41 protein-coding genes, 1 tRNA gene, 1 pseudogene and 2 CRISPR repeat arrays (2 of these 45 only partly in view) are annotated in these 57671 nt (G+C 65.7%); of the genes and pseudogenes, 28 read left to right on the top strand and 15 right to left on the bottom strand.

Annotated features, from left to right (window positions below; all coding sequences use genetic code 11):
* The 4 genes from ACVILH_RS31885 to ACVILH_RS31900 all read right to left on the bottom strand — a co-directional run.
* Nucleotides 1-3247, bottom strand: partial view of a strawberry notch-like NTP hydrolase domain-containing protein gene (locus tag ACVILH_RS31885; RefSeq protein WP_456716434.1) — the 5' portion only. 1067 nt of this gene lie to the left of the window's left edge; only the first 3247 of its 4314 coding nucleotides appear in the window; the start codon lies at nucleotides 3245-3247; its stop codon lies beyond the left edge, outside the window.
* Between the two features lie 200 nt (nucleotides 3248-3447).
* Nucleotides 3448-5574 (bottom strand): chromosome partitioning protein ParB, encoded by a 2127-nt coding sequence (locus ACVILH_RS31890; protein WP_456716435.1) that lies wholly within the window; start codon nucleotides 5572-5574, stop codon nucleotides 3448-3450.
* Between the two features lie 109 nt (nucleotides 5575-5683).
* Entirely contained in the window at nucleotides 5684-6640 is a 957-nt protein-coding gene (locus ACVILH_RS31895; RefSeq protein WP_456716436.1) for an ArdC family protein, read from the bottom strand.
* Between the two features lie 198 nt (nucleotides 6641-6838).
* Nucleotides 6839-7771 (bottom strand): WYL domain-containing protein, encoded by a 933-nt coding sequence (locus tag ACVILH_RS31900; protein ID WP_456716437.1) that lies wholly within the window; start codon nucleotides 7769-7771, stop codon nucleotides 6839-6841.
* Nucleotides 7772-7988: 217 nt separating this feature from the next.
* On the opposite strand from ACVILH_RS31900, the gene cas3g reads away from it, so the two are divergent.
* From cas3g to ACVILH_RS31935, 7 genes are all read left to right on the top strand, one after another.
* On the top strand, nucleotides 7989-10790 hold the full coding sequence (cas3g, locus tag ACVILH_RS31905) for a type I-G CRISPR-associated helicase/endonuclease Cas3g (RefSeq protein ID WP_456716438.1): 2802 nt from the start codon (nucleotides 7989-7991) through the stop codon (nucleotides 10788-10790).
* Nucleotides 10790-11728: a type I-G CRISPR-associated protein Cas8g2 gene (cas8g2, locus tag ACVILH_RS31910; protein WP_456716439.1), complete on the top strand. Its 939-nt coding sequence runs from the start codon at nucleotides 10790-10792 to the stop codon at nucleotides 11726-11728. Before cas3g ends, cas8g2 begins: the two co-directional genes overlap by 1 nt.
* On the top strand, nucleotides 11725-12783 hold the full coding sequence (gene cas7g, locus ACVILH_RS31915; protein WP_456716440.1) for a type I-G CRISPR-associated RAMP protein Csb1/Cas7g: 1059 nt from the start codon (nucleotides 11725-11727) through the stop codon (nucleotides 12781-12783). The genes cas8g2 and cas7g overlap by 4 nt, the downstream gene beginning before the upstream one ends.
* An 8-nt stretch (nucleotides 12784-12791) precedes the next feature.
* Nucleotides 12792-15032 carry a type I-G CRISPR-associated protein Csb2 gene (gene csb2, locus ACVILH_RS31920; protein ID WP_456716441.1) on the top strand — a complete coding sequence of 747 codons (2241 nt, stop codon included), beginning with the start codon at nucleotides 12792-12794 and terminating at the stop codon, nucleotides 15030-15032.
* Between the two features lie 125 nt (nucleotides 15033-15157).
* Complete coding sequence (cas4g/cas1g, locus tag ACVILH_RS31925) at nucleotides 15158-16894, top strand: CRISPR-associated endonuclease Cas4g/Cas1g (protein WP_456716442.1); 1737 nt, start codon at nucleotides 15158-15160, stop codon at nucleotides 16892-16894.
* 4 nt (nucleotides 16895-16898) lie between these two features.
* Nucleotides 16899-17192 (top strand): CRISPR-associated endonuclease Cas2, encoded by a 294-nt coding sequence (gene cas2 / locus ACVILH_RS31930; RefSeq protein WP_456716443.1) that lies wholly within the window; start codon nucleotides 16899-16901, stop codon nucleotides 17190-17192.
* Nucleotides 17193-17609: 417 nt separating this feature from the next.
* Nucleotides 17610-20123: a CRISPR direct-repeat array (repeat unit 37 nt; unit sequence CCCTTTCACAGCATCTCTGCTGTGACCTCATTGAAGC).
* Nucleotides 20124-20219: 96 nt separating this feature from the next.
* Nucleotides 20220-20713: a CRISPR direct-repeat array (repeat unit 37 nt; unit sequence CCCTTTCACAGCATCTCTGCTGTGACCTCATTGAAGC).
* Nucleotides 20714-21701: 988 nt separating this feature from the next.
* On the top strand, nucleotides 21702-23030 hold the full coding sequence (locus ACVILH_RS31935; RefSeq protein ID WP_456716444.1) for a hypothetical protein: 1329 nt from the start codon (nucleotides 21702-21704) through the stop codon (nucleotides 23028-23030).
* A 243-nt stretch (nucleotides 23031-23273) separates the two neighbouring features.
* Here the strand turns inward: ACVILH_RS31935 and ACVILH_RS31940 are convergent.
* Nucleotides 23274-23348, bottom strand: a tRNA-Gln gene (locus ACVILH_RS31940).
* A 292-nt stretch (nucleotides 23349-23640) separates the two neighbouring features.
* On the opposite strand from ACVILH_RS31940, the gene ACVILH_RS31945 reads away from it, so the two are divergent.
* The 5 genes from ACVILH_RS31945 (at nucleotide 23641) to ACVILH_RS31965 (ending at nucleotide 31248) form a co-directional block, all read left to right on the top strand.
* Complete coding sequence (locus tag ACVILH_RS31945; RefSeq protein ID WP_456716445.1) at nucleotides 23641-25419, top strand: acyl-CoA dehydrogenase; 1779 nt, start codon at nucleotides 23641-23643, stop codon at nucleotides 25417-25419.
* 922 nt (nucleotides 25420-26341) lie between these two features.
* Complete coding sequence (locus ACVILH_RS31950; protein ID WP_456716446.1) at nucleotides 26342-26635, top strand: HdeA/HdeB family chaperone; 294 nt, start codon at nucleotides 26342-26344, stop codon at nucleotides 26633-26635.
* A gap of 279 nt (nucleotides 26636-26914) precedes the next feature.
* Nucleotides 26915-27268, top strand: a complete 354-nt coding sequence (locus ACVILH_RS31955) for a hypothetical protein (protein WP_456716447.1) — start codon at nucleotides 26915-26917, stop codon at nucleotides 27266-27268.
* A 269-nt stretch (nucleotides 27269-27537) separates the two neighbouring features.
* On the top strand, nucleotides 27538-27795 hold the full coding sequence (locus tag ACVILH_RS31960) for a hypothetical protein (RefSeq protein ID WP_456717137.1): 258 nt from the start codon (nucleotides 27538-27540) through the stop codon (nucleotides 27793-27795).
* Between the two features lie 1509 nt (nucleotides 27796-29304).
* Nucleotides 29305-31248, top strand: coding sequence for an autotransporter domain-containing protein (locus ACVILH_RS31965; protein ID WP_456717138.1), 1944 nt, complete (start codon nucleotides 29305-29307; stop codon nucleotides 31246-31248).
* Between the two features lie 385 nt (nucleotides 31249-31633).
* Here the strand turns inward: ACVILH_RS31965 and ACVILH_RS31970 are convergent.
* A pseudogene (locus tag ACVILH_RS31970) lies at nucleotides 31634-32903 on the bottom strand (DUF892 family protein).
* 502 nt (nucleotides 32904-33405) lie between these two features.
* Here ACVILH_RS31970 and ACVILH_RS31975 point away from each other — a divergent pair.
* The 4 genes from ACVILH_RS31975 (at nucleotide 33406) to solA (ending at nucleotide 36434) form a co-directional block, all read left to right on the top strand.
* On the top strand, nucleotides 33406-33831 hold the full coding sequence (locus ACVILH_RS31975; RefSeq protein WP_456716448.1) for a hypothetical protein: 426 nt from the start codon (nucleotides 33406-33408) through the stop codon (nucleotides 33829-33831).
* A complete protein-coding gene (locus tag ACVILH_RS31980; protein ID WP_456716449.1) occupies nucleotides 33831-34202 on the top strand; it encodes a hypothetical protein in 372 nt (123 codons plus the stop codon). The genes ACVILH_RS31975 and ACVILH_RS31980 overlap by 1 nt, the downstream gene beginning before the upstream one ends.
* Before the next feature lie 261 nt (nucleotides 34203-34463).
* Nucleotides 34464-35228, top strand: coding sequence for a crotonase/enoyl-CoA hydratase family protein (locus ACVILH_RS31985; protein WP_456716450.1), 765 nt, complete (start codon nucleotides 34464-34466; stop codon nucleotides 35226-35228).
* Nucleotides 35229-35249: 21 nt separating this feature from the next.
* On the top strand, nucleotides 35250-36434 hold the full coding sequence (gene solA / locus ACVILH_RS31990) for an N-methyl-L-tryptophan oxidase (protein ID WP_456716451.1): 1185 nt from the start codon (nucleotides 35250-35252) through the stop codon (nucleotides 36432-36434).
* Between the two features lie 3 nt (nucleotides 36435-36437).
* On the opposite strand, the gene bla is transcribed toward solA, so the two are convergent.
* Nucleotides 36438-37325: a subclass B3 metallo-beta-lactamase gene (gene bla / locus ACVILH_RS31995; RefSeq protein WP_456716452.1), complete on the bottom strand. Its 888-nt coding sequence runs from the start codon at nucleotides 37323-37325 to the stop codon at nucleotides 36438-36440.
* 104 nt (nucleotides 37326-37429) lie between these two features.
* On the opposite strand from bla, the gene ACVILH_RS32000 reads away from it, so the two are divergent.
* The 7 genes from ACVILH_RS32000 (at nucleotide 37430) to ACVILH_RS32030 (ending at nucleotide 46162) form a co-directional block, all read left to right on the top strand.
* A complete protein-coding gene (locus tag ACVILH_RS32000) occupies nucleotides 37430-38731 on the top strand; it encodes a bifunctional metallophosphatase/5'-nucleotidase (RefSeq protein WP_456716453.1) in 1302 nt (433 codons plus the stop codon).
* 116 nt (nucleotides 38732-38847) lie between these two features.
* On the top strand, nucleotides 38848-39777 hold the full coding sequence (locus tag ACVILH_RS32005) for a histone deacetylase family protein (RefSeq protein ID WP_456716454.1): 930 nt from the start codon (nucleotides 38848-38850) through the stop codon (nucleotides 39775-39777).
* 100 nt (nucleotides 39778-39877) lie between these two features.
* Entirely contained in the window at nucleotides 39878-40129 is a 252-nt protein-coding gene (locus ACVILH_RS32010; RefSeq protein ID WP_006611439.1) for an exodeoxyribonuclease VII small subunit, read from the top strand.
* Between the two features lie 1171 nt (nucleotides 40130-41300).
* Nucleotides 41301-43226 carry a 1-deoxy-D-xylulose-5-phosphate synthase gene (dxs, locus tag ACVILH_RS32015; RefSeq protein WP_456716455.1) on the top strand — a complete coding sequence of 642 codons (1926 nt, stop codon included), beginning with the start codon at nucleotides 41301-41303 and terminating at the stop codon, nucleotides 43224-43226.
* A 31-nt stretch (nucleotides 43227-43257) separates the two neighbouring features.
* Nucleotides 43258-43815 carry a nucleoside 2-deoxyribosyltransferase gene (locus tag ACVILH_RS32020; protein WP_456716456.1) on the top strand — a complete coding sequence of 186 codons (558 nt, stop codon included), beginning with the start codon at nucleotides 43258-43260 and terminating at the stop codon, nucleotides 43813-43815.
* A 381-nt stretch (nucleotides 43816-44196) separates the two neighbouring features.
* Nucleotides 44197-44934: a TlyA family RNA methyltransferase gene (locus tag ACVILH_RS32025; RefSeq protein WP_456716457.1), complete on the top strand. Its 738-nt coding sequence runs from the start codon at nucleotides 44197-44199 to the stop codon at nucleotides 44932-44934.
* On the top strand, nucleotides 44927-46162 hold the full coding sequence (locus tag ACVILH_RS32030; protein ID WP_456716458.1) for a class I SAM-dependent RNA methyltransferase: 1236 nt from the start codon (nucleotides 44927-44929) through the stop codon (nucleotides 46160-46162). Before ACVILH_RS32025 ends, ACVILH_RS32030 begins: the two co-directional genes overlap by 8 nt.
* Nucleotides 46163-46446: 284 nt before the next feature.
* Here ACVILH_RS32030 and ACVILH_RS32035 read toward each other — a convergent pair whose 3' ends face one another.
* Nucleotides 46447-47019, bottom strand: coding sequence for a septal ring lytic transglycosylase RlpA family protein (locus tag ACVILH_RS32035; protein ID WP_456716459.1), 573 nt, complete (start codon nucleotides 47017-47019; stop codon nucleotides 46447-46449).
* A 265-nt stretch (nucleotides 47020-47284) separates the two neighbouring features.
* Complete coding sequence (locus tag ACVILH_RS32040) at nucleotides 47285-48136, bottom strand: DUF1194 domain-containing protein (protein ID WP_456716460.1); 852 nt, start codon at nucleotides 48134-48136, stop codon at nucleotides 47285-47287.
* A gap of 235 nt (nucleotides 48137-48371) precedes the next feature.
* Here ACVILH_RS32040 and clpS point away from each other — a divergent pair, with 235 nt between their 5' ends.
* Nucleotides 48372-48677 (top strand): ATP-dependent Clp protease adapter ClpS, encoded by a 306-nt coding sequence (clpS, locus tag ACVILH_RS32045; protein ID WP_456716461.1) that lies wholly within the window; start codon nucleotides 48372-48374, stop codon nucleotides 48675-48677.
* On the opposite strand, the gene ACVILH_RS32050 is transcribed toward clpS, so the two are convergent.
* The 4 genes from ACVILH_RS32050 to fabI all read right to left on the bottom strand — a co-directional run bounded on the left by ACVILH_RS32050 (nucleotide 48641) and on the right by fabI (nucleotide 52577).
* Nucleotides 48641-49876, bottom strand: coding sequence for an adenylate/guanylate cyclase domain-containing protein (locus ACVILH_RS32050; protein ID WP_456716462.1), 1236 nt, complete (start codon nucleotides 49874-49876; stop codon nucleotides 48641-48643). The two genes, clpS and ACVILH_RS32050, sit on opposite strands and share 37 nt — an antisense overlap.
* A 54-nt stretch (nucleotides 49877-49930) precedes the next feature.
* Nucleotides 49931-51016, bottom strand: a complete 1086-nt coding sequence (gene aroC, locus ACVILH_RS32055; RefSeq protein WP_456716463.1) for a chorismate synthase — start codon at nucleotides 51014-51016, stop codon at nucleotides 49931-49933.
* A 115-nt stretch (nucleotides 51017-51131) separates the two neighbouring features.
* Nucleotides 51132-51731, bottom strand: a complete 600-nt coding sequence (locus ACVILH_RS32060; RefSeq protein WP_456716464.1) for a histidine phosphatase family protein — start codon at nucleotides 51729-51731, stop codon at nucleotides 51132-51134.
* 12 nt (nucleotides 51732-51743) lie between these two features.
* A complete protein-coding gene (gene fabI / locus ACVILH_RS32065) occupies nucleotides 51744-52577 on the bottom strand; it encodes an enoyl-ACP reductase FabI (protein ID WP_456716465.1) in 834 nt (277 codons plus the stop codon).
* A 202-nt stretch (nucleotides 52578-52779) separates the two neighbouring features.
* Here fabI and ACVILH_RS32070 point away from each other — a divergent pair, with 202 nt between their 5' ends.
* Nucleotides 52780-53268 (top strand): sigma-70 family RNA polymerase sigma factor, encoded by a 489-nt coding sequence (locus ACVILH_RS32070; RefSeq protein ID WP_006609437.1) that lies wholly within the window; start codon nucleotides 52780-52782, stop codon nucleotides 53266-53268.
* A 64-nt stretch (nucleotides 53269-53332) separates the two neighbouring features.
* Entirely contained in the window at nucleotides 53333-54103 is a 771-nt protein-coding gene (locus ACVILH_RS32075) for an anti-sigma factor family protein (RefSeq protein WP_456716466.1), read from the top strand.
* Between the two features lie 698 nt (nucleotides 54104-54801).
* Here the strand turns inward: ACVILH_RS32075 and ACVILH_RS32080 are convergent.
* Together ACVILH_RS32080 and ACVILH_RS32085 are read right to left on the bottom strand one after the other, a co-directional pair.
* Nucleotides 54802-55764 (bottom strand): DnaJ C-terminal domain-containing protein, encoded by a 963-nt coding sequence (locus ACVILH_RS32080; RefSeq protein ID WP_456716467.1) that lies wholly within the window; start codon nucleotides 55762-55764, stop codon nucleotides 54802-54804.
* Nucleotides 55765-55876: 112 nt separating this feature from the next.
* Nucleotides 55877-56281, bottom strand: a complete 405-nt coding sequence (locus tag ACVILH_RS32085) for an RT0821/Lpp0805 family surface protein (protein ID WP_456716468.1) — start codon at nucleotides 56279-56281, stop codon at nucleotides 55877-55879.
* Nucleotides 56282-56406: 125 nt separating this feature from the next.
* On the opposite strand from ACVILH_RS32085, the gene pdxH reads away from it, so the two are divergent.
* Together pdxH and ACVILH_RS32095 are read left to right on the top strand one after the other, a co-directional pair.
* The gene (pdxH, locus tag ACVILH_RS32090; RefSeq protein ID WP_456716469.1) at nucleotides 56407-57057 is read left to right on the top strand and encodes a pyridoxamine 5'-phosphate oxidase; all 651 of its coding nucleotides are present in this window, start codon (nucleotides 56407-56409) and stop codon (nucleotides 57055-57057) included.
* A 137-nt stretch (nucleotides 57058-57194) separates the two neighbouring features.
* A protein-coding gene (locus tag ACVILH_RS32095; protein ID WP_456716470.1) for an SDR family NAD(P)-dependent oxidoreductase crosses the window boundary here: on the top strand, nucleotides 57195-57671 show its 5' portion. Its footprint extends 276 nt past the window's final position; 477 of the gene's 753 nt are visible here — the first part of the coding sequence; it begins with the start codon at nucleotides 57195-57197; the stop codon falls past the right edge of the window.

The following is a 57671-nucleotide window of genomic DNA, read 5'->3' on the forward strand; positions in this document are numbered from 1 at the left end:
GGACCAGAAGGCCATAAAGCTGGCGCAAGGCATCGCGGGCGTGCGGACTTTCGAGATTGTCCTCCGGGCGGAACAGCCCCTGCCCACCGGTCTGGCGCTGGCCGCGGGTGATGGCCCCTAACGTGTCGAGCCGGCGCGCAATCGTGGACAGGAAGCGCTTCTCGGCCTTCACGTCGGTCGCGATCGGGCGAAACAACGGCGGCTGCGCTTGGTTGGTGCGGTTGGTCCGCCCAAGCCCCTGGATCGCCGCATCTGCCTTCCAGCCGGGCTCCAGCAGATAATGCACGCGCTGCCGCGTGTTCTTCGCCGAGAGCTCGGCGTGATAACTGCGGCCGGTGCCGCCGGCGTCGGAGAACACCAGGACGCGCTTCTGGTCATCCATGAAGGCCGCGGCTTCGGCCAGATTCGCGGAAGCTGCCCTGGTCTCGACCGCAAGCCGATCACGGATACGAACGATCCGCCTAGAACGGCCGGTCACCTCGGCGACCATTTCGGTGCCGAAGCGCTGGACGATCTGGTCGAGCGCGCCGGGCACCGGCGCAAGTGACGCGAGGCGCTCGATCATCTCCGTCCGCCGCGCCACTGCCTCACGACACTCGACGGGCTGGCCGTCGCGAGTGACGGGTCGTGAGGACAGGTTGCCCTCGCCGTCGGTGAACGGCTCATAGAGCTGGACCGGGAAGGAATGGGCGAGATAGTCGAGGACGTATTCGCGGGGCGTAATGTCGACCTGGACGTGGCCCCACTCCTCAGTCGGGATTTCGGCGAGGCGGCGCTCCATCAACGCTTCGCCCGTCGAGACGATCTGGATGACCGCGGCATGGCCGGCCTCGAGATCGCGCTTGATCGCGTTGATCAAGGTCGGCGTCTTCATCGAGGTCAGGAGATGCCCGAAGAAGCGCTGCTTGGCCGACTCGAAGGCTGAGCGCGCCGCCGACTTGGCCTGGGCGTTCAGCGTCCCGGTTGCCCCGGTGATATTGGCTGCGCGCATTGCGGCTTCGAGATTGTTGTGAATGACCGCGAACGCCGCGGCATAGGCGTCGTAGATCCGGACCTGTTCATCCGTCAGCCGGTGCTCGAGCAGCTCATATTCAACGCCCTCGAACGACAGCGATCGCGCTGCATACAAACCGAGCGCCTTGAGATCCCTAGCCATCACCTCCATGGCAGCGACACCGCCCTCCTCGATCGCCGCCACGAAATCCGCACGCGTGGCAAACTGGAAATCAGCGCCGCCCCACAATCCAAGCCGCTGCGCATAAGCCAGATTATGGACGGTGGTCGCGCCTGTAGCCGAGACATAGACGACGCGGGCATTGGGCAGCGCATGCTGCAGCCTCAATCCGGCCCGCCCCTGCTGAGACGCGGCCTGCTCGCCCCGGTCGCCCTTGCTGCCAGCAGCGTTCTGCATCGCATGGCTCTCGTCGAAGATGACCACCCCATCGAAGTCGCGCCCTACCCAGTCGACGATCTGCCGAACGCGGGAAAGCTTCTCGCCCTTCTCGTCGGTCCGTAGCGTGGCGTAGGTCGTAAAAAGGATGGCTTCGCTGAGCCGGATCGGCAGGCCCTGGCGGAAGCGCGACAGCGGCGTCACCAGGAGCCGCTCCATGCCGAGTGCTGCCCAATCGCGCTGGGCGTCCTCGATCAGCTTGTCGGACTTGCTGACCCAGATCGCGCGGCGCCGGCCCTTCAGCCAGTTATCGAGCAGAATGCCGGCGACTTGGCGACCCTTGCCGGCACCGGTCCCGTCGCCGAGGAACCAGCCGCGCCGGAAGCGCACCGCCCCCTCGATATCGTCGCCGGCTGCGCGGACCTGATCGAAGGTCTCATCGACCATCCAAGAGCCCGCAAGGAATCCACCATGCGCCTCGCCGGCATAAACGAGGCTCTCGAGCTGCGCATCGGAGAGAACGCCGTTGCTGACGATTTGAGGCAGCACATGCGGCCGATAGGTGGGCTTGGGCGGCAGGACCGAGGCCATCGCCGCCGATTGCACCAACTTTGTCGGATGAGGCTTCGCTCCAGCGATCCGGATAGATTGCAGCCGATACGCCTCATAGAGCGCCTCGGTCAGGCGAGGTCCGTCCTCGGGCATATCATCCACGAGTTCATAGGCGAGCTCGCAGCCGGCCGGCTCACGGGGCGGCGCCGACGAAGATTCGCAGGCAGCAGGCCGGACGCGTGCTGCTCTCGCACGGAGACCAACAGGCTCGCCCGCCTGCGCAACAAGGCGCCCCGCCATCGGCAGCCGCGGCGGCACGAGCGCCGTGATCCAGTCGAGCAAGGTCCGGACATCAGTTGCCATTCCGGCCGACTGCGGAAACAGACGAGGATCCGGCGCCGGCTGCTTGTCGATCACGATCAAGCGCGTGGCAGTGGTAGTGCCTTGTCGTGCGTAGACGACGCCATCGATCGCGGCGGAGAACAAGACACGACCTCGCTCCTGCAGGCCCACGAAGGCCTCCGTCCAGGTCGGGTTCTCCGGCGCAAAGCCAGCGGCCGTGATGGCCACCAGGCGCCCGCCCTCCCCAAGCCGCGCGAGCGCCGTTGAAACATGGCGCAACGTCGTATCCGCCTGAGGACGGTCTACGTTCACCGTTGCCGAGAACGGCGGGTTCATCAGGACGACGCTCGGGAGGCGGGCCCTATCGAGATAGTCATCGATCTGCGCAGCGTCGAAGCGCGTCACGGTCAGCCCTGCAAACACCAGATCGAGCAAGGCGGCGCGGCTGGCAGCGAGCTCGTTGAGCAGAAGCGAGCCGCCGGCGAGCTCCGCGAAGATAGCAAGGCTCCCGGTCCCTGCGGACGGCTCCAGCACGCGATCGGCCGAGGTCACCTGCGCCGCCGCGGCCGCGGCAAGCGCCAACGACAGCGGCGTCGAGAACTGTTCGAAGCTCTGGCTCTCCATCGAGCGCCTGGTATGGCTCGGCAGAAGCGCTGCGATCTTGCTGACCATCGGCAGCATGGCCGAGGGATTGCCATTGCTGGCCTTGATCATCGCTGGACCGTACTTGGCGAGGAACTGAACGGCGGCGATCTCACAAGCCTCGTATGCCGTCTTCCAGTCCCAGCTGCCCTCGGCGTCACTGGCACCGAAGGCGGTCTGCATAGCGTGGCGCAGGCACCTCGCATCGATGCGCTCGCCGCGGGCAAGGTTTTGGAGCAGCAGCTCGGCCGCACGATGGATGGCCTTGGCGAGTGCAAGGAGTGCGAATGGAGTCGTCTGACAGCTCGTCTCGGTGACCATGGCAAAGAACCTCAAGGGAGAGCGAGGATGCGGAACGGCCGCCGAACGCTCTCTCTTGTCGGGCGACCTCACCGGCGCTGCCCCACCTCTCTCACTCTCGCCTCTCCTCAGTTCACCGATGACCTGCATGACAAAGCCCGGCCGACCTGGCCGGGCTTCCATCATCGATATCTCCACACTCGGGCCGCTCCCAACCGGGGTCACTCCGCAGCGATGATCTCCTCGACTTTGTCAGCCCCCTCTGTCGCCTCCTCGTCCTCGCTGAGGAAAGCCGGCAGGCTGTCGCCACCTTCGCCTTCAGGTGCCTGAGCGACATCAGTCTCTGCTCCTCGCAGTGGCTCCGGCAACCAGCCGCTGCCATCGAGCAATCGCTCGGCTTCGCGCGCCATATCCGGCTTCTTGAGATGCTCGATGAGCTGGGCCGAGGCCTCGCCCTTGGCCTCGCGCACTGTCTGCAGGATGCGATGCTTGGTGACACGACCGAGATAGTTGTCCACGGTGGGCTTCCAGCCGGCACGGATCATGTCGAGCCCGACAGCGCGCGACAGCCGGTCCGCCTGTTCGAGGCGACCACGGACGCCGTGCGCAGACAGGCGCCCTTGATGCACCCGGTTGGCCGGCTCAGAGATCGCGTTCACGGCCTGCGCCGCGCAATGGGCGAAGAGCTCGGCCTGCGCCGTCCCGTCCATCGCCGTCAGTGCCTCCCAGAGGTCCTCGTCGCTCGCTGGCAGCTTCGCCTTCCAGGCCGCGTGACGGGCGGCAATCGCCTTTGCCGGGATGCTGTCCTGCAGACCCGGTGGTTGCTCGGGAAAGCTCGGACAGCGCAGCGAGATCTCCAGACAGTTGAGCGCGGAGCCGAACGGATAGAACGTCGCCAGCACGAAGTTGTGCAGCACCGCCTGGAAGGCGACCTGCGGCTGCTGCCCCAGCGCATCGCGTAAAGCGAGCGTGCGATAGGCCGAAAGCTCGCTGATCAGCCGTTCCGGCAAAGGCCGTTCGACGTCTTCCCCCTCTTCATCGGGCGCCTCGCTCTGGCCGCCGCCGATCACGATCGTCGGCGCCGTTGCGCGGACCTCCGCGTCCGGAATGCCGGTGCATCCATCAGCGTCCGTCCCAGCTTCGGCACCCAGCTGGTCACTCGTCGCGGCGACCTCATCCTCCGGGCGGACGAAGCCACGGGCGACGCGAAGTCGGCCCTCGGAGTCGATGCTGACGAACGCGCCGGCGCGCGCCATATCAGCTACATCGAAGATCATGGGCCGTTCCTCGAACGATTCCAGCGCCTGCTCGATCTGACCGATGCGCCGATCGACGTCCTCGGGCAGCTCATCGGCCTGGCCATAGTCCGCTTCGAGCTTGGCCTGCTCGGCCCTAAGCGCTTCGATTACGGCCTGCTCGTCGGCCGTGAGCTCGGCCGGCTCTCCCTGAAGCTCGCGCAAGCCATGGGCATGGCCAAACGGGAAGTCGACCGCGGCAGCGATCCACTTCCAGCCCTCGGCGCCGATCCGCTCGGCCTCGGTCTGCAGCTTCTCCGCCACGAGGCGATCGAGCAGCGCGACATCCTGCAGCCAGCCGCCGTCATCGGCCTCGAAGAGATCCCGCAGCACCACTCCACCTGCGGCCTCATAGGCAGCGAGCCCGACGAATTGGACTCTGCGATCGAACGCCCGAACCGTCTGCTCGGTCAGCTGACGGCGGATCTGGTAAGGCGCATCACAGCCGGAGCGGCTGACCTTATCCCAGACCTCCTGCTGGCGCGCATGATCGGTCGTGACGGTAAAGGCCATCAGCTGCTCGAGCGTCATGCCCTCGGCGGCGTAAACATCGAGCAGCACAGGCGAGACAGCGGCTAGCCGCAAGCGCTGCTTGACCACCGCAACCGCCACGAAATGCCGAGCCGCGATCTCCTCCTCGCTCATGCCGCTGTCCAGCAGCGCATGGAACGCGCGGAACTGGTCGAGGGGATGCAGGCCGACTCGCTGATCGTTTTCAGCAAAGGAGTCATCCAGGGCCGACCCGGAATCGCGCACCACGCAAGGCACGGCTTGCGTCTTGGCCATCCGCTTGTGCTTCACAAGGAGTTCGAGCGCCCGGTAGCGCCTTCCACCCGCCGGTACCTCGAACATCCCGGTCTCCTTGCCGTGATCATCGAGCACGGCGCGGACGTTCAAGCTCTGCAGCAGCGTCCGCGCGGCAATGCTCTCCGCGAGCTGCTCGATGCAAACGCCGCCCTTGATCCGGCGGACATTGGATTGGCTCAGGACGAGCTTGTTGAAGGGAATGTCGCGCGACGGCGACAGCGTAATCTTCTGGGTAGCCTTGGTCATCGCTCGGTTCTCCACGACGGGCAGCCCAAGAACCTCTCTGAGGCCTTCACCCGTCGCAGAGCACCTCTCGCCCTCTTGCTCTCCTCCAATCAGCCCCGGAGCACCGCACTCAGGCAGCGGCGCTGTCCGCTCCGAAAGCCTCGTCCTGCCCAACCGCGTCCGATGCAAAGCCGAGCAGATAGTCGGCCACACGGCTCGCCTGGCTCGCCGCCCGGACGATGGCACGATTGTCTTCGCGCAGGACATCGAGCCAAGCGCCGATATAGTCGGCATGGCGCACGGTCGGCACGATGCCCAGCGAAGCGCAGCTGAAGGCGGACGCGATCTCCGCGATCAGCTCCTCGAACGCGTATTTGCCGCTGCCGAACCGGCCTGAGAGATCGCGGTTCAGCCGTGACGAATGCCCACTCGCATGGGCAAGCTCATGCAGGGCTGTGCGGTGCCAGTTGATAGGCTCGAAGAAGGCCGCAGGCGGCGGCACCTGCACGAAATCCTCGGCGGGAGCATAGAACGCTCTGTGACCACCAATGCGGAAGTCGATGCCGATGTTCGCGATCAGCGTTTCCACCACAGGCTCAATGGCTCCTGGGGGCGGCGGTGGCGCCGCGGTTGCGATCTCCTCGGGCAAGCCGTCGCATTGATCGGTATTGAAAACCGTAAACCGCCTCAGAAACGGAATCGCCTGCGCGTCCTCGCCCATCTCACGGGCTCGCTGCCGTTCATCGGAAGGGACAAAGCGGTCGGCATAGACGACAGTGATACCGCGTTCGCCCTTGCGCACATGGCCGCCGACGGACAACGCCTGCCGGAACGTCAGCCAACTCTGGCCAGTAAATCCGTGCTCGATCACTGCGCCCCAGAGGATCAGGACGTTAATCCCGCTGTATGGCCGACCCGTCGTCGCATTCCTGGGCAAGGCAAGCTGAGCCTTCGCCGCTTGCGTGCCCCAGGGCTGAACCCAAGGCACGCAGCCGGCCTCCAGCTCGCCGATGATCTTGCTCGTGATCTCCTCATAGAGGCTCGCTCGGCCCTCGCCAGCGTGACCACCAACTCTCCGTCCCTGCATCGCGGTTCTCCGCGACGGGCGCGGCGAACCTCTCTCGCCGCTTCCAACCCGTCACGGCCAACCCGGCCTGCACTCTTGCTCTAGGGACGCCCGCCTTTGTCAGAAATCAAAGAAAACAATTGTATCCATCCCTCCTTCGCCGACCCTGCGTCACCTCACTATCGAGGCTGACTTAAAGCCCGGTCGGCATCTCCATTGTCAGAAATTGGATTGGGGGCTTCGTGCAGCAGCTAAGACTTTATCAACTTCGGCTCGATTCAACAGCGCGATATGCTGCTCGTTGGGTGGACGGGCGTCGAGCGCCACGTCGAGACCGAGACGCTTCAGCGCATAGAACAGCAGAGCGCGGCGTACCTTGATTGTGGTCGACTGACCTCGGATCCCGTAGTCGATTGAGATCGCCTGAGCCTGCGCCGGCGTGAGACGCGGATGCGGCGCAATCACGAGGTCGATGAAGGTCTGCCAATCGGTGTCGGCTTGCGGCGTAGAGCCCGCAGCCCCGGCTACCTTCGGCTTCTTGATGCGTCCCAGAACGAAATCGCGGAACGTCCCGCTTTGACGGTCAAAGGCCCGGGTGTGCCAGCGGAATCCGTCATAGGCAAAGGCATGCGGCTCCACGGTGCGGCGGACCGGCTCCGGTCGGCTCATCGACTGGTAGAGCATGTCCACAGCCTGCTTCATCCGCACCGAACGCAACAGTACCCGAAGCACAGAGGCGTCGATCTTGCGATGCGGCACCGGCGTCGCGTCGAATGGCGGCGATGCGTCGCCCAGAACAGTATCGTTGAGTACGACGCTTCCGCGTTCGGCCAGCCGCAGTTCACCGAGAAGCCGGTTTGCATCGGGCGTGCCGAGCACCGGGCGGAAATCGTCCTCCGCGACATACCGCTTGGCTGATTTGTCATAGGCAACACCGCTCGGCCCCAACGCCAGATAGCGTGCAATGTCCGTCGAGGCTTGGCCCAGCGAAACGCCGAACTGCCGGACCAGGTCGGTGCGGTTGGTCTCGCCGAGCCAGAACAGCCGCTCCTCGATGAAGGCCAGCCGCCGCTCGACCGACCAGCGAAGGTCGGCGCCGCCGATACCTGCGCTTGACTTGCCCGCTCCCGTTCGACTAGTTTTATGAACCATACAGTTTCATGATCCATCGCGTTAATTGAGCTATTAGAGTCATATCAGATTCGATCCCGTCTGCACCCGGAGTGTCTAGCTCCCGGCTCGGGCAGTCCCCCGCCGCGGAAGCTGCTACGGTGAACCGCCTTCAACGATCATCCGAGCGGTGAGGCACGAGATGAACAGCGGCGTCCATTCGATCCGGGCTCATGTTTGTTGATCCAAGGGTGACACCATGAACCAGCAGCCCTTTGACGTGACGACCAAATTCCGCGGCGCCTTCGCCCTTCTTCAGGGCAGCGACCGGACGCCCTTTCCATGGCAGCAGCGGCTGTTCGGCGAACTGGCAGCCGGACGGATTCCGTCAGCCCTCGATCTGCCGACCGGCCTCGGCAAGACCTCTGTCATGGCGATCTGGCTGATCGCACGCGCGCTGACGGATGATGACATCCGGCAGAAGCTGCCGCGACGGCTGATCTACGTCGTCGACCGTCGCGCCGTAGTGGATCAGGCCACCGCCGAGGCAGTGCGCTTTCGGAAAGCGCTCGACGGCGGCGGCGACGGCGCCACTGCATTGAAGGCCGCGCTGGGACTGGGCAAAGGCTCGCTGCCGATCTCCACGCTCCGCGGCCTGCATGCCGATAACCGCGATTGGCTGGCCGACCCCACGCGTCCGGCCATCATCGTCGGGACCGTCGACATGATCGGCTCACGGCTGCTGTTTTCCGGCTACGGTGTGTCTCGGCGGATGCGCCCCTTCCACGCCGGCCTCCTGGGTGCCGACGCGCTGTTGGTCCTCGACGAGGCGCATCTCGTTCCACCGTTCGAGGCGCTGCTGAGGAGCATCGCGCACGACCGGCGCAGCTACGGCCCGCGCGCCATGAGCGATGGCGAAGCAGTTACGATCCCGCCATTTCGGCTGCTTTCCCTGTCCGCCACCAGACGCGATGATAGCGGTGACGGTGGCGCGCCGCGGATTGCCGAGCCGGTCGGCACCACGTTGTTTCGGCTCGATGAGGATGACTGGCGCCATCCGATCGTCGCGCGGCGGCTCGGCGCCGCCAAGGCATTGAGCATCCATGACACGTTCGACGGCAAGGCCTCGCTGGTCGATGAGCTCGCCGAACGCGCCTGGGCCTTGGGAAGCTGCCCTGCTCGCGTGCTGGTGTATTGCGACAGCCGCGCCGACGCCGAGGCCACCAGGAAGCGGATCGAGAAGCTCGCAAAATCGAGCGGGATCGAAACCGAGCTTCTCGTCGGCCAGCGGCGCGTGCATGAGCGGCAACGCCTCTCCGGCTGGCTCGATCAGCACGGCTTCACCGGCGGCGGCGACGACAGCGCCGCCCCCGCGGTCCCGACCTTTCTCGTCGCCACCGCGGCCGGCGAGGTCGGCATCGATCTCGATGCCGATCATATGGTCTGTGACCTCGTCGCGTGGGAGCGGATGGTGCAGCGGCTCGGCCGCGTCAACCGGCGCGGCGGCAAGTCCGCCCGGATCGAGGTCGTGGCGCTACCGACGAAATCGGCGGCAAAGGCCGCGGAGCCCTGGCCCGACCGGCTGGCACGCCAGCGTGCGCCGCTCGACCTGCTGCCCCAGCTTGCCGACGGCAGCCGCGACGCAAGCCCAGGCGCGATCACCGCTTTGAGGACAGTGGCTGCGGCGGCCGACAAGCTGCAGGCCGCGCAGACCAGGGCACCCTTGCGCCCTGCCCTCACGCGCGCCCTCGTCGATGCCTGGTCGATGACCTCGCTCGAACAGCACACCGGTCGGCCCGAGATCCAGCCATGGCTGCGCGGCTGGGAGGATGACGACGACAAGCAATGCGTCATCGTCTGGCGCGAGCACCTGCCGGTCCGCAGATCCCGCACGGGGATCGTGGCCGTCGAGACCAGCGAGATCAACGCGTTCTTCGAGGCGGCTCCGCCGCAGCTCAGCGAGATGCTGGAGGCGGATGTCCGCCCCGGCGTCGCCGAGTGGCTGTTCAAGCGGATTGCAGCGGTGCGGAGCACGATCGACAAGCAAAAGACTTCAGGCAAGGCCGCTGCACTGGACGAGACCGCCCCCGTCTTGTTCGTGCTCGACGCAAAGGATGAGCTCGACGATGACGGCGTGTGGACTCTGCGTAACCTGGCGCGGCTTGATGGCCGGGACAAGGATCGGTTCGTGGCACGCCTGCAAGGCAGGACCCTGGTCGTCAGCCGTCATCTCGGCGGTTTGTCGGACCGGGGCATGCTGGCCGCCGATGTCGACGCTCCCCCGGCGACCATCGACTCTGATGACAAATGGCAGCCGCGGCCGTTCCGCGTGTCGGAGGTCTATGACGGCGCATCAGGTGCTCAGCCCGGCTGGAAGCGCGCCTATCGCTTTGCATCGGAGATCGGCGCCGATGAGGAGCCGAAATGCTGGCTCATCATCGACGAAAGCCGGGCGGAAGCCGAAGCCGAGGATGCGCGGGCCGTTGCGATCCGCGCGCAGACCTTGAGCGATCATCAGCAGCAGGTGAAGGCGATCGCACAAGCGTATGCCGACGCCTTGCGGCTGCCGGCCGACTACGCCGCGATGCTCGCGCTGGCAGCGGCCCTTCATGACGAAGGCAAGGATGTCTGGCGCTGGCAGCGCGCGTTCAACGCGCCGCCGCGGGGTGTCGCCTACGCCAAGAGCGCAGGACCCGTGCGGCTGAGGCTGCTCGACGGCTATCGCCATGAGTTCGGCTCGCTCATCAGGATCGAACAGCGCGATGACGTCAAGCAGTTGCCGGGTGGCCTGCGCGACCTGCTCCTGCACATCGTCGCCGCACATCATGGTCATGCCCGGCCGCTGATCTCGACCCGCAATTGCGAGGGCGTCGGCGCCGATCTCGATGCCCGCGCCTTGGAGGCCGCGCTGCGCTTCGAGCGGCTGCAGCGACGCTGGGGTCCGTGGGGGCTCGCATGGTGGGAGGCGCTGCTGCGTGCCGCCGATCAGAAGGCCTCAGGGGAGAACGATGAGGCCGGCACCGTTGAACAGGACCGGACAGCGGTCGCAAGGAGCGCGTGATGGCCGAGCATGCGTTTCCCGTCGATCTCCACAATCCCGGCCAGGTCTTTGCCTGCCTGGGATTTCTCGAAGCTGCCGACATCCTGCTCGGCGAGGCCGCTGGAGGCTTCGACTGGTCCGATCCCGCCAAGGTCGTCTTTCGCCTGAGCGCGGACGGCGAGATCAACCCGGTGGCCGCCACGCTGGAATTCCTGGCCGAGGCCGAGCCGAAGCGCCGGGTGCCCATCGGATATGTCGATGAGGCCACTGAGGTCGACGATGCCGGTCCCGAGGAAAACGACGGCGCCGATCCCGGCAGCGACGCTGATCAGCCCTCCGACACCTTCCCGGCCGCCAAGGGCGATCGCATGTCCTTGCCGATCCGGCTCGGTGGCGGCAATCGTCCGACCGTCGAGCTCGGCCATTGGGCCGATGGGTCGGGTCTCAACAGCTTCAAGCTCTACGCCGGCAACCGATCGGCGGAGAGTATCGCACGTGCGATGCTGCTCGGCGTTCGCGAGAAGCCGAAGAAGAAGCAGGCCGTCGGCGACATCAGGACCAACGGCATTCGTCAGCTCTGGGAGACACACAGGGACGACCTCATCGCGCGACCGTTCGATGTCGTGACCCCCATGGGGGGCAGCTTCAACTTCGATCCGCGGGGCGCCTGGACGGCGATCGATGCCGGCTATTCCCTCAATGACCAGGGTCACCAGGTCGAAGCCTCCCCGGTGGTGGAGTTTCTCGCCGCCTGGGGCCTCGAGCACACCCGCCCCGACGAATACCAGACGCGCAAGGTCCGCTATGCAGCCTGGGGCATTCCACTCGCGCCGATGCTGGCCCGCGCGGCACTATGCGGCGCGATCAGCACGATACCGCACAGGACATTCGCCTTCAGCCTCGACATGTCCGGCAAGAACAAGGTTGTCACTTTCGCAGAACGGGAGATGAGCGCATGACCGGGCTTCTCGGCTTGACCGAAACGGATTTCGACACATGGGCGGATGATCCGCAGGGTCCGGTGGCGCTGCACCTGAAGCAGACGCTGCTGCCGGTCGAAGGTGAAGGCGCGGTGATCTTTCCGCCGACCTACGCCGAGATCGGCTACAACATCGACGACCTGCCGGATGGCACCAAGGTTGCGACGATCGACAGCATCGGCAGCCAGGCCAACCGCATGGAGCCGATGTTCAAGCGCGAGCCCTGGGCCGCGCTGGTGCCGCAGATCGACATCGGCTACGGCAACGACAAGGTGCTCTCCATTCTCGACGCCGGCCATCGCCTGGGCGACGCCGTGATCCGCTCGACTGAATTGCAGGAGCCGGCGCAAGCCGCATTCCGCGCGTTGCTCGACCATGGCGACGCGTCGGCAATCGCGAAGCTGGCGCCGACTTCGCTCGTGTTCGGTGTCTGGGATTCTCGCGACACGCAGGCCAAGCTGCCGCGCATCGTGCAATCGGTCGTGCGCGCCTGGGACGTGACGGCCCTCAAGCGCTCCGCGCAGTATAACCCCGCGCTCGACTATGCGTCCCTGGAGGTGTTCTCCGAAGAGGACAAGCAGAAGGCAGAAGGCAAGGCCGAGAGTCCGCTGGCGCAGCGCGGCTTCGTGCACGTCCCCGCGGTTGGCGCGGTGGGCGGCGTGGTCGCCCGCGGGCCCATCCTGCGCGACATCACCGTCAATCTGGTGGCGCTGCGCCGGCTCGGCGGCGACAATGGCGAGGCGCTGCGCCGCTATGTTCTCGGCCTGTCGCTGGCTGCCGCGATCGAGCCGATGGACGCCTTCTTCCGGCAAGGATGCCTGCTCGTTCCCGACATCGATACACCCGCGCAATGGGTGCTGGTGGGACGCCGCGGCGAACGAACCGCAATTGCCCTGGAGGAAGCTGCCGTCCTCGCCTATGCGCGATCACGGGCGGACGCGTTCGGTTGCGGCCCCAGCAGGCGCGTCGCCTTCGACGGCAAGCGGGCCAAGGAGGACGCCAGGAAAGCCGACAAGAAAGCCAAGGCGTCGTGAGGCCGGCCATGCCGCGTGCCCTGCTCCTGTCCGTCCGCTTCCACGACGACCGCTATCACGGGCGGCCCGAATGGCCGCCCTCGCCGGCACGGCTGTTTCAGGCGCTGGTGGCGGGCGCGGCATCCGGCCGGCATCTGGCCGCCGAGGATCGCGCCGCCCTCGCCTGGCTCGAACAGCGCCCTGCGCCGATCATTGCCGCGCCGGTCAAGCGTGACGGGCGTGGCTTCACCAACTACGTGCCGAACAACGATCTCGACGCGGTCGGCCGCGACCCAAACCGGATCTCCGAGATCCGGGCCGGCAAGCTGATCAGGCCGCTGCTGTTCGATTCCGCGGTCGACCTCCTCTACGCCTGGGAGGTCGACGATGACGGCGTGCATGCGCATCAGCTCTGCGCCATCGCCGAGCGACTCTACCAGCTCGGGCGCGGCGTCGACATGGCCTGGGCTCGGGGCGAGATCGTGACCGCGGATGAAGCCGAGCTGCGCCTTTCACAACACGGCCGCACAGTCTATCGACCCGGCACCGGCGAGGACGGCATCGTGCTCGCATCCCCGCAATCCGGCTCGCTGATGAGCCTGGAGCGTCGCTTTGCCGAGATGGGTCATCGCTTCAGAACCGTCAAAGGCGGGCGGCAGCAGATCTACGCGCAGGCCACGAGGCCGCAATTCATGCCGGTGACCTATGCCGCCCCGCCGCAGCATCTGCCGTTCGATCTGCGCGAGCTGACGGACGCGCAGAGCCTCGGACTCTGGCCGTTGACCCAGGCCGTTCGACTCGTCGAGCACCTCCGCGATGGCGCCGCCGCGCGCCTGAAGGCGAGACGACCCGATGCCGCAGCCCTCGTCGATCGCATCCTGATCGGGCGCGACGCCACGGAGGCGGACAAGGCCCAGCGCCTTCGCATCATTCCCCTGCCCTCGATCGGCTCGCCCCACGTCACTCCGGCGATTCGCCGCGTCCTGGTCGAGCTGCCGCCGAACTGCCCGTTCTCCCGCGCCGAGATCGCAGACGTGTTTTCCGGCCTGCTGATCTCGGAGCGCGTCGATCCCGACACCCGCGAGCTCGTCGAGACGCGGCTGCTGCCGGCCGATGACGACGACGGCATGCCTGCTCACTATGGCGTGGCAAGCGAGACCGGCCACCGGGTCTGGCGCAGCATCACACCCGTGGCGCTGCCGGACGGTGCAGCACGCCGCCGCATCGATCCGAAGCGCCTCGCGCAGGAGCTCGCTGCCGCGAAGGCCGGCGGGGGAACGACATTCAACGAGGCCAAGGCTGGCACCGAGCGCGCGCGCGAGCAGAACCGCGCGTCGGCAGCTCTGGCCCAGGCGCTGCGCCAAGCCGGCGTGGTGGCGGCGCCGGCAACGATCCGTCTGCAGCGCGAGCCGTTTTCCGGCCGCGGCGCGCGCGCCGACCAGTTCGCGGCAGGAACACGCTTTGCGAAGGAGCGTCTCTGGCATGTCGAGCTGACCTTTGCCGAGCCGCTCACCGGCCCGCTGGTTGTCGGCGATGGCCGCTATCTTGGCCTCGGGCTGATGGCGCCGGTGCGCGAGGCGTTGCGCGACGTCGCCGTGTTCAACCTCGGGCCCGAGGTCAGGATCACGGTTTCCGATGGCACCGCGCTGGCCCAGGCGGCGCGGCGCGCATTGATGGCCCTGGCGCGCGATGCCAAGGGCCGCGTGCCGCCACTGTTCTCCGGCCACGAAGCCGATGGCGCACCCGCGTCATCGGGCCAGCACCGGCACGTCTTCATCGCTGCCGACGATGCGGATGGCGACGGCTTCGTCGACCGGCTGATCGTGGCGGCGCCCTGGGCCTGCGATCTCTCGGCCAAGCCCGGCCGCGGCGAGCGCCAGCGCTTCGACGCCGTCGTCTCGAAGTTCGAGACCTTGCGGGCCGGCCGGCTCGGCGTCATCGCGCTGGCAAGGCCAGTGGGCCCGGCGGACCAGGACGCCATCATGGGCCCGGCGCGGCTGTGGGAAAGCCGCACGCTCTATCTCGCGACGCGCCACGCCGGCCGGCGCAAGGACGTTGCGGCAGCCTTGATTCGTGATCTCAGCGCAGAATGCGTGCGCCGGGGTCTGCCGGAGCCGGCCGAGATCGAGATCATCTCGTCGCGGGGCCTGCCGGACGGCGGCGGCCTCGCCGCCCATGCCCGCCTGACATTCGCTTCAGCCATCCGCGGCCCGATCATGCTCGGTCGCAACAGCCACCAGGGCGGCGGGCTTTTCGCCGCGAAGGAGTAGCAGATCGACGGACGTCGCGGTCGGTTCGCCGAATGCCACCACGACAGGAAACGACTGCATCGACGGCTCCTTGATCACACCGACCAGAGAGACGCTCAGACCATTGCCTTGCGGAGGTGCCAAGTATGTCGTCCTCTCCGATCGAGCCGGACTTCCCTCCCGCCACCCAGCTCGCGTTCGAGCTCGCCGCACCGCCGGCCACGGTCGAGACGCCGCTGGTGCCGGTTCGGATGGTCAACGAATTCGTCTATTGTCCGCGGCTGGCCTTTCTCGAATGGGTCGAAGGCGAGTGGGCGGACACGGGCGACACCGAAGAAGGACGGCGCGCCCATGTGCGCGTCGATGCAGGCGGCGGCAAGCTGCCCAAGGCCGACGCCATCGACGATCGACCCGATTTCGCCGCGCGCTCGGTGACGCTGGCCTCCGACCGGCTCGGCATCATCGGCAAGATGGATCTCATCGAGGGCGAGGACGGCACCGTCACGCCCGTCGACACCAAGAAGGGCAAGCGCCCGCACGTCGCCGAGGGCGCCTACGAGCCGGAGCGCGTGCAGGTCTGCGCACAGGCGCTCATTCTGGAAGATGCCGGTTACAAGGTGCGCGAGGGCGCGATCTGGTACGGCGGCTCGCGCGAGCGGGTTCGCATCACGCTGGACGAGACCTTGCGAGCGCGCACGCGGACAGCCATCTCCGACCTGCGGCTCACGGCCGCGGCCGGGCGCATGCCGCCGCCGCTGGTCGACAGCCCGAAATGCACCCGCTGCTCGCTCGCAGGCATCTGCCTGCCGGACGAGGTGACGTTCTTCCGCCGCGGCCTTGCACCCCGCCCGCTCAATCCGTCCGCCGATACGGCGCTTCCGCTCTATGTGCAGGAGCCCGGCGCGCGCGTCACCAAGTCGGGCGAGGTGCTGGTGATCGAGACGGAAGCGGGCAAGTCCGAGGTGTCGCTGGGCGATGTCTCGGAGCTGGTGCTGCATGGGCCGGTCTCGCTCACCACCCCTGCCCTCGGCGCGCTGTTGCGCGAGGAGGTGCCGGTGACCTACGCCTCGTCCGGCGGCTGGGTGATGGGCCACACCGTCTCCACCGGGAATCGCAACGTCGCGGTGCGGATCGCGCAGTACCGCGCCGGCTTCGACGAGCGCCGCTGCCTTGCCTTCGCCCGCAGCCTGGTCGTCGCCAAGATCAAGAACAGCCGCGTCTTCCTGCGCCGCAATTTCAAGGCCGGCGACGAGACCGACAGGGACGCCGCGCTGGAGGCGATGTCGCGCCTCGCCGACCGCGCCGCTCATGCGCCGACCGAGCCCGAGCTGCTCGGCATCGAAGGCGAAGCAGCGGCGCGCTATTTTCGGCTGTTTTCCAGCATGTTCGGCGACGGCGCCCGGGATTTTCCTGCCTTTGCCTTCGAGAAGCGGACGCGGCGGCCGCCGGCCGACCCGGTCAATGCGATGCTGTCGTTCGGCTACGCACTCCTGACCCGGACGTGGCTCACGACGCTGTCGGCGGTCGGCTTCGATCCGTATCTGGGCTTCTACCATAAGCCGCGTTTCGGCAGGCCGGCGCTGGCGCTCGACATGATGGAGCCGTTCCGCCCGATCCTGTCGGATTCGACGGTGATCCAGGTCGTCAACAACGGCGAGGTCAAGGCCGACGGCTTCGTCGCCGCAGGCCCGGCGGTCAACCTCAAGCCGCACGCCAAGCGGGCCTTCATCGCTGCCTATGAACGCCGGCTCGACCAGGAGGTCACCCATCCCGTGTTCGGCTATCGGGTCTCGATGCGGCGCCTGCTGGAAGTGCAGGCACGGCTTCTTGTGCGCCATCTCGACGGCGAGATCGACGACTACCCGCATTATCTGGTGAGGTGACGCCATGGTCGAGGAGCGGCTCTACATCGTCACCTACGACATTTCAAACGACAAGCGCTGGCGCCGTGTCTTCAAGCTGATGCACGGCTACGGCCGCTGGCTGCAACTCTCCGTCTTCCAGTGCCGGCTTACGGCGCGTCGCCGCGCCGAGCTGTCGCGCCGGCTCGAAGAGGTGATTCACGGGCGCGACGATCACGTCCTCATCCTCGATCTCGGGCCCGCCGATCGCGTCGACCCCCGCGTCGAGAGCCTCGGCAAGACCTTCGAGACGGTGAAGCGCAGCGCCATCGTGATCTGACGGATCAGCCGCTCGGCGAATCCCCAGACTGCCCCGCGACCGCGGGAGGGCAAGGGCAAGGGCATCGGCCGCCTCGGGTCCCCGTCGATTGCGAGTCACCCGGAACCAGATACGAGGCATTGGCCAGAATCGCGGACCGCAGGCAATCTCGCACACAAGCACCAGGGATGGCCGACCGAGGCATGTTGACGTAAGCTGGCCGTGGGCGCCTGCGGTCGCCGGGCCATAGCGAGCGCTCTGGTGCCGCGTCCCACCACCGCAGCTGTCGCGCTCTAAAATATTGTTTGACTTCAAACCGTTGTTTGACATTGTGAATATCATTGAGAACGCGCACCTGGCTGCGCGCAGCTGGCAATTGGCCAGCGCTCGCAAGCCGGGCCGGAAATCCTGGAGCATGAACAACTTGGGACTACGGCGCCCTTTCACAGCATCTCTGCTGTGACCTCATTGAAGCGCGGAGAACCGGGGCTTCTTCTGCATCGACCGGACCACCCTTTCACAGCATCTCTGCTGTGACCTCATTGAAGCGACGATGCGCGGGCGGATCGGGCGGCCGGACGGATGCGGGCCCTTTCACAGCATCTCTGCTGTGACCTCATTGAAGCGAGGACGACGTGCCGTTGCCGAACTCGAACGACGGATCCCCTTTCACAGCATCTCTGCTGTGACCTCATTGAAGCAACGCATAGGCGTTGTTGGTGACGGCGCAGTGCACCGCCATCCCTTTCACAGCATCTCTGCTGTGACCTCATTGAAGCATTGCTGCACGCCCGTGATGCGCTCAAACAAGATCGCGCCCTTTCACAGCATCTCTGCTGTGACCTCATTGAAGCAAGGTACAGCCAGTGGCGCGGCGCTTAACAACCCGCCCTTTCACAGCATCTCTGCTGTGACCTCATTGAAGCACCACCTAGTTTCTCCCCGAACTTCCTGCCTGCCGATGCCCTTTCACAGCATCTCTGCTGTGACCTCATTGAAGCAGGCTAGGCGAGGCTGACGGCTTCAAGGTCTATCGCAACCCCTTTCACAGCATCTCTGCTGTGACCTCATTGAAGCGGACGAAACAACCGGGCGGCCTCAACGTGCTCCAGACCCTTTCACAGCATCTCTGCTGTGACCTCATTGAAGCTGATTGATGCGGCCGACCTCGTTCGTCGCGCCACCGCCGCCCTTTCACAGCATCTCTGCTGTGACCTCATTGAAGCGGCAACGGCGCCAACATGGCGATTTGGGCGTTTCAGCCCTTTCACAGCATCTCTGCTGTGACCTCATTGAAGCTATCGCAACCGGAAAAATGCCTCGCGAGGATGCGCAGCCCCCTTTCACAGCATCTCTGCTGTGACCTCATTGAAGCCTGCATAGACGGCTCATCGCGTCTTGCAGTTGCGCCGGAGTCCCTTTCACAGCATCTCTGCTGTGACCTCATTGAAGCACCGAAGGCAAGGGCAACGGGGCGCCGATCGTCTGGCTCCCTTTCACAGCATCTCTGCTGTGACCTCATTGAAGCTGCGATGATGGTTGGGAGGCGACGCGGTCAGAACCAGCCCTTTCACAGCATCTCTGCTGTGACCTCATTGAAGCCTGCGCGATCACTACACCTGCCAGTGCGGCTGCGGCCAGCCCTTTCACAGCATCTCTGCTGTGACCTCATTGAAGCGGTGATACCGCGGCGCTGATCACCACGCAGATCATCGGCCCTTTCACAGCATCTCTGCTGTGACCTCATTGAAGCTACGAGGTGCGATACAACGACATGGTGTCGCCTCGCCGGCCCTTTCACAGCATCTCTGCTGTGACCTCATTGAAGCCAGCGCCTTGAGACTGGTCATGCGGGCGCGGTTATCCTTTCACAGCATCTCTGCTGTGACCTCATTGAAGCGCGTTCGCCGTTTGCGCGTCGACGTTGATCTGTCCACCCTTTCACAGCATCTCTGCTGTGACCTCATTGAAGCAGCTTCCCCCGCGCCGTCGGACTCCACCGCCGCCGCCACCCTTTCACAGCATCTCTGCTGTGACCTCATTGAAGCGCCTCGCGGCTGATCGTCGTCGATATCGATACTAAGCCCTTTCACAGCATCTCTGCTGTGACCTCATTGAAGCAGCCGCTCCGTCATGGCAAGCGCGGCTTTCTGCGACCCTTTCACAGCATCTCTGCTGTGACCTCATTGAAGCCTGCCAGGGCGTGCGCGAGCCCCACGAGACGTTCCAGACCCCTTTCACAGCATCTCTGCTGTGACCTCATTGAAGCCACTGCGATCCCGCGCGCGCGCCTCTCTCTCACGTTCAACCCCTTTCACAGCATCTCTGCTGTGACCTCATTGAAGCTCGTGCTTCATCAGCCACGCAATTGCCCAGGTCAGCATCCCTTTCACAGCATCTCTGCTGTGACCTCATTGAAGCGTGGTCCAGTGTGTCGGCGTATCAGACAAGCAAGTGATCCCCTTTCACAGCATCTCTGCTGTGACCTCATTGAAGCAAGCCGGCCGACGAATCTCCATTGTTAAAGCAGAAGAACCCCTTTCACAGCATCTCTGCTGTGACCTCATTGAAGCACGGTCTTCTTCGGCTCCGTGATGACCAGGCCGTCGCTGCCCTTTCACAGCATCTCTGCTGTGACCTCATTGAAGCATCAGGAATGCTCGCAGGACGTAGCTCTCGTTCCAGGCCCTTTCACAGCATCTCTGCTGTGACCTCATTGAAGCCCCGGTGCTGAGGTTACGGGTGCCGCTAGGACCAACTACCGCCCTTTCACAGCATCTCTGCTGTGACCTCATTGAAGCTTTAACCCTACGTTCGAGAGCTTCATGCCTCACATCCCCTTTCACAGCATCTCTGCTGTGACCTCATTGAAGCTCGGTTTTACGGCTCCACCAAGCTCCGGGATGAACATCAGCCCTTTCACAGCATCTCTGCTGTGACCTCATTGAAGCCGTGGGCCGAGGGCGAAGCGTTCAAGATGTCAGCCGACCCTTTCTGTGACCTCATTGAAGCGGCCAGGTCTGCACCAGCAGCGCATCGAGCCGCTGCCCCTTTCACAGCATCTCTGCTATGACCTCATTGAAGCGAGGAGTTCGAGGTGCATGCCGGCTTCAATGTCGGCGCGCGCCCCTTTCACAGCACCTCTGCTGTGACCTCATTGAAGCTAGCTCATGGCGATGAGGGCTTCTTGCGTGTGCTCCCCTTTCACAGCATCTCTGCTGTGACCTCATTGAAGCCCAAACTCCTGGTGTCGCTCGGCGATGGCAGCACGCCGGAGGCCCTTTCACAGCGTCTCTGCAGTGACCTCATTGAAGCGACACCAGGCCGACCATGCGGCGCGAATGGATGTCGACGCAGCCCTTTCACAGCATCTCTGCTGTGACCTCATTGAAGCCGGCGCTGTGCAAGGCGACGCGGCTGCGCGGCGGGGCGCCCTTTCACAGCATCTCTGCTGTGACCTCATTAAAGCTCTGCCCCGCCGGGCGGATTTGGGTTAGGGTCGGCTCCTTTTCACAGCGTTTCTGCTGTGACCTCATTGAAGGATAGCGAATATAAAGAAGGCACCCGCAGGAGGGTCAGCATAGCGGCCGCCGCGTCAGCGGTGGGACCCGGGACCGAGTGCAGTCGCGAGACCGGTTAAGAAGGCACCCGCGTTTGGGACAGTGCTAGCGGTGTCGCCAAGCGAAACTCCCAAACGCGAGCGCCTCCGGCGAGCGACACCCTGATGTAGCGCGACGATCGGGAATAGGACCACCTTGATTGTCGCCGTGCACGATGAAGCCGCTACATAAGCCCGATCGCATGATTTTTCATTTCAGGACGGCGTTATAAAAATCGCAGCACAACGAATACGACGCTGCGAGAGGACGGCCTCTATCCGCCAACAGCGATCGCCGCGCTGCCCCTCCTGGCGCTTGGCGCGCACCGAGCGTTGGACCGTTTGAAAAACCGTTTTAGTTTTTAAAACTCAAACGGTGATTTTGGCTAAGTGCTTGATTTGAATGGCGCGCCCGGAACGATTCGAACGTCCGACCCTCAGATTCGTAGTCAGACGCCTGACCGGCACGAGCCTCTCCTTCGTCCGCCGCTACAAAATCGCTCACGACGGGCTCAATAGGAAAAGGCTTCGCCGCCTTGACTGCGATATCCATTGCGAACAGACAGCCACCGTCCTTTTCGACCTCGAACCTATCCAATTCTTCGACCGTCCGGAATCGCCATTGGGCTGCTCACGTCCCCTGCAATTGCGCCTGAAGGACGTCTCGTCCAGCAACATCGGCGACGGAGAACAGCGGCAATGAGTCGTGCTGCCATAATTCCAGCGGGGTCTTGGCCGCGCCGCATGCCAGCCGCAATTGCGGCCGGATATTGCGGCGAGCCGACCGTCGAAGCATTTCTCAAGCGAGTCGGTTCGGAGTATCCTCGACCACGGGTCAAGGATGGGAGACGTCAGCTGTGGTTGCGAGACGATCTGGACCGAGCGATCGCACCGGATCTGGTGCCGGCAGACCTCGCCGAGGATTTGTGACGTTGCAACGTCCGTTGCCGCGTTTTGTGGAAACGCGCCGACTGGCCGACGGCTCGCTCGCATTCTACTTCCGGATTCCGACCTACTATCGCGGGCTGGGCTGCAGCATCGCCAATGAGCCGCTGGGGACCCGATATGAGGTCGCTTGCGGGGATGACGGAAAAGGCGGACGAGCGGCTGCCCTCAACGGCTTGTTCGACGAGTGGAACGCTCAGCGCAAAGGAGAGCCGAGCGAGCAAGGAAAGATCGCGCGCTACGGGACGATCGATTGGCTGTTCAGGCAATACAAGACTGAGAAGGCATACACCGAGAAAGTGTCGCCCCGGTCGCGGCCCGATTATGAGCGCATCATGCAGATGATCTGCGACACAGTCGGCAAGAGCGGTCGCCGGGTGGGCGAACGACAGATCATCGAGGTGACGCCAAGAGCTGCTGACAAGATCTACGAGAAGATCATCGATGGTCCTAACGGCCTGAGACTTCGTCAAGGAGAGAAGGTCGTCGGGCTCTGCCGTAAGGTTTGGCGCGTCATGCGTCGACTGCATCCGGAGCTGTTCGACAAGAAGCATCCAAATCCTTGGGACGACTTCACTCTCAGAAGCCGTACTAAGACAAGGAAGCATGCGGTCACGCGCGAGGAGGTCTACAAATTCGCCTGGGGCTGCGTCAAAGAAGGAAGACCCGAGCCTGCGGCCGTCGCGGTGATCTGCTTTGAGTGGCTGCAAAGGCCCGAGAACGTCGTGGCGGGCTTCCTGACCTGGCCCGACTATCGCAGCAAGCAGTGGCCCAACGCCGTGCGGATCGAGCACCACAAGAACAAGGCTCTGGTCTGGCACCCACTCGAGGAAGTGGTCGATGGCGAGACCGTCAGGTTCTACGCGGAAGCCGAGGAGATCCTGAGCCATTTGCCGAAGATCGGCGTTCCAATGATCATGCGCCGGATCCAGCGAGGCGAAGGCAAAGGCAACGCTAAAGTGTGGTCCTACCCCGGGATGGAGAAGCTTGTGCAGCAGATGCGCAAGAAGATCGATGGAGTCTCGGAGCTTTTTACGCTCGATGCTTGCCGGCACGGCGGCATGACCGAGCTCGAGGAGGCCGAGCTGACGGATGGCCAGGGCCGCGCGCTGTCGGGCCACAAGACGGCACAGGCGTATCGTGGCTACGCGAAGGAAACCATGCAGCGAGCCCTTGCCGCGACCCGCAAGAGGCATGCGCACTTGCTGACGCAGAAGCAGCTCGATCAGGTCAGTGCCGCGCGAGACGAACGGGCCGCGGAGCTCGATAAGAACACCCTTCGCGCGACGGCGAAACCGAAAGCCGAGCGCCGCTGATAGCGGCCAGCCAACGGCAACTTCCGCGCGCAGGCCCGCCGTCATCCCCTGCAGCGACACCCTCGACATCCGTCTCGACCGCGATCGAGGCGCACGCGTCGATGCACTGCCTCGGCGTGCCGAGCACCGCGGAAAACGAAACCAGCACAGAATTTCCAAATGAGGGCGATGCCAAATTTCCAAATGCGCCCGAACGCACGCCGGACGTACGCACTTTTAATTAGCAAGATCATGATATTAGCCTGGCTGGGGCGGGAGGGATCGAACCTCCGAATGGCGGAATCAAAATCCGCTGCCTTACCGCTTGGCTACGCCCCATCAGGTCAGCCGGACCACCCTGGCGCGTCGGCGCCATGCGATTCCGGGTCGGCGTCCGTGGTCTACAGAGCGCGCCCGCCCATTTCAACCGCTGCGCCGCAGGAAATTTGCGCGCGGCCCGGGTGATCCGCCACAGCCGCCAATTCGTCAATGCTGGCAAGCCCTTATCCCGGCGTACCCCGGCCGCCGTGGCGCCAGCGGGCGGGGCCACGCGAAAAAGTTGAGGCCTGGGCGGTTTCATGGGATGACGGCGGCCAAACCGGCAGACTTTCAAAGCCCCCGAGGACACGCCATGACCTATCGCGCCCCGCTCAACGACATGCTGCTCGCCCTCAACCATGGCGCCGGGCTGAAGGCGGCGGTCGAGGCCGGCCATTACGGCGATTTCGACCCCGACATCACCGCAGCCGTGCTCGAGGAAGCCGGCAAATTCGCCTCCGACGTGCTCGCCCCGCTCAACAAGATCGGCGACAAGAACGGGGTCAAGCTCGCCGACAAGAAGGTCACCACCGCGCCGGGCTGGCCGGACGCCTACAAGCGGTGGACCGAGGCCGGTTGGAACGCGGTGTCCGGCCCCGAGGCGCATGGTGGCCAGGGCCTGCCGCTCGCTATCAATGCCGCCTGCACGGAGGTGTGGAGCGCGGCCAACGTCGCCTTCGGCCTGTGCCCGCTGCTGACGCTGTCCGCCATCGAGGCGCTCGACGCCCATGGCAGCAGTGAGCTGAAGGACATTTATCTCGGCAAGCTGATCTCCGGCGAATGGACCGGCACGATGCAGCTGACCGAGCCGCAGGCCGGCTCCGATGTCGGCGCTCTCCGCACCCGCGCCGAGCGTGCCGGCGACGGCACCTACCGCATCAGCGGCAGCAAGATCTACATCACCTATGGCGACCACGACATGACCGATAACATCGTGCATTTCGTGCTCGCGCGGCTGCCGGATGCGCCGGCCGGCACCAAGGGCATTTCTCTCTTTCTTGTCCCCAAATTCCTCGTCAATGCCGACGGCACGCTCGGCGCCCGCAACGACATCTATCCCACCGGGATCGAGCACAAGCTCGGCATGCACGCCTCGCCGACCTGCACCATGACGATGGGCGACAATGGCGGCGCCATCGGCTATCTCATCGGTGAAGAGAATGCCGGCATGCGCTGCATGTTCACGATGATGAACCAGGCCCGGCTCGGCGTCGGTCTCGAAGGCGTCGGGATCGCCGATCGCGCCTATCAGCAGGCGCTGGCCTATGCGCAGGAGCGCAAACAGGGCCGCGCGGTCGGCAGCAAGGCGGTCGGCTCGGATGCGATCATCGCGCACCCCGACGTCAAGCGCATGCTGATGCAGATGCGCGTCCTGACGGCTGCATCTCGGTCGATCTGCTACGCCACGGCGGTCGCGCTCGACGTTGCCGTGCGCGCGAAGGATCCAGCGGTCCGAGCGGAGGCCGCCGCGCGCGGCGCGCTGCTGACGCCGATCGCTAAGGCGTTCTCGACCGACATCGGCAACGAGGTCGCCTATCTCGGCGTGCAGATCCATGGCGGCATGGGCTTCATCGAGGAGACCGGCGCCGCGCAGCATTATCGCGACGCGCGCATCACCGCGATCTACGAGGGCACCAACGGCATCCAGGCGATCGACCTCGTCACGCGCAAGCTCGGCGCCAACGGCGGCGCCTCCGTCTTCAAGCTGATCGACGAGCTCACCGACATCGTCCGCCGCGTGGAAGCCTCGAACGATCCGGCGTTCGGCACCACCGGCGCCAAGCTGCGCGAGGCGCTCGGCAGCCTCGACCGCTCCAGCCGCTGGCTGCTGGAGAAGCTGGGCACGGCCCCGAACGACGCGCTCGCCGGCGCCACGCCCTATCTGCGCCTGTTCGGCTCCGCGCTCGGCGGCTGCATGCTTGCCAACGAGGCGCTGGCCGCGCGCAGCGAGAACGAGACCGACGGCGCGCGTCATGTGGCGCTGGCGAGGTTCTTCGCCGAGACCTTCGCGGTGCAAGCGCCGTCGCTGGAAAAGACCGTCACCGACGGCGCCGACGCGGTGCTCGCCGCCGAGGCGGTGTTGGTGGCGTAAAGCGATCGAGCTACACACTTGGTGTCGTCCCGGGCTTGACCCGGGACCCATACCCACCGGCTGTTGTGGCCAGGCGACACTGGTCGACGACAGTGCCCCGCACTTCTGCCTGGGGTGATGGGTCCCGGGTCAAGCCCGGGACGACACTTGAGGGTGTGGCGCGCGCCCTGCCCCACATACGTAGCAGTCATTGATCCACACTCTCAAACACCCTGTCGCGATGAGATGAGCATCCGCGCTCTCGCGACGCGTTTCGCGCCCGAGCTATGCTCTTGAAGTCCCGCCCTCTCGAAATGGAGGGCGCGAGGAAGGCCGGGCCTCCGCTGAGGCCCATGGCCCGCCTGCAGAAAAAAAGCAGGCGGCAGTCACCACAGGTCCAGCCGGACAGACCCGGCCTTCCCCGCGCGATGGTTTTAACAAGCTATAGCGTGCTCTTCCTGGTGCGCCGGCTTTCTGGCCACCATGTCCAGCGCGAAGCGAAGCTTCGTCACCGGGTTGATACTAGCGTCGGAGTATCAGAACCACACGCCTTCACCGTCCGCGAACCAAACGTTCGTCCGTGCTCATCACACGCCGCCCGCCCGCGTCCACCGCATCCCGCTGCCAACGTCCGTGACGACCGCGAACCGTCCCCTACCGTGCAACGGGATGCGCGGACGATAAAGCTGATTTGGGGGCGCGGCCAAGTGATTTATGTTTTTCGGAATCCCTTGACATAACGATTCGGATTAACGTGATTTGCCCGACGGGCACACTGTATCGCCTTACCGGGAGTCCGCATCCGTGACTTCCGATCACGCCCCAGCCAGTGCTACCGCCGCCGTTCGTCGCGATCGAGACTCTCCTTCAGCTCGATCGCCGAAGAAATTGGTAACGCCCTGCATCGTTCATTGTTTTCATCACATCTATTCGGAGAAGCCCCATGAAGTTGCTCGCTGCCCCGCTGTTTGCCGCTGCTCTCCTGCTGTCCCCTGCTCCGGCTTCCGCCGTCGTCCTCGATCTCTCGACCATGAGCTGCAAGCAGTTCATCGAAAGCGGCGACGATACCATCAAGATGGTGCTGATCTGGTTGGACGGCTGGTACAAGGGCGATCAGGACGAGGCGCTGTTCGACACCGAGGAGTTCATCGCGAACGCCAAGAAGTTCGGCACCTATTGCGCCGAGCATCCGACGGTCAGCATCGTCACCGCTGCGGAGAAGATTCTGGGCAAGTAATAAGCGGTCAGGCTGACGCCAACGACGCAGGGAGGGTTAGCGCCAGCGTAACCCGCCATACCACCACGCAGCAGGTGGCGGCTTACGCTCCTCTAATCCGCCCTACTCTGTTGCCTCAAACACTGAGCCACTCCATTCCGCCCGGTAGCTCATCCGCGGCAAAATCCAGCATCCAGACATCTTCGGACGCAACTCGTCGCGCCAGCTTGCGGCGGCAGCTGCGTTCAAGGAGCGAGCTGCGCATTCGCGCAGCGCAGCCTCTCTTGATGCGAGACCCCCATGTCGATCAGCTCCGTCACGACGGCCGTCACGGCCGGCTCCTCACAGTCCGCCACTGCAACGCAATCCACCTCGTCGACGTCAGCGACGTCGGCCACGAGCGCGTCGGACAGCACGTCCGAAAGCTCGTCCGGCAGCGGCGGCTCGGCGTCGGGCAAGACCGTGGTCAGCGAGGTCTCGATCACGCTGGACGGGGTCACGACCACGACGATCACCTATTCGGACGGCTCGACCGAGGTGACCAAGGCCGCGGCCAGCGCGGACACCGGCGCCAAGGGCGCACAGACCTACAACGCGCAGGGCGCAACAGGAAGCGCAGCAAGCGGCGGCGCGACCACCGCGGTCACGACCTGAGACCTCGCGCGGCGACCGAGTTGTCATCGCGCGCAGTCCATCTGCGGCGCGCTCCCACCCCATCATGTTCCGTCAGCGGAACAGATGCAATCGTCGCTGTGAGACGCCGTGCCCTCGGCGTCGCCGGTTGCAGGCGTTGCTCACACATCACATCCGGTGACCGGCCTGCAACACTGCACACCCGCCGTCACGCGCTCGTCATTATTAATTTGCGCCTTCGCTCCGAGTCACGCCTGTTGTGCGCTGATAACGACAACGGGGAGATGTCGATGTTGCGGGGCGTGATTGGCGCGGGGCTATTGATGCTCGCGATGGGGTCCGGAGTGCAGGCGGCCAATGAGGCGGGCGCGGAGACGCGGATGTCGTGCTCGGAGGTGCGCTACTACGTCGAGAAGTACACGGCCGAGGTCGCTGAGATATATGCGCGCAGCCGTGGCGCCACCGACGCGCAGATCAACCGCGCCAGGCGCTGCCTGACCCCGGTGCACGTCCGCCGGGCGGAGCGGTGGCGGAACTACACGGAATAAATCGCGGCATCGACGCACGACGCAGCGCGAGCGCATACCAAGGCGTCTGGTTCTCGCGGCGCCCCCCTCGCGAGTTGGGAGCATGCTGATGCCCGGGCCGGTGCGCCTGCGCGGCAAACTTGCGTGGCGAAGGCACGGCTTTACTTGCTCCCGGGATGCGGAATGACGTGGATGGCCGGCACAAGCCGGCCATGACCGCGTGAAAATGGACGGCGTACTCGCTCGCGCGGCGAATCCAATGTCGTCGCATGATCTCGACGGCGGCACCGACGACAGCCATCGCGTCGCGTCCAGCACCCCGTTGTTTTACGGAGCCACAAACAACGCTGGTACCTGAACACTTTCGCGATTGCAGTCATGTGCAAGCTTGCATGCACAGTCTGTCGCCGTTGAGCAACAATCGTAAACAAGGCGTAAAGATGCCCTGCGATCTGACACGCTAACGCGTGAATTCCAGCCACGCCGACGATAGCGTCATCGAGCTTTTTCAGAGTTCGTTCTTCGCGTCAGCAGTCTGCCCTGCTGATCAGTGAGGCATTGATGACGTCGCAACTCATCGTCGCATTTTCACATAATCGATCCACGACGCGGCAGCGGGCGCGGCGCAGTTGGCGCATGGCCTGGCTCGCCGGCACGGCTCTGGTGGCTGTCACGGGCAGCGCGCACGCGCTCGACGTCGCGTCGCAAGCCGACTGGAATACCGCGGTGGCCGCGGTCGCGGCCGCCAGCGCCAACTCGACCGTCACTATCAACTTCACCGCCGGCTTCACGCTGTCGAGCTCGCTGAGCGCGCTGGTGGCCAATGCCAACAACGTCACGGTCAATATCACCGGCAACAACAACATCATCGACGGCGCCTCGACCTATCAAGGCATCCAGGTCAGCGGCACCAATGCGCCGGTCGTGACGATCTCCAACCTCACGATCAACGCGATGCGAGCGCGCGGCGGCAATGGCGGCGGCGGTGGTGATGGCGGCGGCGGTGGCGGCCTCGGCGCGGGCGGCGGCCTGTTCGTGGCGTCCGGGGCCAATGTCACGATCGACGGCGTCTCCTTCACCAACAACGCGGCGGTCGGCGGCAACGGCGGCACGGCCGGCGCACGCTCCGGCGGCGCTGGCGGCGGCGCGCTGAATGGCGGCACCGGCGGCACGCCGCCGAGCGGCAGCGGCACTGGCGGCGCGGGCGGCGTCGGCGCATCGTCGACGCTGTTTCCCGGCAATGGCGGTGTCGCCGGCACCGGCGGTGGCATCAACACCGCCAATGGCGGCACCGGCGGCACTGGCGGCACCGGTGGTGGTGGCGGTGGCGGCGGCGCGGCGACCAACACCTTTGCCGGTGGCGCCGGGGGCGCCGGCGGATTCGGCGGCGGCGGTGGTGGCGGCGGCATCGGCGGCACCTTTCCGCAGGCCGGAGCCGGCGGCACCGGCGGCTATGGCGCGGGCGACGGCGGCGACGGCAACAATGGCCCCGGCAGCGGCGGTGCCGGCTATGGCGGCGCCGTGTTCGTGATGGACGGCGCGACGCTGACCGTGAAGACCTCGACCACCTTCAGCGGCAACTCCACGCAGGCCGGCACCGGCGGAACGCCGGTGGCGGCGAAGGGCCAGGACCTCTACATCAACGGCGCCACGCAGGTGGTGACCTTCCAGATCAACTCGGGCGCCGCCACGTTCGGCGGCAGCACGCAGACGACGCAAGGCAATATCGCCGGCGAAGGCGGCATCGCCAAGACCGGCGCTGGTACGCTTATCTTTGGGGGCACCAATACCTATAGTGGCGGGACCGCCGTCAATGCCGGCACCCTGCTGATCAACGGCACCCTGACGAACTCAGCGACCACCATCAACAATGGCGGCACGCTCGGCGGCACCGGCACGGTCAACAGCGTGACGGTCGCCAGTGGCGGCACATTTGCTCCAGGCTCCGGCGTCGCCGGGTCCACGATGACCGTCCAGGGCAGCCTCGCTTTTACGAGCGGCGCGATCTATCTGGTGCAGGTCGATCCCTCGACCGCGTCGCGCGCGAACGCCACCAGCGCCACGCTCGGCGGCACCGTTAATGCGCGGTTCGCGGCCGGCACCTATGTCGTCAAGCAGTACGTCATCCTGCAAACCACCGGCGGCGTCACCGGCACGTTCGCCGGCGTCACCAACACCAACCTGCCGTCGGGCTTCGCGACCAGTCTCTCTTACGATGCCAACAACGTCTATCTCAACCTCGGTCTGGGATTCACCCCGCCATCGGGGCCGCTCAACACCAACCAGACCAACGTCGCCAACACGCTTACCAACTACTTCAACAGCAACGGCAGCATTCCCTTGGTGTTCGGCACGCTGACGCCGGCAGGCCTCAGCCAGCTCTCCGGCGAGGCGGCGACCGGCTCGCAGCAGACCACGTTCAACGCCATGACGCAGTTCATGGGCGTGCTGACCGATCCGTTCGGCGCCGGCCGCGGCGAAGGCGTGCCGCCGACCGGCCCCGTTGCGTTCGCGGATGACGGTGAATCGGCGAACGCCTATGCCGCGACTGGACGCAGCCGCAAGGGCGCCGAGCGCGACGCCTATGCGATGCTGACCAAGGCGCCGGCGGCCGATCCGTTCGCGCGGCGCTGGAGCGTGTGGGCGGCCGGCTTCGGCGGCTCGCAGACCACCGACGGCAATGCGGCGCTGGGCTCCAACACCACCACCTCGACGCTGTACGGCACGGCTGTCGGCTTCGACTATCGGCTGTCGCCGAGCACGGTGGCCGGCTTCGCGCTGGCCGGCGGCGGCACCAGCTTCAGCGTCGCCAACGCGCTGGGGTCCGGACGCTCCGATCTGTTCCAGGCCGGCGGCTTCGTCCGTCACGTGATCGGTCCCGCCTACATCACCGCTGCGCTGGCCTATGGCTGGCAGGACATCACCACCAACCGCACCGTCACGGTGGCCGGCATCGATCAGTTGCGGGCGCAGTTCAAGGCCAATGCCTGGTCCGGCCGGCTCGAAGGCGGCTATCGCGTGCTGTGGCCGGCGGCCGGCATCGGGCTGACGCCTTATGCGGCGGGACAGTTCACGACCTTCGATCTGCCGGCCTATGCCGAGCAGGCGGTCGCCGGCGCCAACACATTTGCGCTAGCCTATGGCAGCCGCAGCGTGACGGCACCGCGTAGCGAGCTCGGCCTGCGCACCGACAAGGCATTCGCCATGCCGGACGGCGTGCTCACGTTGCGCGGCCGCCTCGCCTGGGCGCATGACTACACCACCGGCCGCACGCTGACGCCGACCTTCCAGACCTTGCCCGGCGCCAGCTTCGTCGTGAACGGCGCACAGCAGGCCGCCGACCGCGCGCTTGTCAGTGCGACCGCCCAGATGAAGTGGCTGAACAACTGGTCGGCCGCGCTGACCTTCGACGGCGAGTTCGCCAATATCAGCCGCAGCTACGCCGGCAAGGGCGTGCTGCGGTATTCGTGGTGAGGTGCGGACTTCGACAGCAGCTATCCAAGTCTGAGAAGTCGACAAGGCGCAGCGATCCGGCTGCCCCTCACTTCGTCTCGTCCTGAGAGCTCTGATCAAGGCACGCTGGCCACCCTCCCCTTGAGGGGGAGGGTCGCTCGAACGCGAAGCGGGCGAGCGGGGTGGGGTGATCTTTCCGCGCGCACCGGCGCCAGAGGAGAGATCACCCCACCCCGCCTCACGCCTCGCTGCGCTCGCCGTGAGCCGACCCTCCCCCTCCAGGGGAGGGTGGCCGTGTGCCTCGAGCGATAGTGCGCTCGTATGGCGGGTCAGCCGTAGGCGTAACCCGCCATCTTCGCTCGACACGCGGCGGATGACGCTCCGCTCATCCGCTCTACCCTCTGTCTTACGCCTGCTCGATGGCCGCCGGCATCTTGGCAACCGACATCAGCGACCTTGCGACCTGGTTGAGGAGCTGATCGGCGTTCTCCTCCTCGGCCAGCGACTTCGACAGCAGCGCGACGATGGCGCTGTGGCGGAGCTGGGAGGCGAGATTGCGGGCGGTGGTGTACGCCGGACATCTCGTAATGCTCGACGCGTTGCGCGGCGCCGATCAGCGCGAGGTCGGCTGCGGCGTCCTCCTTGTCCTCGCCTTGCGCCATGATCTCCTGGCCTTCCTCGACCAGGCCCATCATGCCCTTGCACGGCTTGGCGCGGGGATTCTTGCCGAGCAGCTCGAAGCACTCGTTGATGCGCTCGATCTGCGCTTCGGTCTCGACCAGATGCTGCTCGAACAATTCGCGTAGCTGATCGAAGCGCGCGGCCTCGGCCATCTTCGGCAGTGCCTTGGTGAGCTGCTTCTCCGCATGCAGGATGTCTCTGAGCTCCTCGATCAGGAGATCGCCGAGCCCGGCTTCATCCACCGGCGGTGAGCTCTCGGTGACGATCGCGCTGGACGAACCGTTCTCGCTCGCCTGGATCGCCGGCGATTCCGTGAACACCCAGTCGCCGCCCTCGTTCCAGGGGCCGCGGGTGTCGATCTCGCCATGATCGCCCATACCTGTCGAATCGTTGAAGAACTGATCGACGAGGCCCGGCGTCGGCGCGATACGGCCGACGCTGAAGGCCGGCTTGTTCATGCTCTCCAGCGCCAGCGCGAACGCCTTCATGTGGGTGATCTCGCGCGTCATCAGGAACTGCAGCGCGTCCTTGGTGCCGGCATCGTCGGTGAAATTGATCAGGCGCTCATAGACGATCTTGGCGCGGGCCTCGGCGGCGATGTTGCTGCGCAGGTCGACATCGAGCTCGCCGGTGATCTTGAGATAGTCAGCGGTCCACGGGTTGCCCTGCGAGTTGAACAGATTCACGCCGCCGCCGCCGCAGATCGCGATCAGCGGATCGGCCTCGGCCGCCTCGCGGTCGAATTTCGACGGCTTCAGATGCATGCGGGCGAGCGTGCCGACCACCTCGAGATGGCTGAGCTCCTCGGTGCCGATGTCCATCAACAGATCTTTGCGGTCCGGGTCCTCGCAATTGAGGCCCTGGATCGAGTACTGCATGGCGGCGGCGAGCTCGCCATTGGCGCCGCCGAACTGCTCCAGCAGCATGTTGCCGAAGCGCGGATCCGGCTCATCGACACGGACGGTGAACATCAGCTTCTTGACGTGGTGATACATGGGAAGGCCTCGGACGTTGGGGGCAAGCGGAGTCCGAACGGCCCGGGGTACATGGTTGTTCCGTACCATCGAGACAGGAACATCGGCGCATCCCACCGGCCGGGGCCGGAGACCGTCGGCCGGATCCCGATGCGTCAACGATGGTGCCGCATCAGCGGGGCAGCGCCGCTGGCGTATGCACAGTGAGGAACATTATTGACGAGGGGCCGGCGTCATTGGCGCTTCGCGCGCCCGTGCGAGAGACCCGCACGAGGAACCTGACGAGGTCCGCCCTTGCGACACTCGCTTTGGTTGCCATGCGACATCCTGTTGGCAGCTCGACAACTGCCTCTTGCTAAGGTTTTCCCTGCTCGCCTAAGCTGTTACGCTGGAGAGTGACATGTTGATGCGAACACCGGCCAGGGAGAAGCCAGGTCTCGGCGAGCGAGTCCGCCGGGTCATTGAGCGATTCCGCTATCACGCATCGTCACTTGCATCATCGTCGCGCACGAATGGGGCGACAGTGCGGAAGCCATCTTATCAAGTTGTCGACGAAGAGCCGGACGACAGCAATATGGAGGTCGCGCTGGCGGCGCTGATCGACCAGATCGAACGTCCGGCCCAGCCGCAGCCATCGCGCTTCTCGGGCATGGCGCGCGTCACCTCGTCGCGGCAGGCGCCGCACATTCCGGTCTATGAGCGGCCACCTTATTTCGACATCGAGCCGCGTCCACTCGATCCGCGCCGGCTCGAGTCGCGCCAACTCGAGCCGCGACCTCTCGAGGTCGAGCCGCGGCGGATGCCGCAGGACGACCCGATCGAGCGGGTCGTGCCCGAGGACGAGCTGTCGGAGCTGCGCAAGGACCTGATGAGCGCGATCTCGGCGCGGCTCGGATCGCCCGAGGATCATCTGGCGACGATCCGGACGCTGCTGCGGTCGGTGAAGTGATGTGGGGCCGCAGCAATATCGGCAAGACGGTCGAGGAGCTCACCGATCATCTGCGGCTGGTCGACCACGTGCGTGCGCTGCAGGACGGCCAGAAGGAGATCGCGGAAGCGATCCGGGCGGTGAACCAGCGCCTGACCTCGATCGAGGCCGAGTTCAGGGTGCTGAAGGCGGAGACGCAGCGCGATGCGCTGCGCGAGGTGCAGCACGCCGTGCAAGGCGTACAGACCTCGATGCATGACGAGCTGACCCGCATGGCGACACGGCTTGCTGTGCTGGAGCAGGCCTTGCGGCGCGAGGCGGTGCGGCAACAGGCGCAGCCCGCCGCTCCGCGTTCCCCCGGCCCGCCACCGCGCCCGGACGGATCGCGCTGACGCTCTCGCGTCGGCCTCGATAGGCAAGGCGTCTCACAACGAGCATGTCACAGCGAGCGCGTCAAAACGAGCGTGGCTTGCCACGCGCATCGACGGGCCACGATTGCGCGCCGCTGCGGCTGCTGCAAACCAATCGTAAACCTTCGTCCCCTCGCCCGCGGCCGCATCCGCCCTTGGCGCGACCGGCGGATGATGTAGGCTGCGATGAATCGACAAAGGACCGGCGGCAATGCGGCCCCGGCGCACAGGCATGAGGGGCCCATGACCGACCATCTGATCGTCACCGACGAAGGCGAGACGCGGACGATCAAGCTCAGGCGCCCGGAGAAGAAGAACGCGATCACGCAGGCCATGTACCTCGGCATGAGCGACGCGATCGACACCGCGCAGAACAACCCGCTGGTGCGATGCATCATCATCACCGGCGGCTCCGGCGTGTTCACCGCGGGTAATGATCTGGAGGACTTCCTGCATGCCGGCAACGGCGGCAGCGAGGCGGCGCGCACCTCGGCGGCAACCAAGTTCCTGTATTCGCTCGCCCACAACGTCAAGCCGATCATCGCCGCCGTCGACGGCGTCGCGATCGGCATCGGCACGACGATGCTGTTCCATTGCGACTACGTGCTGGCCTCGACCACGGCGACGTTCGCCACCCCCTTCATCCATCTCGGCCTGGTGCCGGAGGGCGCCTCGAGCCTGCTGATGCCGCAGACCATGGGCTATCAGCGGGCGTTTGCGATGCTGGTGATGGGACGCACGATGACGGCGGCGGACGCGCATATCGCCGGCTTCGTCAACACCGTGGTGGCGCCGGGGCATACCGAGGTCGAGGCGCACAAGGTGGCGCGCGACATCGCGCGGCTGCCGGCCGAGGCGGTCGCGATCGGACGCAAGCTGATCCGCACTGCGCCGGACGAGTTGACCCGGCGCATCGACCAGGAGGCCTATCTGTTCGCCGAGCGCATGACCTCCGAGGAGGCGATCGGCGCATTCAAGGCGTTCCTGTCGCGCAAGAAGAAAAAGTAACGCACGGGTCAACGCACGCACATGCCGCAGTTTGATGTCATCGTGATCGGCTGCGGCGCGGTCGGCAGCGCCGCGCTGCTGCATCTCGCCAAAGCGGGCCGGCGCGTGCTCGGCATCGACCGCTTCCAGCCGCCGCACAAATTCGGCTCCACCCATGGCGAGACCCGCATCACCCGCGCGGCGATCGGCGAAGGCGTCGACTACACGCCGCTGGCGCAGCGCTCGCATATGTTGTGGCGCGAACTGGAGCGCGACACCGGCGCGCATTTGTTCGAGCAATGCGGCTGCCTGTTCATTCCGAGCAGGCATGGCGGCGAGGTGCACGGCGTCACCAGCGCGCAGTTCTTCGCCAACATCGAGACCGCGGCGCGGCTGCATGGCGTCGATGGCGAGACGCTGTCGTCGGAGCGCTTGCGCGCGGATTATCCGGCGTTCGCCACGGCGCCCGGCGATCGCGCCTTCCTCGATCGCGAGGGCGGCTATCTGCTGGTCGAGGACTGCGTGCGGACCGAGCTCGTGGTGGCCGCGCGCCATGGCGCCACGCTGCTCACCGGCCGGCGCGTGACGTCGTTCCGGCGCGCGGCGGGTGAGCTCACCGTCACGATGGACGACGGTGCGACCGCATCGGCGACGACGCTGATCGTCACCACCGGGCCGTGGATCACCGAGCTGATCGCGCCGCTGCGTCGGCGCGTGAATGTCACGCGGCAGGTGCTGTACTGGTTCGAGGTGCTGTCCAATCCGCAGCGCTTCGGCCCGAACACCCCGGTCTTCATCTGGGACGTCACGGGGCGCGAGCAGGCCGCTTCCGACATCTACGGCTTCCCCTGGCTCGGCTCGCCCAACAACGGGGTGAAGATCGCCAACGAGGTGCTCACGAGCGAGACCGATCCGGACCACGTCGCGCGCGAGGTCACGGCCGAGGAGATCGCCGCGACCTATGAGACCTATGTCCGGCCGTTTGTCCCGGATCTCGGGCCAACATGCCTGCGCAGCGCAGTCTGCCTCTACACCAATGCGCCGGGCGGCCGCTTCATCATCGACCGCGATCCGGGCGACGCCGACGTCATCTACGCCTCGCCCTGCTCCGGCCATGGCTTCAAGCATTCGCCGGCCGTCGGCGAGGCGCTCGCGGCGATGGCGCTGGGCCGGATGCCGCGCGTCGATGTCTCCGGCTTCGCGCTCGACCGGCTGGCCGTAGTGTGACGTCTAATTGCCGGACTGCAACGCGGCCGTCTGCTTGGCGAGACCGTCTTTGAACTGCGCCTCGAGCTTGTCCAGATAGGCATTGAACTCGCCCGGCTTGACGAACGGGTTCGGTGCGCCGTCGGCGATCTTTGCGCGCTTCTCGGCCATGCCATACATCTCCGGATGCGGCGCGAGCAGGATGTCGGGGTGCACCGTCTTCGCCCAGGCATAGGTCTTCTTGTAGTCGTCGACGATGCCCGGATAAGTCGGCCGGCCCACGAGCTGATTCAGCGCCACGGTGGCGCTGCAGAAAAAGATCACGCTGCGCGTCGCATCGCCGTCCTTCACGTCGGTGGTCCAGCTGGTGCAGCCCGGCGAATGGCCGGGCGTCTCGTGCGCGGTCAGGGTGACGCCGCCGAGCGCGACCGTGTCGCCCTCTTTCACGGCGCGGTCGACCTTGACCGGCGGGAAGTTCAAATGGGTCTGCTCCTCGCGGCCCGGATAGAAGCCGCCTTCGAGCAGCGGCACGTCCTTGGCGCCCGCCACCATCTGCGCGCCGGTCTCCTGCTTGATCTGCGCCAGTCCGCCGGTGTGATCGATATGGGCGTGAGTATTGATGATGTATTTGATGTCGGCGACCTTGAAGCCGAGCTTGGCGATGCTGTTTTCGATCTGCGCGGTCGATTCCGGCATCACCGTATCGATCAGGATATGGCCCTGGGGCGTGGTGATCAGGTAGGACGCCAGGCCATTGGTGCCGACGTAATAGATGTTGTCGATCACCTTGAACGGCTCGGTCGGAGTGTTCCAGGCTACGATCACCTGCTTCATGAAGTCGGGTAGCGTTTGCGCTGCAGCGGGACCGGCCGCGATCGATACGGCGGCGGCAAGCAGCATCATTCTTTTCATTGCAGGCTCCCGATGTATTGTTGTTATGAAACCGTCTTATGTCATCGCGACCGCGGCGAGGCAATCGCGCTTCGCTTCGCCTCTCGCATCACACGTGACCCGCCATGAGCCTGCTTCATCGCTTCGCCTTCGCCGTTCTGCTGGCCGGTGCCGCCGCGGCAAGCCTTGCTGCCCTGCCCGCATCCGCCGAGGATCAGCCTGTGAGCTTGCGCATCCTCGCCATCAATGATTTCCACGGCAATCTGAAGCCGCCGAGCTCCGGCATCCGCGTCGCCGATCCGAACGACCCGACCAAGAGCACGCAAGTGCCGGCCGGCGGGGCGGCGCAGATGGCCAGCCTCATCAAGCTACTCTCGGACGGCCAGCCCAACACGATCTTCGTCGCGGCCGGCGACCTGATCGGCGCGAGCCCGTTTTTGTCGGCGATGTTCCACGACGAGCCGACCATCGAATCGATGTCGCAGATGGGGCTCGCGCTGTCGGCGGTCGGCAATCACGAGTTCGACGAGGGCAAGGACGAGCTGCTGCGGATGCAGAACGGCGGCTACAGCGCGGTGGACATCATCATTTCAGGACATACGCACCAGGCCTATGTCTGCACCATCGACAAGCGGCTCGTGACCTCGGCCGACAAGTTCGGCACGCTGGTCACCGCGATCGACGTCAAGCTCGACCGCACGACGCGCGGCATCATCAGCACCAGCGCGACCAACATCGTCGTCGACGCCACGCTGCCAAAGGACCCGACACAGACCGCGCTGATCGACGCCTATGAGAAGCTCGCCGCGCCGATCGCCAATCGCCCGGCGGGCGTGATCACGCAGGTGCTGTCGCGGCTGCCGAATGCCGCAGGCGAGAGTGCGCTTGGCGATGTCATCGCGGACGCCCAGCTCGCGGCCACATCCGCGCCGGACAAGGGCAGCGCCGTGATCGCGATGACCAATCCCGGCGGCATCCGCACCGATCTCGCCCGGCGCGACGACGGCGCGGTCACCTTTGCCGACGTGTTTGCGAGCCAGCCGTTTCGCAATCAGTTGGTGACGGTCATGCTGACGGGGACGGAGATCAAGGCTGCGCTCGAGCAGCAATGGCTCGACCCCGCGCGGCCGCGCATCCTGCAAATCTCTCGCGGCTTCTCCTATGCGTTCGACGCGACGCAGCCGGCCGGTGCGCGCATCGACGCTGCGACGTTGACGCTGAACGGCAAGGCGATCGACCCGACCGCATCCTATCGCGTCACCCTCAACAACTATCTCGCGCTCGGCGGCGACGGCTTCACCACTTTCAAGAGCGGCCGCGAGCCGATCGTCGGCCCCTATGACGACGAGGCGCTGTTCGCCTATCTCAAGGCCAACAGCCCGCTGGCGCCGCCGCCACGCGACCGGATCGTCAACAAAGCTCAGTGAAGCGCGCGCCAACCGGCGGGAAACCCGGCCATATCCCCCGTCATGGCTCTTTCCGAGCCTGCGTTCAGCGCATAGATTGGGCATTCCCGCAACGCGCGAGTGGCAGGACCTGTTGAATGTCGACGCTGTACCTCTCTCATGAAGCCTGCCTCGATCACGCCACGCCCTCCGGACATCCCGAGCGCGCCGACCGGCTGCGTGCCGTCGAGGAGGCGCTGACCGAGGAGCGCTTCGCCCTGCTCGATCGCGACGAGGCGCCGGAGGCCGACATCGAGCTGGCGCTGCTCTGCCACAACGAGCATTACGTCACCGAGCTGCGCCACATGGCTCCGACCTCCGGCATCATCTATCTCGACGGCGACACCTCGATGTCGCCGGGCACCTGGGAAGCTGTGATGCGCGGCGTCGGCGGCGCGGTGGCGGCCACCGAGTCCGTGATGTCCGGCAAGCACAGGAACGCCTTCGTCGCCGTGCGCCCCCCTGGACACCATGCCGAGATCGCCAAGCCGATGGGCTTCTGCTTCTTCGACAATGTCGCGATCGCCGCCCGCTACGCCCAGCGCACCTTCGGCATCGAGCGCGCCGCGATCATCGATTTCGACGTCCATCACGGCAACGGCACGCAGGACATCTTCTGGGCCGACAAGAGCGTCATGTACTGCTCGACCCACCAGATGCCGCTCTTCCCCGGCACTGGCGCCCGCGGCGAGCGCGGCGAGCACGACACCATCGTCAACGCACCGCTCGCCTCCGAGGATGGCAGCCTGGAGTTCCGCTCGGCCTTCGAGAACCTGATCCTGCCGCAGCTGACCAAATTCAGCCCGGAGCTGGTGATCATCTCGGCCGGCTTCGACGCGCATTATCGCGACCCGCTGGCGTCGCTGAACCTGCGGGCCGAGGACTTCGGCTGGGTCACGCGCAAGCTGATGGAGCTCGCCGACAAGACGGCAGGCGGGCGTGTCGTCTCCGTGCTGGAAGGCGGCTATGATCTTCAGGGCCTTAAGGAATCGGTCTCGGCCCATGTCGCGGCGCTGACCGGGGCGTAATCCCCAGCTTCTCGCCGATCCCCCCGCCGCAGGGCCTGACACGGCGCTGACCGGGGTGTAAAAGCACGGCCCCGGAGTTGAGTACCTGCAGGGAACCCGTATGGCGGACAACACCGTAGCCGACGTCAAGAAGCTGTCCTTCGAGCGCGCGATCGAGGAGTTGGAATCGATCGTGAAGCGGCTCGAGGACGGCAAGGTGCCGCTCGAGGAGTCGGTGACGATCTATGAGCGTGGCGAGGCGTTGAAGCGGCGCTGCGAGGAGCTGCTGCGCCAGGCCGAAGCCCGGGTCGAGAAGATCACCACCGATGCCAGCGGCCGGGCGACCGGCACGGCGCCTCTGGACGTGCAGTAAAAGCCGCGCGCCTGATGGCGACGCCGCGACGGTGGCCGCTCAGTCCGCAAGGCTCTCATCCCGACGCGGAGGTAAACTGCGCGCCTTTCTGAGACCCGCTCGCAGCTGGCCTCCCCTAAACAGCGCCGCTTCGCGAGGCAGCGCCCGATCCGTCGGCTTTTCGCGCAACAGCCGAGAATTATTTTCGCCTTTGGCCGTCTAGGCGCTGCGCGCAGGATGGCCGCCCGCCGATCAAGCAAATCAGCCGAAAAACGGAGCAGTCGTTCGCTGCGCCTCGGCCCTCAACTGCGTCGTCGAACATCGCGGCGAGGGCGGCCGCAACACAACCGGCGCGCCGCCGAGCCTCCCATTAACGCTGTCTCTGAAAACAGTCTTAACGGCAGATGTCGGGCGGCCTGCGCCGATCACTGGAATGCGCCAGCCATCGATCCCCTGGCCGACGATCCCCGGAGCTTCGCCGAGCTTGTTCGGATTCGATCTGGTCGCGGCTCGTGCATCCACCAGCTGCCGCAAAATCGATGCTCGTCTCGGCTGGAGCATTGCCGATGCGTTCACACGCAGTTTGCCCATGAAAGGCCGTACGCCGATGACTTCTTCATGATCGCGCGCGGGCCGATCCCTGATGCCAATGCATGGCTCGTCCGGTCGCGGTGCTCGCAAATCGTGACTGCGACGGCTTCTGCGACACGGGAAAAAGCCTGGACCGGGCGCGCTTCTCCGGATAATTCCGGGCCGGCGGCTGCCGCCGATTTGAGCACCGTCGTGGAACCCCCGGCGCGTCGCAGAGGTTGAGATCTGGCGCAGTGGTACCGTTTGCGGGCTTGCCATCCGCCGCCGGGTTGGCTTTAAGACGGGCTTTGGTGTAAAGCTTCTCGCAATCGCGGGTTTTTGGAAGTGTCCATTCTCACCAGGGGGATGGAAACAAGCGCTTGTAAAGGCTCGGAAAACTGACTTGGCTGAACGACTTGGCGATCTCTTGCGACTAACGAGGACGGCAAGGCCACCAAGAGTGACTTACATCACATAGATCGATCCAAATGCCGGCTAGGGTCCGGTCTGCGGCTTCGATCCGCGCGGATGTGACCTTCGAGACTCCAGGTTTCGCCGCCCGTTACGATGAACCTCTCAGACGTCGGCCCTTGAACCCGACCTGCAAAATTGGAATGTCACCGTGACCACATTTAGTAAAACGCCGCTTCTCGACACCATCAAGACTCCGGAAGATCTGCGCCGGCTGAAGGTCGAGCAGGTCCGGCAGGTCGCCGACGAACTCCGCCAGGAGACGATCGACGCGGTCTCGGTGACCGGCGGCCATTTCGGCGCGGGTCTCGGCGTGGTCGAGCTGACCACGGCCATCCATTACGTGTTCGACACGCCGCGCGATCGCCTGATCTGGGACGTCGGCCACCAGGCCTATCCGCACAAGATCCTGACCGGTCGCCGCGACCGCATCCGGACGCTCCGCACCGGCGGCGGCCTCTCCGGCTTCACCAAGCGCACCGAGAGCGACTACGATCCGTTCGGCGCCGCGCACTCCTCGACCTCGATCTCCGCCGGCCTCGGCATGGCCGTGGCGCGCGACCTCTCGGGCGGCAAGAACAACGTGATCGCCGTGATCGGCGACGGCGCGATGTCGGCCGGCATGGCCTATGAGGCGATGAACAATGCCGGCGCGATGAACTCGCGCCTGATCGTGATCCTCAACGACAACGACATGTCGATCGCGCCGCCGGTCGGCGCGATGTCGGCCTATCTGTCGCGCCTCTACTCGGGCAAGACCTACCGCACCTTGCGCGATGCCGCCAAGCAGCTCGGCCAGCATCTGCCGAAGGTGATCGCCAACCGCGCCAGCCGCGTCGAGGAGTATTCGCGCGGCTTCATGATGGACGGCGGCACGCTGTTCGAGGAGCTCGGCTTCTATTATGTCGGCCCGATCGACGGTCACAACCTCGACCATCTGCTGCCGGTCCTGAAGAACGTCCGCGACATGGAGACCGGCCCGATCCTGGTCCATGTCGTGACCCAGAAGGGCAAGGGCTACTCGCCGGCGGAAGCCGCGGCCGACAAGTATCACGCGGTCGCCAAGTTCGACATCGCGACCGGCACCCAGGCCAAGGCCAAGCCGAACGCGCCCGCCTATCAGAACGTGTTCGGCCAGAGCCTGGTCAAGGAAGCCGAGAAGGACGACAAGATCGTCGGCATCACCGCCGCGATGCCCTCGGGCACCGGCATCGACATCTTCGCCAAGGCCTTCCCGAAGCGGACGTTCGACGTCGGCATCGCCGAGCAGCACGCGGTGACCTTCGCCGCCGGCCTCGCGGCCGAGGGCTATAAGGCATTCTGCGCGATCTACTCGACCTTCCTGCAGCGCGGCTACGACCAGATCGTCCACGACGTCTGCATCCAGTCGCTGCCGGTGCGCTTCGCCATCGACCGCGCCGGCCTGGTCGGCGCCGACGGCGCCACCCATGCCGGATCGTTCGACAACGCCTATCTCGGCTGCCTGCCGAACATGGTGATCATGGCCGCTGCCGACGAGGCCGAGCTGGTGCACATGGTGGCGACGCAGGTCGCGATCAACGACCGTCCGAGCTCGGTGCGCTATCCGCGCGGCGAGGGCCGCGGCGTTGAGATGCCGGAAGTCGGCGTGCCGCTGCCGATCGGCAAGGGCCGCATGATCCGCCAGGGCAAGCAGGTCGCCCTGCTCTCCTTCGGCACCCGCCTCGCCGAGTGCGAGAAGGCGGCCGACGAGCTTGCCGCCCATGGCCTGTCCGCCTCGATCGCCGATGCGCGCTTCATGAAGCCGCTCGACGAGGAGCTGGTGCTGAAGCTGGCGCGCGACCATGAGATCCTGATCACCATCGAGGAAGGCTCGATCGGCGGCTTCGGCTCGCACGTGATGCAGTATTTGGCCGACCAGGGCATGCTCGACGGCGGCCTGAAGATGCGCTCGATGGTGCTGCCGGACGAGTTCCAGGACCACGACACGCCGGCGGCGATGTACGCCCGCGCCGGCCTCGACGCCAAGGGCATCGTCCGCAAGGTGTTCGAGGTGCTCGGCAAGGACTACACCGCCGAGGTCGTCAAGCTCGCCTGAGGCGGGCTTGTCACTCCTGTCCTGGTGAGCCATGAAGATCTATCTGGCAGGTCCCGACGTGTTCCTGCCGGACGCCGTTGAGATCGGCCGGCGCAAGGTCGCGATCTGCGACCGCCACGGCCTGATCGGCCTCTATCCCCTGGACAACACCGTCGACCTCGCCGCCTCCGACGCCTCGCGCCAGATCTTTCATGGCAACGAGGCGATGATGGACGGCGCCGATGCCATCATTGCCAATCTGACGCCGTTCCGCGGCCCCGGCGCCGACGCCGGCACGGTCTATGAGCTCGGCTATATGGCGGGACGTGGCAAGCTGTGCCTGGGCTATTGCAACGATCCGGCTGTCTACGCCGACCGCGCCCGGCGCTTCACGACGGTGGGTGAGCAGGACGGGCGGCTGGTCGATGCCGAAGGGCTGACCGTCGAGGATTTCGGCCTGCCGGACAATCTGATGATGATCCATGCGCTGGACCTGCATGGCGCGCCATTGGTGTTGCCACGCGAGCGACCGGCGGATGTCTGGCACGATTTATCCGCATTCGAGACGTGCGTGAGGCTCGCGGCAGAGCGGCTGGGCGCGAGCTCGTAGGGTGGGCAAAGCGGCGCCGAAGGCGACGCGTGCCCACCGTCCATCCGCGATCGTGATCAACATGCTGGGCACGGCGCGTCAATTGCGATACGAGCTTGCGGCAGCACCGGTGCACGCGCCTTTGCCCACCCTACATATCTTGCTGTGAGGCGCGATCTCGCAACAATCTCAGCCGTCGTCCCGGCGAAAGCCGGGACCCATAGCCACAAGACGTTGTGTTGGGCAGGCGCGTAGTTGCCAGCGTCCTACAAACTACCTCCTGTGGTTATGGATCCCGGGTCGGCGCACCGCCGCGCGATGCGCGTCGGTGCTTGCCCGGGACGACACCGAATTCTTGAATGCGACCTCCACAACTCATGACAACCCATAACTGCGCAACCCATGCCCCCTGCCCGCAAACGCGCTGATATCCTTCTCGTCGAACGCGGCCTGTTCGAAAGCCGGGCGCGGGCGCAGGCGGCGATCGAGGCGGGGCTGGTTTTTGCTAACGACAAGCAGGTGGCCAAGGCGTCCGAGAGCATCCCCGTCGACGCTATCGTGCAGGCCGAGCCCGCGCATCCCTGGGTGTCGCGCGGCGGGGTCAAGCTGGCGGCTGCGCTGGAGCATTATGGCATCGAGGTCGAGGACCATGTCTGCCTCGATGTCGGCGCCTCCACCGGCGGCTTCACCGAAGTGCTGCTGGCGAATGGCGCGGCGGTCGTGTTCGCGATCGATGTCGGCCGCGACCAGTTGCATCCGTCGCTGCGCAATCATCCGAGGATCGTCTCGATGGAGCAGACCGACATCCGCAGCTACGAGGGCAAGCGGCTGCCGCAGCGGCCTGATGTCGTGGTGATCGATTGCAGCTTCATCTCGCTGAAGGCCGTGCTGCCGGTGGCGCTGACGCTCGCGGCGTCACCGATGAGCCTGCTGGCACTGATCAAGCCGCAATTCGAAGCCAAGGGCGCGCATGGCAAGGGCGGCATCATCAAGGATGCGGCCGTGCATCAGGCCGTTTGCGACGATATCGCTGCCTACGCGGCCTCGCTCGGCTGCAGCGACATCGAGATCTTTCCATCAGCCATCAAGGGCGGCGACGGCAACGCCGAATTCTTCCTGGGAGCGCGCCGCCATGGTTGAGCGTCTCATCATCGACCATGTCGGTCATCGCGGCGACGGCGTGTCGCTGTCCTCAGGCGAGGCGCTGTACGTGCCCTACACGCTCGCCGGCGAGACGGTCGAGACCGCCGCCATTCCCGGCCATCCCGACCGCCGCAAGCTGCTCGCGGTGGAGATGCCGAGCGCCGAGCGCATCGCGCCGTTCTGCGCGCATTTCGGCGTCTGCGGCGGCTGCGCCATCCAGCATTGGATTCCGGAGAGCTATAAGCAGTGGAGGCGCAACATCGTCGTCGAGACGCTGCGTGCTGCCAAGGTGGATTGCGAGGTGGCGCCGCTAATCGATGCGCACGGCGCCGGCCGCCGCCGCGCGACCTTCCACGCGCGCATGGGCACGCATGACATTCTTCGTGTCGGTTTCTCAGCGGCGAACAGCCACGAGATCGTGCCGATCGATCGCTGCCCGATCCTCGATCCCGCGCTCGATGGCGCGCTGGAGGCCGCGTGGGCGCTCGCGGAGACGCTGAAGCCCACGGGCAAGCCGCTCGACATCCAGGCGACCGCGACCGTCAACGGCCTCGACATCGACGTCCGCGGCTCCGGCCCGCTGCCGCCGCCGCGCGTCGCAGCACTCTCGCTCGTCGCGGAGAAGCACCGCCTGGCGCGGCTGACGCGGCATGGCGAGCTGGTGCTGATGCGCAATCCCCCCGTGGTGACCATGGGCACGGCGCAGGTGACCTTGCCGCCCGGCTCGTTCCTGCAGGCGACCGTTCAAGGCGAGGAGACGCTGGCGCAGCTGGTGCTGGAGCGCGTCGGCAAGGCCAAGCACGTCGCCGACCTGTTCTGCGGCGTCGGCCCGTTCGCATTGCGGCTCGCCACACGGGCGCGCGTCACCGCGATGGACAATGATGCGGGCTCGATCGCAGCGCTGCAGAAGGCGGCGGGCACGCCGGGCCTGAAGCCGATCAAGGCCGAAGCCCGCGACCTGTTCCGCCGCCCGCTGATGCCGCCGGAATTGCGCGACCTCGACGCCGTCGTGTTCGATCCGCCGCGCCAGGGCGCACAGGCCCAGGCCAAGCAGCTCGCGTCGAGCAAGGTGCCGGTGATCGTTGCGGTGTCCTGCAACGTGACGACCTTCGCCCGCGACGTCCGCATGCTACTCGACGGCGGCTACAAGCTGGAGACCGTGGTGCCCGTCGATCAGTTCCGGCATACGCCGCATGTCGAGCTGGTGGCAAAGCTGGTGCGGTGAGTGTAATTATTAGTTGAGGAGAAAAGCTCGGTCAGCACGAACGGTGCGCCCCCTCTCCCCGTTCTTCACGGGGAGAGGGTCGGGGTGAGGGGCAGCGGCACGGGAAGTCTTTGTCGTAGATCCGAATCCTTCTCCACAATAGCCGCATATGTTAGATTGAGCTCCGAGCTTCGGGACTACTTGGTGCGTGGAGTCAGACCACCCGTGCCGCTGCCCCTCACCCCAGCCCTCTCCCCGTGAAGAACGGGGAGAGGGAGCGCAGCGTGCTCGGGGCTCAGTCCCTCCTACCTCACCACACTCACCTTCACCGGCGCCACACCGGTGTTGACCATGCCGAGCGCCTGGGCGGCCGAGTAGGACACATCCACCACGCGCCCCTGCACGAAGGGGCCGCGGTCGTTGACGCGCACCACCACCGAGCGGCCGGTCTTGACGTTGGTGACCTGCAGGCGCGTGCCGAACGGCAGGCTGCGATGCGCGGCCGTCAGCTCGGAGGGATCGAAGCGCTCACCGCTCGCGGTCTTCCGGCCTTCCGAATAATAGCTGGCGAGACCTGACGACGCGGAATGCGCCGCGGGTGGACTGGCTTCGGCATGGCGGACGCGAACCACAGACTCCGGCGCGGCCTCCGCGCGCTGGACCTGGGGTCGGAATTCGACGGCGGCCTGCTTCGTCGGTGCTGCGATCCGCGCCTGCCGGACCGCCGATGATTGCGCGCAAGCTGCGAGCGAGGCCGCGGCCGCACAAACCAGCGTGAGCCGTAAGAGCCGACTGGCGATCCCAGAACTGCCGCCCTGCTCCAACGAACGACAGGTGTCGCGCTGCTCGGGACGTTCTGTCCGGTCGATGATACGCATGTTCTGTGCGCCTCCGCCTCAACCGCTTCATGGTCGCGGCCCAATCACGGCGGTACGGAGGCAAAGCGAATTTTGCTGCCCCGCAACTCCTGGTTTTTGGACGAGGTGTGGCTACGAGGTCACGGATTCGGTGGATCGATCGCCGAAAGCGGTTTTCCACACGAGATGGAGATACCGGCGCTTGCACCAGCGATCCGTTCGCCGGGTGTGCAACTTGCTCATCGAGCCGGCCGTCGCCTCACAGGCGCGCGGTTTGAGGACCACGTTACCGCCCCCAACGATCCTGCCAGATCTTCTCGCCGATCAGGCACGACACCCGCGGCTCCTTGCCGGTGTCGTCGGCGACCGGGACGATGCGCGGCGGGGGGGCGCGTCCGGCGACCTCCATCAAGAGCTTGGTGCGGATCGCTTCCTTGAACTCGTCGCGGCTCTTAATCGTGACGACGAAGGAGCCGCGGCCGCCGGTGACGCAATCCTTGTAGTAGAGGTCGAGGTTCTCGATATCCATGGTCGAGTAGGACGGCTCCTTGACCATGATCGGCAGGCCGTTGATGGTGATGCCCTTGTTGATCGCCTCGTCGCGCGCGATCGTCACCGGGCCGCCATTGTTGTTCGGCCCGTCGCCGGAGATGTCGATCACGCGGCGCAGGCCGCGATAGGGGTTGTCGTCGAACAGCGGCATGGCGAAATAGATCGCGCCGGAGATCGAGGTGCGCGACGCCCGGCGGATCGGCGTCTTCATGATCTCGGCCGCCACGGCGTCGGCGCTCTCGGGCCCGTCGATGACGCGCCAGGGGATGATGACCTTCTGGTCGCTGGAGGCGGCCCATTCGAAATAGGTCACGGCAATGCGGCCATGCACGCCGTTCTTCAGCGCCTGCAGGAACTCACGCGAGCTGAGCGCCTGGGCGTAGCCTTCGCGCTGGATCGCGAGCTCGTCGAGGTCCATCGAGTAGGACACGTCGACCGCCAGGATCAGCTCGACGTCGACGGAGGCTTCCTTCTCGCTCAGTTGCTGAGCGGACTTGCCGCCCGGCGCTGCCGCGACCGTGGCGACGTCGCCGCTCGCCAAAGCGCCCACCAGACACGCCACACCGATCGAGATCCACCAGCGCATGAGCTGCCCTCCAATCGCGTGACATGATGGTGACATGCAATCCGCGGCCAGCAAAGCGGGAACGCACGGGTCCATTCACATTCCAGTTAGTTTCCTCGGCCTGCCTGGATGTTGATCAGGCCGGCTGCTCCGTGCACTCTTCGCCCGGCGGCCCTGCACCCCGTGGTTTCCCGGAGCCGCTGAACGCTGTATTGTGACGGCACCGCCGCATCAGGAACACAGGCGTGCTGCTCACATGAACGACGCCGTCACCAAGCCGAAGACGAAGGTCCGCACCAAGGTCGAGCGGCCCCGGCTCTACAAGGTCATCCTCGTCAATGACGACTTCACGCCGCGCGATTTCGTGGTGATGATTTTGAAGGCGGAATTCCGCATGACCGAGGCCGAGGCCTACAAGGTCATGATCACGGCGCATAAACTCGGCGTCTGCGTGGTCGCCGTGTTCACCAAGGACGTCGCCGAGACCAAGGCGACGCGCGCCACGGATGCCGGCCGCGCCAAGGGCTATCCGCTGCTGTTTACGACTGAGCCCGAGACTTGAGAATGTTCCTGCGCATCCTCGTCGCGTAGTCCGAACACGCGCTGCTCGGTCGAGAAGCCCGCGATCGGAAACTCGCCGAGATCGCTCCAAAGCTCGGTCTTTGGCGCGGCAAAGGCGCCGGCGAACGCCTCGGAAGCCACCACCGTCCGCTTCAGCTTCGCGGCGATCTTCTCCAGCCGGGCCGCGAGATTGACGGCGGGGCCGATGCAGGTGAAATCGAGCCGGTTGCCGCCGCCGATATTGCCGTAGAGCAGCGGCCCGACATGCAGCGCCACGCCGAAGCGGAAATGCTCGGCGACCTCGCCGATGCGATATTCAAGGGCGTCGACGCGCTCGCGCGCGGTCCGGGCCGCCGCCAGCACGCGGGCGCAGACTTCGCTGGGATGGCCGCCCTGCTTGCGAATGGGGAACACGGCGAGCAGGCCGTCGCCCATGAACTTCAGCACCTCGCCGCCCTGCTCGCGGATCGGCTCCACCTGGCAGTCGAAGTAGCGGTTGAGGATCTCCACCACGTCCTCGGCCGGCAGCCGATCGGACAACGGCGTGAAGCCGCGCAGATCCGACAGCCAGATCGCCGCCTCCATCGTGGCGGTGTGGCCGCGGCGGATCTGGCCGCCCAGGATGCGCTCGCCGGCGCTGTTGCCGACATAGGTGTCGAGCAGCATCGAGGCGGTCCGGCGCAGCGTGACGATCTCGGTGTAGCGCGCCAAGGCCGGCACGAACTGCCGGATGGCGTTGAGCTGGTCCTCGGTGAAGCCATCGGGACTTCTGGTGGTCCAACTCGCCGCGTGGACCGCCCGGTCGATGAAGGTCAGAGGCAGACTGACATAATCGGTGACGCCTTCAGCGCGCAGGTCCATCAGGATCGGAAACCGTTCGGCCTCCGGGCCGCGGGGATCCGCTCTGAACTCCGCGCCCTGCTCGAACACGCGGGCCAGCGGGCTGTCGAGATAGACCGGGCTGCTCTCGAAGCCGAAAGCGACGGTGCCCATCTCGACCTCGGCCCCCTGGCGCCAGATGAAGCTCCGTCCGGCGATGTCGGGATGCAGTGTGCGGACGAACACGCCGACGCGCCACAGGGGAATGCCGAGCTCCACCAGCCGCGCACAGAATTCGGACATCATCTCGCTCGGCGTGGCCGTGGAGCGCGCGCCGTCGACCAGCCACTCCTTGATGTCCTGCAACTTGGAGATGTCCATAGCCGACAATAAGCGAGCCGTGTGACAACAGCAAACAGGCGCCGCGACGATCGACTATCCCACCTGGCCGCGATGACGCAGCAGGTGATCGGCCAGCACGCAGGCCATCATCGCCTCGCCCACCGGCACCGCGCGGATGCCGACGCAGGGGTCGTGACGGCCCTTGGTCAGGATCTCCGTCTCGTGACCCGAGCGGTCCACGGTCTGGCGCGGGGTCAGGATCGACGAGGTCGGCTTCACGGCGAAGCGGACAACGATCGGCTGGCCCGTGGCGATGCCGCCGAGAATGCCGCCGGCATGGTTGGACAGGAAGCGCGTGCCGTCATTGGCCGAGCGCATCTCGTCGGCGTTCTCCTCGCCGGTGAGCTCGGCCGCAGCAAAGCCGGCGCCGATCTCGACGCCCTTCACGGCATTGATGCTCATCATCGCCGCGGCGAGATCCGCATCAAGCTTGCCATAGAGCGGCGCGCCGAGCCCGGCCGGGACGCCCTCAGCCGTGATCTCCAGCACCGCGCCGATCGAGGAGCCGGACTTACGGATACCATCGAGATAGTCCTCGAAGAACGCCGCCTTGTCCTTGTCGGGACAGAAGAACGGATTGCGCGCGATCTCGTCCCAGTCCCAGTTGTCACGGTTGATCTTGTGCGGGCCCATCTGCACCAGGGCGCCGCGCACCTTCACCCCGGCGATGATCTTGCGGGCGATCGCGCCGGCCGCAACGCGCGTGGCGGTCTCGCGCGCCGAGGAGCGGCCGCCGCCGCGATAGTCGCGCAGGCCGTATTTCGCCTCATAGGTGAAGTCGGCATGGCCGGGGCGGAACTTGTCCTTGATCTCGGAATAGTCCTTGGAGCGCTGGTCGGTGTTCTCGATCTCAAGCGCGATCGGCGTGCCCGTGGTGACCTGCGCGCCGCTGTCAGGATCAGCCATCACGCCCGAGAGGATCTTCACCTGGTCCGGCTCCTGGCGCTGGGTGGTGAAGCGCGACTGGCCGGGCCGGCGGCGGTCGAGGTCGGTCTGGATCTCCGCGGCCTCGAGCGGGATTCGCGGCGGACAGCCGTCGACCACGCAGCCGATGGCCACGCCATGGCTCTCGCCGAAGGTGGTGACGCGGAACATGTGGCCGAAGGTGTTGAAGGACATGGACTGATCACCCGATCGGGAAAATTGTCATTCCGGGATGGTCCGAAGGACCAGACCCGGACTCTCGAGATTCCAGGTTCGCTTCTCACGAGGCGCCCGGAATAACGGGAATGAACTAACTGAACTTCTCGAACCCGTTGTCGCCGAACACGTAGACCGCGCCCTGCTGGATCGGCAAGTCGACGGCGCGGGCCGGCGTTTCGAAGCCGAGCGCGACCATCAGCGCCCGCGCCGTGCCGCCATGGGCCACCGCCACGATATCGCCGGTGAGCCCATCATACCAGTCGCGCACCCTGACCTCGACATCGGCATAGGTCTCGCCGCCCTCCGGCGCCAGGGTCCATTTCTCGGTCAGGCGCTTGGCGTAGAAGACGGGATCGGCGGCCTGCATCTCCGGCAAGGTCGCGCCCTCCCATTTGCCGTAGCCGATCTCGCGCAGCCGCGGATCGAGACCATAATCCGCCACCGGCAGCCTCAGGGTCTCGCGCACCAACTCCATGGTCGCGCGGGCGCGGATCAGCGGGCTCGCGACATAGGGCAAGCGGCCTGTGTCATCGCCGTTCCGCGCGACCAGCTCGCTGAGGATATTGCCGGCCTGGACCGCCTGCACGCGCCCGAGCGCGTTCAGCGGGATGTCCTGCGTGCCCTGCAGCCGGCCGAGCGCATTCCATTCCGTCTCGCCGTGGCGGATGTAGTAGATCGTGGGCCGGGGCATTGCAGGTCGATGTTATTCCTTGGCGCCGGCGGAGTTGCTGAGCGAGATGTCGGGCGCTTCCGGCCGCTTCATGCCGACGACATGATAGCCGGAATCGACGTGATGCACCTCGCCGGTGACGCCGCGCGACATGTCGGACAACAGATACAGCGCGCTGTCGCCGACCTCGTCGATGGTCACGGTCCGGCGCAGCGGCGCGTTGTACTCGTTCCACTTCAGGATATAGCGGAAGTCGCCGATGCCGGACGCCGCCAGCGTCTTGATGGGACCTGCCGAGATCGCGTTGACGCGGATGTTCTTCTCGCCGAGATCGGCGGCGAGATAGCGCACGCTGGCCTCCAGCGCGGCCTTGGCGACGCCCATCACGTTGTAATGCGGCATCCACTTCTCGGCGCCGTAATAGGTGAGCGTGATGATCGAGCCGCCGTCGGTCATCAGCTTCTCAGCGCGCTGCGCGATCGCGGTCAGCGAGTAGCAGCTGATCAGCATGCTCTTGGAGAAATTGTCCTGCGTGGTCTCGATGTAGCGGCCGTCGAGCTGGTCCTTGTCGGAGAAGGCGATGGCGTGGACGACGAAGTCGATCTTGCCCCACTTCTCCTTCAGCACGTCGAACACGGCATCGATCGTCGCGGGATCCGTCACGTCGCAATGGCCAAGCACGAGGCCGCCGAGCTCGGCGGCGAGCGGCTCGACACGCTTCTTCAGCGCGTCGCCCTGGTAGGTCAGCGCGATCTCCGCGCCGGCGGCGCGCGCGGCCTTGGCGATGCCCCAGGCGATCGAGCGGTTGTTGGCCACGCCGAGAACGACCCCGCGCTTGCCCTGCATCAAACCTGAAATCTGCGCCATGCGGCTTCCCATCAAACGAGTATTAACGATTGGACGTACACCACCGGTCTGGCCCGGTACAGCCCCATTCCGCCCGCTCTGTGGCAAAGTCCGGGCCGCGTCGGACAGCGGAATAGGCCCGTCAGCGCGGGGTTATGATCGGTGAAAGGCGCGGTTGCGGCCCGCGTCGCTGTCACCACGTTGAACGGCCGCCGGACATCCCATGAGCGCGTTTCGCCAGAGCGTCGAGGCCATGATCCCGGCATTGCGCCGCTATGCCCGGGCCCTGGCGCGCGACGTGGATGCAGCCGATGACCTGGTCCAGGATACGCTGGTGCGGGCGCTCAGGTCCGAGCGGCTGTTCCTGGGTGGGGATCTGCGCAGCTGGCTGTATACGATCCTGACCAACCTGAACAAGAACCGCCGCCGCTCGCTGGCGCGACGGCCGCATTTCATGCCGCTGCAGGACGACAATCCCGATGCCAGCGGCACCGAGGCCGAAGGCCGCGACATCGAGCGCGCGCTCGCGACCTTGGTGGAGGAGCAGCGCGCCGTGCTGCTGCTGGTCGTGCTCGAAGGCATGAGCTACCGCGAGGTCGCCGACATCCAGGGCGTCCCGATCGGCACCGTGATGTCGCGCCTCGCGCGCGCCCGGGCTCATGTCCGGGCCGTGCTCGAAGGCGAGCGCCCCGCGCTGCGGAGGGTAAAATGAGACTGCGATCGACCGCACAAAAGCCGCGCGACCACGATCGCATGACTGCAACGAGACCACGATCATGACCGAGCCGACCATTCCCGTCACCGAGGACGAGCTGCACGCCTATGTCGACAACGAGCTGCCGGCCGAGCGCCGCAGCGATGTCGAGCGCTGGCTTGCGGCGCATCCAGCGGATGCCGAACGGGTGGCTTCCTGGCGCAGCATGACCGAGGCGCTGCATGCCCGCTACGATTCGGTCATCAACGAGCCGGTGCCGCGGCGTCTCGATCTGGACCGGCTGGACCACCGCCCACGGCGCTGGATCATCGGCGCTGTCGCCGCGAGCGTCGTGGCGTTTGCGGTCGGCGGCGCCGTCGGCTGGGTCGCGCATGGCGCGGCCACCTCCCCTGCACTGCTGCAGAACCTCGCCGGCGAGGCGCTCGACGCGCACCGGCTCTATGTGGTCGAGGTGCGCCATCCGGTCGAGGTGCCCGGCGAGGAGAAGGCGCACCTCCAGCAATGGCTGACGAAGCGCTGCGGCCGCACCGTGCAGGCACCAGAGCTCGACAGCACCGGGCTGAAGCTTGTCGGCGGCCGGCTGCTGCCGGGCCCGACCGGACCAGCCTCGTTCCTGATGTATGAGAGCGCTTCCGGCGAGCGCTTTACCGTCTACGCGACCAAGGTCGGGATCGAGGCCGCGCAGATGCGCTACACGACGGAGGGCAACACCGCTGCGCTCTCCTGGGCGGAGCGCGGGGTCAGCTACGTTGTCACCGGCGGCAGCGACCGGACACGTCTCACTCAGGTTGCACGCCTTGTTTATGACCAGTCCGAACGTGCGGGCGGCTAGCGGTCTGACGCCATCAGGCTTCCGCTGACGCCGACCGGGTCGTGATTTTCGACATCATCAGAGCCGGTTGCAGGAGAGCGGCAAACGAGACCCCGACGCCGGCCGTGCTCGCATCTCGGTGGGGGAGGACACGCGGAGGTCGACGCCGCAATTCCGTCACTGAAAATCTGGAATCAGGGCACGGACGCGTCTCAATATCGCACCAAAACTTCACGAAAAAATGAGGAGTGTTCGATCCGCCGATCGACACGGAAGCGGCCTCGACTGGGGTTTTGTACCGCGCTGGTCCCCCTTTCGAGGCCGCACTTTTTTCTCGTTCTCGTTGACGATGGGCAACGCTTGCGTTGGCGCTCAGGTCCACGCACGGCGTGAGTCCGATAGACCCGCGCTCCGGGTTGCCTATGTGCCATGCCCCTCACCCGGATGGCTGCGCCATCCGACCTCTCCCCGCGAAGGGCGGGGAGAGGTTGCACCGCGCGCGCCGAGATCGCTCGCGCGACAATGTGCTCACTCACACCACCTCCAGCGCTCCTCGAAACCGCCAACGCTTTTAGAAGCCGCGATGCGTCACAAGCGAAGGTGCGCTCCCTCGCCCCGTTCTTCACGGGGAGAGGGCTGGGGTGAGGGGCAACGGCACGGGTGGTGCAATCCAGCCTGTCCCCGAAGGGCGGGGAGAGGTTTTGCAGCCGACAATCGTGTTACGAAAGATTGCTGCGCGGATTGTAGGGATGCTTGTCGCGCCACTTCGTCATCAGCGCTTCGAGCTCGGCGTCGTTGCCGTCGGGCAGCACGATCTTCGTCGTGATGAACAGGTCGCCAGCCGAGCCGTCGCTCTTCGGCAGGCCCTTGCCCTTCAGCCGGAAAGTCCGTCCGCTGGAGGTGTTCTTCGGGATCGATAGCTCCACGGCGCTGCCGAGCGTCGGCGCGCGCACCTTGGCGCCGAGCACCGCTTCGTACAGCGTGATCGGCAAATCGAGCCTGACGTCGCTGCCCTCGACCTTGAAGAACGGATGCGGCGCGATCTGGATCGTGATCAGCAGGTCGCCGGGGCGATGCCCGGGCGCGCTCTCGCCCTGCCCCTTCAGCCGGATCTGCTGGCCGGCGGTGACGCCGGGCGGAACCTTGACGTTGAGCTCCTTGCCGGACGGTAGGCGGACGCGCTTCTCGCCGCCCTTGACGGACTCCTCGAGCGTCACCGACATCGCGACCTTCAGGTCGAGATCGACGCCGACGCCGCCGGTATCGAACTCGAACGGGCTACCGCCGCCGCGTCCGCCACGGGCCGCGCCGCCGAACATGCTGTTGAGAATGTCCTCGAAGCCGCCGCCTCCGCCGAAGCCGCCGCCCGGCCCGCCGCCGGTGCGGAAGCTGTAGCTCTCGAAGCCGCCGCCGGGACCAGCCCGGCCGGCGCCGCCGCCAGGGAAGCCCTGGAAGCGCGGCTTGCCTTCGGCGTCGATCTCCCCGCGATCGAACTGCTTCCGCTTCTCCTCGTCGCCCAGGATCTCGTTGGCCGAATTGATCTCGGCAAACCTGGCCGATGCCTTCGGGTCATCCTTGTTGCTGTCGGGATGATGCTTCTTGGCGAGCTTGCGATAGGCGCTCTTGATGGCCGCAGCGCTAGCGCTTCGCGGCACCCCCAAGACCTCATAGGGGTCGCGCATCCGTCACGTCTCCTTACAGAAAGTCAGATACTAACCTATGGGCTCCCCGCCCGCTTTGCATTTCATCTGGGGAGTCCGTTGTATTTTTGCAACGGGTTCCGGTGCGATCCCGTCAGCTTTGCTGCCAGGGTTTGAGCGTGTGGATGTCCCAGCGTCCCCGCTCGATCCGGCAGGCCGAGCCCTGCAGCCACCGCTCGGTCTTGCCGTTGACGTAGCTCGCCAGGAAATCCCGGCAAGTGCGGCCGTTTTCAGCCGTGTAGGACTGTGCGATCGGCGTCACCGAGCCGCGGGCGCCGGTCTGCGGATTCTGCCAGGGCTGGCTGGAATCCTTGGTGCCCTTGGTGAGCACGTCGGAGGCGGCGTTGCGGGCGAAGGCGAGATCGGCCTCGGTCGGCTCGCGCTCGGGCGGCGGGCTGATCGTGCCGGTGATCTCCGCATCCTCCATCTTGGCGAATGCCGTCTCCGGCCGCGACAGGCTGCAGCCGCCACCGGACAGGCCGATTAGAATGAGTGTCAAAGCGGTGCCGGCATGACCGATCGCGGATAGGCCAAGCCGGACCGATGCCCTATATAGGGCCGGACCAGACTCGACTTGCACGCGCTTGGCCGCGGGTGAACGCAAAACTCGGACTCCCCAAAGACATGACCGACCCCACGAGCATCAAACACCAGACAACCTTAACATCCGGTACATCGGCTGATTTCACCCAGGCCGGCGAGCCGTTTGCGCTGTTTGCCGAGTGGTTCGCCGAGGCCACCAAGAGCGAGCCGAACGATCCGAACGCGATGGCGCTCTCGACCGTGGACGCGGACGGGCTGCCGGATGTGCGCATGGTGCTGATGAAGGGCTACGACGCCGACGGCTTCGTGTTCTACAGCCACAAGGCCAGCCAGAAGGGCCAGGAGCTTGCCGCCAATCCGAAGGCCGCGCTGCTGTTTCACTGGAAGTCGCTGCGCCGGCAAGTGCGCATCCGCGGCCTGGTGACGCCGGTGACCGACGAAGAGGCCGACGCCTATTTCGCGACCCGGCCGAAGCAGGCGCAGCTCGGCGCCTGGGCGAGCAAGCAGTCGCAGCCGCTGGAGAGCCGCTTCGCCTTCGAGCAGGCAATCGCCAAGGTCGCCGCGCAATACATCATCGGCGAGGTGCCGCGGCCGCCGGGATGGAGCGGCTGGCGCATCACGCCCGTGCGCATGGAGTTCTGGCACGACCGGCCGTTCCGGCTGCACGACCGGATCGAATTCCGCCGCGAGGCCGTCGGCCAGCCGTGGAGCAAGGTGCGGATGTATCCGTAAGCGACGGTCAGGCCTGCTCGGCCTCGTCGTCAACGCGCCGCTCGGCGACGCTCGACATCGGTGCGCATGAAACGCGCACCGCACATGCAACCCTTGTGGTAAGCTGATCCCTCGTGGATCGGGAGAGATTTCTCATCATGCCGACCTCCTCCAACCAGCCGCGGCGCACGATGCTGCTGACCGGCGCCAGCCGCGGCATCGGTCATGCCACCGTGATCCGATTCTCCTCCGCCGGCTGGCGCGTCATCACCTGCTCGCGGCATCCCTTCCCCGAGGAGTGCCCGTGGGGCGCAGGCCCTGAGGATCACATCCAGGTCGATCTTGCCGATCCCAAGGACACGTTGCGGGGGATCGAGGAGGTCAAGCAGCGCATGGACGGCGGCGAGCTGCATGCGCTGGTGAACAATGCGGCGATCTCGCCAAAGGGCCCGGGCGGCGCGCGGCTCGGCACGGTCGACACCGATCTCGACACCTGGAATCACGTCTTCCGCGTCAACTTCTTCGCGCCGATCATGATGGCGCGCGGCCTGATCAACGAGCTCAAGGCGGCCAAGGGCTCCGTCGTCAACGTGACCTCCATCGCCGGCTCGCGCGTGCACCCGTTTGCCGGCGCG

It is taken from the genome of Bradyrhizobium sp. USDA 4353, from assembly GCF_054063215.1.

What these genes read in the sequence shown, in the direction of transcription:
- ACVILH_RS31890 (WP_456716435.1), bottom strand. Translation starts at nt 5,574, where the DNA reads ATGACCAAGGCTACCCAGAAGATTACGCTGTCGCCGTCGCGCGACATT.
- ACVILH_RS31895 (WP_456716436.1), bottom strand. Translation starts at nt 6,640, where the DNA reads ATGCAGGGACGGAGAGTTGGTGGTCACGCTGGCGAGGGCCGAGCGAGC.
- ACVILH_RS31900 (WP_456716437.1), bottom strand. Translation starts at nt 7,771, where the DNA reads ATGGTTCATAAAACTAGTCGAACGGGAGCGGGCAAGTCAAGCGCAGGT.
- cas3g (WP_456716438.1), top strand. Translation starts at nt 7,989, where the DNA reads ATGAACCAGCAGCCCTTTGACGTGACGACCAAATTCCGCGGCGCCTTC.
- cas8g2 (WP_456716439.1), top strand. Translation starts at nt 10,790, where the DNA reads ATGGCCGAGCATGCGTTTCCCGTCGATCTCCACAATCCCGGCCAGGTC.
- cas7g (WP_456716440.1), top strand. Translation starts at nt 11,725, where the DNA reads ATGACCGGGCTTCTCGGCTTGACCGAAACGGATTTCGACACATGGGCG.
- csb2 (WP_456716441.1), top strand. Translation starts at nt 12,792, where the DNA reads ATGCCGCGTGCCCTGCTCCTGTCCGTCCGCTTCCACGACGACCGCTAT.
- cas4g/cas1g (WP_456716442.1), top strand. Translation starts at nt 15,158, where the DNA reads ATGTCGTCCTCTCCGATCGAGCCGGACTTCCCTCCCGCCACCCAGCTC.
- cas2 (WP_456716443.1), top strand. Translation starts at nt 16,899, where the DNA reads ATGGTCGAGGAGCGGCTCTACATCGTCACCTACGACATTTCAAACGAC.
- ACVILH_RS31945 (WP_456716445.1), top strand. Translation starts at nt 23,641, where the DNA reads ATGACCTATCGCGCCCCGCTCAACGACATGCTGCTCGCCCTCAACCAT.
- ACVILH_RS31950 (WP_456716446.1), top strand. Translation starts at nt 26,342, where the DNA reads ATGAAGTTGCTCGCTGCCCCGCTGTTTGCCGCTGCTCTCCTGCTGTCC.
- ACVILH_RS31955 (WP_456716447.1), top strand. Translation starts at nt 26,915, where the DNA reads ATGTCGATCAGCTCCGTCACGACGGCCGTCACGGCCGGCTCCTCACAG.
- ACVILH_RS31960 (WP_456717137.1), top strand. Translation starts at nt 27,538, where the DNA reads ATGTTGCGGGGCGTGATTGGCGCGGGGCTATTGATGCTCGCGATGGGG.
- ACVILH_RS31965 (WP_456717138.1), top strand. Translation starts at nt 29,305, where the DNA reads ATGGACGGCGCGACGCTGACCGTGAAGACCTCGACCACCTTCAGCGGC.
- ACVILH_RS31980 (WP_456716449.1), top strand. Translation starts at nt 33,831, where the DNA reads ATGTGGGGCCGCAGCAATATCGGCAAGACGGTCGAGGAGCTCACCGAT.
- ACVILH_RS31985 (WP_456716450.1), top strand. Translation starts at nt 34,464, where the DNA reads ATGACCGACCATCTGATCGTCACCGACGAAGGCGAGACGCGGACGATC.
- solA (WP_456716451.1), top strand. Translation starts at nt 35,250, where the DNA reads ATGCCGCAGTTTGATGTCATCGTGATCGGCTGCGGCGCGGTCGGCAGC.
- bla (WP_456716452.1), bottom strand. Translation starts at nt 37,325, where the DNA reads ATGAAAAGAATGATGCTGCTTGCCGCCGCCGTATCGATCGCGGCCGGT.
- ACVILH_RS32000 (WP_456716453.1), top strand. Translation starts at nt 37,430, where the DNA reads ATGAGCCTGCTTCATCGCTTCGCCTTCGCCGTTCTGCTGGCCGGTGCC.
- ACVILH_RS32005 (WP_456716454.1), top strand. Translation starts at nt 38,848, where the DNA reads ATGTCGACGCTGTACCTCTCTCATGAAGCCTGCCTCGATCACGCCACG.
- ACVILH_RS32010 (WP_006611439.1), top strand. Translation starts at nt 39,878, where the DNA reads ATGGCGGACAACACCGTAGCCGACGTCAAGAAGCTGTCCTTCGAGCGC.
- ACVILH_RS32020 (WP_456716456.1), top strand. Translation starts at nt 43,258, where the DNA reads ATGAAGATCTATCTGGCAGGTCCCGACGTGTTCCTGCCGGACGCCGTT.
- ACVILH_RS32025 (WP_456716457.1), top strand. Translation starts at nt 44,197, where the DNA reads ATGCCCCCTGCCCGCAAACGCGCTGATATCCTTCTCGTCGAACGCGGC.
- ACVILH_RS32030 (WP_456716458.1), top strand. Translation starts at nt 44,927, where the DNA reads ATGGTTGAGCGTCTCATCATCGACCATGTCGGTCATCGCGGCGACGGC.
- ACVILH_RS32035 (WP_456716459.1), bottom strand. Translation starts at nt 47,019, where the DNA reads ATGCGTATCATCGACCGGACAGAACGTCCCGAGCAGCGCGACACCTGT.
- ACVILH_RS32040 (WP_456716460.1), bottom strand. Translation starts at nt 48,136, where the DNA reads ATGCGCTGGTGGATCTCGATCGGTGTGGCGTGTCTGGTGGGCGCTTTG.
- clpS (WP_456716461.1), top strand. Translation starts at nt 48,372, where the DNA reads ATGAACGACGCCGTCACCAAGCCGAAGACGAAGGTCCGCACCAAGGTC.
- ACVILH_RS32050 (WP_456716462.1), bottom strand. Translation starts at nt 49,876, where the DNA reads ATGGACATCTCCAAGTTGCAGGACATCAAGGAGTGGCTGGTCGACGGC.
- aroC (WP_456716463.1), bottom strand. Translation starts at nt 51,016, where the DNA reads ATGTCCTTCAACACCTTCGGCCACATGTTCCGCGTCACCACCTTCGGC.
- ACVILH_RS32060 (WP_456716464.1), bottom strand. Translation starts at nt 51,731, where the DNA reads ATGCCCCGGCCCACGATCTACTACATCCGCCACGGCGAGACGGAATGG.
- fabI (WP_456716465.1), bottom strand. Translation starts at nt 52,577, where the DNA reads ATGGCGCAGATTTCAGGTTTGATGCAGGGCAAGCGCGGGGTCGTTCTC.
- ACVILH_RS32070 (WP_006609437.1), top strand. Translation starts at nt 52,780, where the DNA reads ATGAGCGCGTTTCGCCAGAGCGTCGAGGCCATGATCCCGGCATTGCGC.
- ACVILH_RS32075 (WP_456716466.1), top strand. Translation starts at nt 53,333, where the DNA reads ATGACCGAGCCGACCATTCCCGTCACCGAGGACGAGCTGCACGCCTAT.
- ACVILH_RS32080 (WP_456716467.1), bottom strand. Translation starts at nt 55,764, where the DNA reads ATGCGCGACCCCTATGAGGTCTTGGGGGTGCCGCGAAGCGCTAGCGCT.
- pdxH (WP_456716469.1), top strand. Translation starts at nt 56,407, where the DNA reads ATGACCGACCCCACGAGCATCAAACACCAGACAACCTTAACATCCGGT.